The organism is Gordonia sp. (in: high G+C Gram-positive bacteria) (assembly GCF_047600385.1).
Classification (GTDB): domain Bacteria; phylum Actinomycetota; class Actinomycetes; order Mycobacteriales; family Mycobacteriaceae; genus Gordonia.
The window spans coordinates 458,808-515,359 of the sequence record NZ_JASGKZ010000001.1 but is presented as its reverse complement, the minus strand read 5'-3'; the positions used below and the strand labels follow the sequence as shown (position 1 = coordinate 515,359).

The window sequence follows — 56,552 nt, the reverse complement described above, 5'->3', positions numbered from 1 at the left end:
GTCGGCGACACGATCCTGGTGCGTCCGGGGGAGCGGATCGCCGCCGACGGCACGGTGGTCGACGGTGCGAGCGAGGTGGATCAGGCGACGATCACCGGGGAGCCGCTCGCCGTCGACAAGCACGTCGGCGACGCGGTGTTCGCCGGGACGCTGAACGGCACCGGGGCGCTCACGGTGCGGGTCGACCGGGCCGCCGCGGAATCGGTGGTCGCGCGGATCGCGGCGATGGTCGCCGAGGCCGCCGAGACCAAGGCCCGCGGCCAGGTGTTCATCGAGAAGGTGGAACAGCGCTATTCGGTCGGGATGGTGATCGCCACGCTCGCGGTGTTCGGGATCCCGCTCGCGTTCGGGGCCGAGATGCAGAGCGCACTGCTGCGGGCGATGACGTTCATGATCGTCGCCTCGCCGTGCGCCCTCGTCCTGGCGACGATGCCGCCGCTGCTCGCCGCCATCGCGAACGCCGGCCGACACGGAGTGCTGGTGAAGTCCGCGGTGGTGATGGAGAACCTGTCGGGCGTCGACGTCGTCGCCTTCGACAAGACCGGGACGCTGACGCGCGGGCTGCCGGTGGTCTCGGGCGTGGTCGCCGCGGGCGGGTCGAGGAACGGCGGCGGGGTGAACGGCGGCGGGGTGAACGACGAGACCGTGCTCGCTCTCGCCGCGGCCGTCGAACAGCTCAGCGAACACCCGCTGGGCGCCGCGATCACAGCCGAGGCCCGGGCCCGGGATCTGCCGGTGCCGCAGGCCCGCGACTTCCTCGCGCACCCGGGCAGCGGTGTCGAGGCGGTGGTCGACGGGGCGCGCATCGCGGTGGTGTCACCGCGCGGCGACCGGGCCGACGGCATGGCGGCGGAGAAGACGGATGCCGGGGAGGCGGTCGCCGGGTTCGAGGCGCGCGGGGACACCGCGGTGCTCGTCGTGCGCGACGAAGCGGTGATCGGTGTGCTCGCCCTCTCGGACACGGTGCGGGACGAGTCGCCGTCGACGATCCGGGAACTGGGCGCCGCCGGAATCGGCTCGGTGCTGCTCACCGGCGACCATCGACGGGTGGCCGAACGGGTCGCGGCGGACGTCGGCATCGATCGGGTGCGGGCCGGGCTGCTGCCGGAGGAGAAGACCGCGGCGATCGGTGAACTCCAGGCGGCCGGGCGCCGGGTCGCGATGGTCGGCGACGGGATCAACGACGCGCCCGCCCTCGCCCGGGCCGACATCGGGATCGCCATGGGCGGGGCGGGCACGGACCTGGCGCTGCAGGCGGCCGACGTCGTCGTGGTGCGCGACGACCTCTCGACGGTCCCCGCCGCGCTGGCGTTCGCGCGCCGAGCGCACCGGGTGATCGTCGCGAACCTGGTGATCGCGGCCGCCTTCCTCGTCGTGCTCGTGGCCTGGGACCTGCTCGGCGACCTGCCGCTGCCGCTCGGGGTCGCCGGGCACGAGGGATCGACGGTGATCGTCGGCCTCAACGGTCTACGACTGCTCCGATCCGGTGCGTGGCCGGGCCGGACACCGGCCGCGCGTCAGCGACCCATGCCGTAGAACTCCGGGTTCGGGCGCATCGAGGTCACATTGGCCATCCGGTTGGAGAGCCCGAAGAACGCCGAGATCGCGGCGATGTCCCAGACGTCCTCCTCGTCGAACCCGTGGCGCTCGAGGGCGGCGAAGTCGTCGTCGTTCACCGCGTACGCCTCCCGGGAGACCTTCAGCGCGAAATCGAGCATCGCCTTCTGGCGGTCGGTGATGTCGGCCTTGCGATAGTTGGTCGCGATCTGGTCGGCGATCAGCGGGTCCTTGGCCCGGATCCGGAGGATCGCGCCGTGCGCGACCACGCAGTACTGGCACTGATTGGGCGCGGAGGTGGCGACGACGATCATCTCGCGCTCGGCCTTGGTGAGGTTGCCGGACTTGTCCATGATCGCGTCGTGGTAGGCGAAGAACGCGCGGAACTCGGCGGGCCGGTGCGCGAGCGCGAGGAAGACGTTCGGCACGAAACCCGACTTCTCCTGGACCTCGAGGATCCGGGTGCGGATGTCGTCGGGCAGGTCGTGGAGTTCGGGGACGGGGAAACGGCTGACGGGAGAGTCGGTCACGGGATGCCTTCGGTGGAGTCGGTCGGGGCGACGGTGTCTGATGGGTCGGTGGTGTCCGATGGGGCGGTGGTGTCTCGGGTCAGCTGTTCAGGGGTACGACGACGCGGCCGCGCACCTTCCCGGCGAGCAGTTCGGCGGCGAGCGCGGGGACGTCGTCGAGTGCGACGGTGCCGGTGATCGGGGCCAGGACGGCGGGATCGAGGTCCCGGCCGAGGCGCCGCCACGCCTCGGTGCGGTCGGCGGCGGGACGGTAGACGCTGTCGATGCCGGCGAGGGTGACGCCGCGCAGGATGAACGGGGCGACCGTCGCGGGGAGGCCCATGCCCGCCGCCAGACCGCACGCGGCCACGATGCCGCCGTACCGCATCTGGGCGCAGACGTTGGCCAGGACCTGGCCGCCGGCGACGTCGACCGCGCCGGCCCACTGCTCCTTGGCGAGCGGCTTGCCGCGTTCGGCGAAGTCGGCGCGCGGCAGGATCCGCTCGGCGCCCAGTCCGGTGAGGTAGTCGGCCTCGGACTCGCGGCCGGTGACGGCGACGACGTGGTAGCCGAGCTCGTGCAGGACGGCGATCGCGACGCTGCCCACGCCGCCGGCGGCACCGGTCACCAGGATCTCGCCGTCGTCGGGGGTCACGCCGTGCTTCTCCAGTGCGAGGACGCACAGCATGGCGGTGTAACCGGCGGTGCCGATGCCCATGGCCTGTTCGGCGGTGAACTCGGGGACCAGCGGAACCAGCCATTCGCCCCGCACCCGTGCGTACTCGGCGAGACCGCCCCAGTGCTTCTCGCCGACACCCCACCCGTTGAGGACGACGCGGTCGCCCGGGTTCCACGCCGGGTTCGACGACTCCTCGACGACTCCCGCGAAGTCGATGCCGGGGACCATCGGGAAGCTGCGCACCACCGGGCTCGTGCCGGTGACGGCGAGGGCGTCCTTGTAGTTCACGGTGGACGCCTCGACGCGGACGGTCACGTCGCCCTCGGGGAGGCGGGCGCGGTCGACCTGCTGGACGGAGACGGTCTGGCCGCCGTCGCTCTTCTCCGAGAGGTCGTTCTTCTCGATCAGGAGGGCGCGGAAGTCGGTGTCGGACATGGTTTCTCGATTCTCTGGTCGGGTTCGTCGTTCCGGGTGGAATGCGGTGTTCAGGTGGTGAGGGAGGAGAGGAAGTGTTCGGCGAATCGGTCGAGGGGCGCCGGGCCGCGTTCGAGTTTGGCGCGCAGGACCGCGCCCTCCCAGCCGATCCAGAAGAACTCGGCGAGGCGGTCGCAGTCGGCGGACGGGTCGATCTCCCCCGCGTCCCGCGCTTCGCGGAGGCAGCGGGCGGTGCGTGCCTGCCAGCGGTGCAGCACGTCGACGAGGCGCTCGCGGTAGTCCTCGGGGAGGGTGCCCATCTCCTGGCCGAGATTGCCGACGAGGCAGCCGCGCCGGTAGCCGTGCCGGGCCATGCCGTCCCGGGCGTCGACGGTGAACGCACGCAGTCGGTCGAGCGGCGCGGCGATCGAGTCGTCGTCGAACCAGCGGTCGAGCTTGGCGAGGAAGTACCGGTCGTAGGCGTCGATCAGGGCGAGTCCGAAGGCGTTCTTGCTGGCGAAGTAGTGGTAGAAGGAGCCCTTCGGCACGCCCGCGGCGGTGAGGATCTCGTCGATCCCGACCGCGCTGAACCCCTTCTCGGTGAGGATCGCGACACCCGCGCGGATCAGGCGTGCGCGCGGTGCGTCGGGGGCGTTCCGGTCCTTCGGCGGACGGCCTCGTCGGCGAGGGGGAGTCGAGGTGTCGGGCGCCATGCCTCAATTATTAGACCAATCGTCTCGTTTAATCCGGGGTTTCGATGGATCGGTCGTGCGGCGTCGACCCGGCTACGTCGTGTGGGTTTTTGACTCATCGCGATCGGGTGTTCGGCGCCGGTGCGACGATGCCCTGCGCGCGAGGGATCGCGCTGCGACACTGCAGTGACGGGAAACCACGGATCGGTGAAGTGAGGGAGCGATGCAGAGGTCGGGACGGATCATCGTCGGCGGTGGAGCGATGGGGTTGGCGACGGCCTGGCGGCTCGCCGTCGGCGGGACCCCCGTCGTGCTCCTGGAGCAGTTCGATTTCGGCAACGCGATCGGCGCCTCGCACGGTGCCGCGCGCAACCTGAACGACGCCTACCTCGACGACGACTACCTCGACCTCTACGACCGCGCCGTGACGCTGTACCGCGAGCTCGAAGAGGTCGGCGGCGAGGACCTGCTCACGATGTGCGGGGTGGTGACCTTCGGCGATCCCGAACGCGTCCGGGCCATCGGCGACAAACTCCGGTCACGCGGCGCCGACGTCGAGATGCTCCTCGATCGACGACGCCGCACGGCGATGGCCGGGCGTGGGATTCCACGGAGCCGTGCTTCTCAGCCGGGGTGCGGGACGCATCCGCTCCGAGCGGACGCTCCGGCTGATGGAGGAGCAGGCTCGTCTCCACGGCGCGGACCTGCGGCCGAACCATCGCGTGACGTCGATCGTCTCCGGCGGCGACGGCGTCGCCGTGACGGCGCTCGATCCGCAGGGGCGGGCGGAGGTGTTCCGGGCCGACGGGGTCGTGGTGACCGCGGGCGCGTGGACCGAACGGCTTCTCGGTGATCAGGTGCGGCTGCCCGAACTCGTCGTCACCGAGGAGCACCCCGCCCACTTCCAGCCGGCCGCGGAGTGCCGGGACGCGCGGTGGCCGTCGTTCAACCATCTCGTCGCCGCCGGGGAGGGGCTGCGCAAGGGGGACGTGTACGGGATGTTCACGCCGGGGGAGGGCGTGAAGGTCGGATTCCACGGGACCGGGCCGCGGATCGACCCGGATCGGCGCACGTTCGCCGGCACCGAGCAGGCACGTCGTGACCTGGCCGACCACGTCGCACGATGGTTTCCGGGTCTCGACCCCGGGTCCGCGGCGGAGATCAGCTGCACCTACACGACGACGACCGGCGACGACTTCGTGATGGATCGCCGCGGCGCGATCACGATCGGTGCGGGCTTCAAGGGCGAGGGCTTCAAGTTCGTGCCCGCCGTCGGACAACTCCTCGCCGACCTGGCTCTCGGCGAAGCCGAGTCTCCGGAGGTGTTCCGGCTGCCCGGATAGTCGTGCCGCCGGGAGAGACCGTGGCCTCCGCGGCTCGCTGCGCTCGCGGGCGGCTCAGGGTTCGGGCGGGGGGATCGGGGCGGGCTCGTCGTCTTCGGGTCTCTTCGCCCGGAGTCGCTCGATCTCGGCGATCGCGCGTTCGATCATCGCCTCGAAGAGCACGTCGGGCGTCTCGCCGGGGCGTGCGGCGACCTCCCGGGAGAGCGGCGCCTCGACGTCGGGGTGCGCGTCGAGCCAGGGACCGGGGACCGGGTGCGACATCATCTCGCGGATCGCGGTGCCGCTCCGGTCGTAGCGGTAGTCGATCAGCATGACGAAGCCGAAGACCTCGACGAGGAAGAAACCGCGGACGGCGAGCGCGTCGTCGAGGGGGAGTCCGACGTCGACCAGGAAGGCGAGGAGCCGTTCGGGCTGAGGATGCGCCGTTCCGGCACCTCGGTGGGGGTGATGGTCTCGTCGAGCGAGACCAGGGTGGCCCGGGGGAACGCCCGGTAGGCCGCCCGGGCCTCCCGGTACATCCGGCGGACCGACCGACGCCAGTCACGCGCGTCGTAATCGTGGTCGGGCAGATTCTCGACCATGCGGGCGGCCGTCAGATCGACCACCTCCTGGCGGTCGGCGACGACGTTGTAGAGCGCGCGGACGGTCACGTCGAGCTCGGCGGCCAGCCGACGCATGGTGAGCTGCGGGAATCCCTCGTCTCCGGCGATGCGCAGGCCGGCCTCGGCGATCGACTCCTTGGTCAGCGGTGCCCGGTCGGCCGATCTCGCCGGCCGTCCTCGCTTCCGTCCGCCGGTGGTCGTCATTCCCTCCACGCTAGTACTCGGATACGAGGGTCGAGACCGGGAGGAATAAATACACACATCGTTGATTAATCGCCGCGGCGAAGTTAGGGTCCCCTCATGGATTCCTCGCACACCTTCGGCGGGATCGTCCGCCGCCGCAGAACCGGACTGATCCTCGCGGCGCTGCTGGCGCTCGTCTCGGCGGGTCTGGCGCTCGCGCCGTACGTCGCGGTGTACTCCGTCGCCGTCGAACTGTTCACCGACGACGGCGACCCGAGCCGGATCCCGGCGATCGCCCTGTGGACCGCGCTGGCGATCGCCGCCCGCGCGGTGCTGGCCGGGTTCTCGTCGCACGTCGCCCACGTGGCGGCCTACCGGGTGCTCGCCGACCTCCGCCTCGCGCTGGCCGCCACGCTCAAGGCGATCCCGCTCGGAAAGGTGCAGCAGCGGTCGTCCGGCGAGATGAAGAAACTGCTGCACGACGACGTCGAGCAGGTGGAGGAGGCGCTGGCCCACGGTGTTCCGGACCTGGCCGCGGCGATCGCCGTCCCCCTCGCCACCACGACGCTGTTCTTCGTGGTCGACTGGCGCCTGGGCTTCGTCGCGCTGGGCTCGCTCCTCGTGCTCGTGGTGGTCTCCGGTGTCGGCATGGCCCTGGCGCAGAAGTCGAACCAGGACGCGGCGGAGAAACTGGTCGCGCTGAACTCCGCGGTGATGGGCTACCTCAACGGGCTGGCGGTGATCCGCGGCTACCTCCGCCCCGACTCCGGCTACGACCAGGCGCGCAACGCGATCGTCGACGGCTACGAGTCGCAGCGGAAGGCGGAGAACGGCCCGACGTCGTGGGTGGTGTCGGTGATGATGGTGGGCAGCGGTTTCGCGGTGGCCGCGATGCTGCCGATCACGGGCCTCGGTGTGGTCGACGGCGGGGTGAGCGTTCCGACGCTGGTCCTGATGCTGCTCCTGTGCCTGGGCTATCTGTCCCCGCTGATGAACCTGGTCGGGCTCCTGGCGACGCTGATGATCCGGATCCAGTTCGCCGCCGGGGAGATCGCTGCGGTGCTCGACGAACAGCCGCTGCTCGAGCCCGCCGCCCCGGTCGAACCTGCCGGATACGACGTGCGCTTCGTCGGCGTCGGCTTCTCCTACGACGTCTCCTCCCCCGAATCCTCCTCCGACGGCGAGGGCGAGGGCGGCGAGGACGCCGCATTGGAGGGGAAACGGGTCCTCGTCGACGTCGACCTGGAGATCCCGGCGGGGTCGACGACGGCGCTGGTCGGCCCGACCGGTGCGGGGAAGTCGACGCTGGCCCGGCTCGTCGCCCGGCAGTGGGATCCCGGATCGGGAACGGTCACCCTCGGCGGGGCGGACCTGCGGGAGATCGGATCGGCGCGGGTGGCGCGGCTGGTCGCGTTCGTCCAGCAGGACGAGTACGTCTTCGCCGCCACCCTCGCCGACAACATCCGCGTCGCCCGGCCGGAGGCGAGCGACGACGAGGTGATCGCCGCGAGCACCGCGGCGCGGCTGGCCGACGTCGCCGACGAACTCGGCGGCTGGGAGGCGGAACTCCCGGCAGGCGGCGGGCGACTCTCCGGCGGCCAGCGCCAGCGCATCTCCATCGCGCGGGCGCTGCTCAAGGACGCGCCGGTCGTCGTGCTCGACGAGGCCACGGCCTCCCTCGACGCCGAGACCGAGCGGCTGACCCTGGCCGCGTTGGACAGGCTCACGCAGGGGCGGACGGTGATCGCGATCGCCCACCGGCTGGAGACCATCCGGGGCGCGGACCGGATCGCCGTCGTCGTCGACGGCGGGATCGAAGCCGTCGGCACGCACGACGAACTGCACGAGAGCAACGACACCTATCGGTCGCTGTGGTCGGCGTACACGGAGGCGCAGGGCTGGCGGACGGATCGGCCGGACGGCGACGGGGGCACGGTCGACGAGGCGGGCTCGACCGTCGAGGCCGAGCGGTCGCGACGGAGCCGTGGGGCGAGCGGAGTCGTGACCTCGACTGACGAAGGGGCGGCCGACGAGTGGACCCGGGCCGCGCACGACGTGGTGACCCCGGGGGTGGGCGCGATGAGCTTCGGCAAGCAGTGGCGCACGCTGTACGGGCGCAGCTGGAGCGAGTTGAAGAAGTACGGTCTGGTGCGGATCGTGCTCGAGTCGATGGTGCGCGGCATCCCGCTCGTCACCGTGTTCCTGACGGTGGACCGGGCAGTGAACGGCACGCTGACCAGCGGCTTCGTCTGGCAGATGTTCGGGTTGCTGACGGCCGGACTGACGGTCAGGTTCTTCCTCTCGCACTGGGCGAACGTCTACGTGTGGGGGCTGGCCGGGCGTGCCAAGACCGACCTGATGCTGTCGCTGATCGAACGGCTGCGGCAGGTCCCGCTCGGATTCCTCGGACGGGTCGACCGCGGCCGGGTGGCCACGCTGATCACCAACGACACCGTGATGCTCGACTTCCAGAACGTGCCCGGACAGGTCGCCGGAGCCTGCCTGCAACCGGTGTACGCCGGGGTGATCCTGGCGATCGTCGACTGGCGGCTCGCCCTCGCCGCGCTGGCCGGGGTGCCGGTGTTCCTGCTCGTCACGGCGTGGAGCGACCGGATCTACCACCGCGTGTTCGCCGACCTGCACCGCACGCGCGCCGAGGCGTCGACGGTGCTGGTCGAGCAGGCGCGCGGCGCATTGGTGCTGCGCGGCGCGGAGGACTCGGAGATCGCGGGCCGGTACCGCGACGTCGTCGAACGACTGCGCCTGACCAGCGTCGCGATGTCGGTGAAGACGCTGCCGTCCAACGCCCTCGGCAGCATCGCCGTGGAGAGCGGCCTGGTGGCGCTGATCCTGGTCGGCGCCTGGCTGTTCGACCGCGGCGACGTCACCGCCACCACGCTGCTGCTGTTCCTCATGCTGATGCTCGCGTTCTACCAGCCGATCCAGGAGCTCAGCGCGCTCGCCGGATACCGGCGGAACCAGGAGCAGATCGCCGCCAAGATCGGTGAGGTGTGGGACGAGCCGGTGCTGCCGGAACCCGAGACGCCGGCGGTCCCCGCGGACGCCTCCCTGAAGTTCGACGGCGTCGGCTTCGCCTACGACGACCGGCAGGTCCTCACCGACGTCTGTTTCCAGGCCCGGCCGGGGACGGTCACCGCGCTGGTCGGCCCGTCCGGTGCGGGCAAGTCGACGGTCGCGAGTTTGGCCGCGCGACTCTGGGACGTCGACGAGGGCCGCGTCGAGATCGGCGGCCGCTCGCTCCCGGAGATCGGCAGCGACGGCGTGATGGCGATGGTCACCACCGTCTACCAGGACGTCTACCTGTTCCCGGATACCGTGCGGTTCAACGTCGCACTCGGTCGGCCGGAGGCGTCCGACGACGAGATCTGGGCCGCGCTGGCCGCCGCGCAGTGCGACGACGTGGTCGCGGCGCTGCCCGGTGGACTCGATGCGGTGGTCGGGGAGGGCGGGTCGAGCCTGTCGGGCGGACAACGTCAGCGGCTCTCCATCGCGCGGGCTCTGCTCAAGGATTCGCCGGTGCTGATCCTCGACGAGGCGGTCTCGGCCGTCGACCCGGACACCGAGTCCCGGATCCAGCGGGCCATCGCCGCGCTCACCGCCGGCCGCACCGTGCTGGTGATCGCCCACCGGCTGGAGACCGTGCGGCACGCCGACCGGATCGTCGTGATCGACGACGGGAGGGTCGACGGGATCGGCGCGCACGCCAAACTCGTGGAGACCAGCGCGGTCTATCGTCGACTGCTCGGAGAGGTCGGCTGACCGGGCGGCATCGGACCGTGGATCGGGCCCTGCGAATTCGAACATCTGCTCCTCCTCGGCCTCCGGGGGACGCTCCGATATCGACCACGGCCTCGCCGAAGCTCTCGCCGAGTCCGGGCACATCTCAGTCAAAGCCGCGCGCAGGATCGCCGACCAGATCGTCGACACCCACGACACCGACGCGGTCAAACGCCGCTACGAGAAGCGCAATCGCAGGAAGAACGTCACCCGGCGCGACTACCCCGACGGCCTCGGTGGGCTGCACATCACCGCCGATACCGAGGAGACACGACTGGCACAAGACGCGGTGAACGTTCCCGCGACAGCATGCTGTGCGAACGATCCGCGCACCCTGGGGCAACGGAGTTCGGCCGCCGCGATCGCCTGGCGACGGGCAGCACGGGCCCGTCTCCGTCGTGCACGCGAACGAGAACGCGACGACAGTGATCGAGCCTTCTTCAGGGATCGAGCCTCTTCGGTGATCGAGCGGAGTCGAGATCTCCCGCGCTGACCAGACTGTGGTCTCGACTCCGCTCGACCAGCGAGGGGACTCCAACCAGCGAGGGGACGCCGACCAGCGAGGGGACGCCGACCAGCGAGTGGACACCGACCAGCGGGGAAGACGTCGATCACTGAGGAGGAGATCGATCAGCGAGGGGGAGGCTGGTCACCGAGAGGACGCCGTGCACCGGGAATCACTCGTCGGGAAAACGAGCATGGGCTATCTCCCGGGGGAGACCAGCGTGAGCTGACGGTCGGCCGCTTCCGCGAGCAGGTCGTCGTCGTGGCTGATCAGCAGGACGACGGCGCCGGTGGCGGCCAGGTCGCGGATCTGGTCGGCGATCGAGTGCAGGTGGCGCCGGTCGACGCCGGAACTCGGCTCGTCGAAGACCACGATCTCGCGTCCTGCCACGCGGGCCGTGGCCACCACCAGCCGTTGCTGCTGTCCGCCGGACAGCGACAGCGGGTGACGGTCGGCGAAGGCGGCCAGATCCAGCTCGGCGAGCACCGTCTCGGTGTCCGGTGGATCGACGGCGTCGACGGCGGCGAGTCCGATCTCGGATCGGACCGATTCGGTGAAGAGTTGGCGCTGGACGTCCTGCATCACCAGTGCGCTCCGGCGCTGTCGGGCACGACGACGCAGGCGCTCGCCGTCGAGCCGCACATCGCCGCCGGAACGCGTCAACCCGGTGACGATCCGGGCGAGCATCGATTTACCCGCGCCGTTCATTCCCCGGATCGCGGTCACCTCGCCGCGGGTGAACGTCGCCTTGTCGATCTCGACGACGGTGCGCCCGCCTCGACGGCACCGGATCCCGGTCAGGGTCAGGTCGCCGTCGGGCACCGCGGAGACGGGCACGGGCGCGGCCGCCCCGGCCCCGGCGGCAGGCAGTTCGGGGAGGTCGACGGCCGGTGCCCGACCGCGCAGTCCCTCGGCGGCGAGCTCGTCGTCGCTCACCGCCCGGAAGCGCTCCCTCGACCACTCGACGTCGACGACGCCGTCGCGCATCACCACCACGCGGTCGGCGAGATCCCGCAGGTATCGGAGCCGGTGTTCGGCGACGACCACCGTCGTCCCGGACTCCTTGAGGCGGGCCAGCGTGCGGGCCAGCCGTTCCACCGCGTCGGCGGAGAGGTTGGCGCTGGGTTCGTCGAGCAGCACGATCCCGGGGCGGTGCGCGAGGGCCGCCTCGATCGCGACCTGCTGCATCTGTCCGCCGGAGAGCCGCAACAGCGGTTGATCGAGGGGGACGCCGTCGGCGAGCCGCGCGAGTGCGGCATCGACGCGCGCCCGGATCGTGGGGACCGGGAAACCGAAGTTCTCCATCGCGAAGGCGATCTCGCTCTCCGCGTGCGACGTGAAGAACTGGCGTCGCGGATGCTGCAGCACGGTCCCGGTGACCAGCCCGATGTCGTCGAGCTCGGCGCTCACCGTGTCGATCCCGGACACCCGCACGGCACCGGTCAACCCGCCGCGCTCGTGGAAGTGCGGGATCAGTCCGTTCAGCGTCCGCAGCAGCGTCGACTTGCCGGAACCGCTCGCCCCGCACAGGACGACGAACTCGCCGTCGGCCACGGTCAGGTCCACCGCCCGTAGGGTCGGCGCCTCCGCGTGCGGGTAGGTCCAACCGACGTCGTTCAGCGTGATCACGGGAGCACCGGTCATGCGAGCACCGGGGGAAGGGCGAGCGCGACGATCGTCAGCGCCGCGACGGCGACGACGGCCACCAGGTCGGCGCCGCCGAACCGCACCGGGTGGAGCGACGTCGCACGACGACGCGAGCCCATCCCGCGGAGCGTGGCCGACGCCGCCAGATCCTCACTCGACCGGAGGCTGGTCGCGATCAGCGGGACGGTGAACCGTTCCAGCGTCAGGACGGGGTGCCGCACGATGCCGCGCACGCCGGTCAGACCCCGCAGGCGCATCGCATCGCGGACGGCGGAGAACTCGGCGGCCACCGTCGCGAAGAAGCGGAGCATCACGGCCAGGGTCACCGAGACGACCCGGGGCACCCGCCACGCGTTGAACGCGGCGGCCAGTCCGGTGGGCGACGTGGTGACCACCAGATGCGCGACGATCCCGGCCGCCGCGCCGTATCGCAGCAGGTAGAACCCCGTCAGGCCGAGGGTCGCGGTGAACGCGCCGGGCCATCGCGCCGGAACCCACCAGCCGAGCAGCCAGGCCGCCGTGACGAAGACGACGAGGGCGAGGGCGCGACGTCGGGCGCGGTCGTAGAACGCCAGCCCGAGACCGAGGGCGTAGGCGACGGGGACGAACCGCATGCCGCCCGGCCCGAGGACGACCGCCGCCGTGACGACGGTCAACAGCACCGAGGTGCGCGGATCGAGGCCGGAGCGCCCGGACCTCGCGACGACCGCCGCGGTCACCGTTCGCTCATGCCAGGCCGGCCCGGGTGAAGTGCTTCTTCAGCATCGTCGTGCCGAGCAGTCCGCCGAGGGCCGCGCACAACACCATCGCCCCGGCGCTGGCGAGCACCACCGGGGTGGTGACCAGCCGGTCGAAGTCCGCCGCGTAGGAGTCGCCCATCTCCTGCATGCCCTGCGAACGGATGTACTCCTCCTTACTGAGGAAGAACGGGATCCACGTCGCGACGTACCAGAGCGAGAACACCGTGTAGGCGACCACGGACAGCGGCCGGGACCGATAGCCGCCGCGGGCGCAGATCAGATCGGCGATCGCGCCCAGCACCGTCGTGGCGATCGCGATCATCCACGGCAGGCCGTACAGCAGGTACAGCAGGCCGGACACGACGCCGAACAGGGTGACCATGCCCGGACGGTGGACGCGGGTCAGGAAGAGCATGTACGGGATGCCGCAGACCAGCGGTGCCAACGGCAGGGTGACCATCATGACGAGCGGGCCCGCGATGCCGAGCATCGCGACGATGCTGCCGGCGATCACGTACAGGACCGCGAAGATCGCGACCGTGAACAGGTCGCGGGCGGTGAGGGCGAAACGGGAGTCCTGCACCGCGTCCTTCGGCGCCGCGCCGCCGTGGTCGTCGTCGGGGGCGGTGGCGGGTGTCGTGTCGGTCATGCCGGGTGCTCCTTCGTCTCAGGGGCGAGCGTCTCGGGGGCGAGCTGCCAGCCGGTGGCGGCCACGCGTTCGTTCCAGTAGCGGGCGTAGGCCCCGCCCGCGGCGAGGAGCTGTTCGTGGGTGCCGGACTCTCCGATGCCGCCGTCGCCGTCGAGGAAGAGGATCTGGTCGGCGGTCATGATGGTCTGCAGACGATGCGCCACCACGACGACGGTCCGGTCGGGTCGGATGGCGTCGACGGCCTCGGAGATCGCGATCTCGTTGCCGATGTCGAGGGCGGCGGTGGCCTCGTCGAGAATGACGATCGGACCGTCCTTGAGCAGGGCGCGGGCGATGGAGACCCGCTGGCGTTCGCCGCCGGAGAGATTGGTGCCGCCCTCGCCGACCGGGGCGTCCCAGCCGCCGGGCAGGCGATCGGCGATCTCGTCGACCCGGGCGCGCCGGGCCGCCGCGATCACCTCCTCGCGACTCAGCTCCGGGGCGCCGATCCACACGTTGTTCAGGATCGAGTCGTCGAACAGGTAGACGTCCTGGAAGACCGGTGCGACGGCCTTCTCGATCAGCGCGGTGCCCAGTTCGGGTTCCGGGACGCCGCCGAGGGAGACGGTGCCCGACTCGGGGTCGTAGAAGCGCGCGATCAGCTTGGCGACGGTCGTCTTGCCCGAACCGGAGGGGCCGACGATCGCCGTCATCGCTCCGGCGGGCGCGGTGAACGACAGGTTCTTCAGGACGGGTTTTCCGCCGTAGCCGAAGGTCACGTCGTCGAAGGTGATCGACCAGTCGGCGGGTTCGGCGGGCGTCTCCGGTTCGGGCAGGGCCGCGATCTCGTTCAACTCGTCGAGTTGGTCCAGGGTGGTCCGCGCCACGGAGATGCCTCCGCCCATGTCGCCGGCGGCGATGATCGGTTCGGCGAACCGGAGAGCGAGCACCAGGAGCGCGATCAGCGTCGCCGGATCCACCGAACCGTGCAGGGCGAAGTAGGCGCCGAGCGCGATCACCGCGGCCACCGACGACTGGACGAGGGCGGCGAAGGTGCCGATCCCGGCGCTCCCGGCCATCAGCATGCCCCGGTAGGCGCGGTCCTGCCGGGCCAGGGACTCGTCGACGAGCCGGTCGGCGATCGACCCGGCACCGGCCGTGCGCAGGGCCGGCTGGATCCGGCCGAACTCGATGACCCGGGCGGAGGCGTCCGCGACCGCCGCCTGGTGGACGCGATCGGAACGCGCGATCGTCGCACGGATCCACCGGTAGCCCAGCGCCATGAGTGGAATCGTCGCCGCCATCGCCAGCGCCAGCCGCCAATCGAGGAGGAACATGCCGACCAGCACCGTGCCCGGGGTCACGAAACCGCTGATGATCAGGCGGATCATCGCGTACGGCGTGGTGGAGACGAACATCGCGCCCTGGGTCGCCATGCCGACGACGTGCCCGGTCCGATCGGTCGCGAACCACGCCACCGGGAGATCCACCAGGCGGTCGCCGAGCCGGATCAGGAGGGATTCGAGGACGGCGGTCGACGCCTTCATGCCGATCTGGCTGATCGCCGCCGACACCGCGATGTACGCCGCCGCGACTGCCGCGAGGGCGATCAACCACGGCCGGGCGGCGGCGAGGTCGTCGTCGAAGAAGCCCCGCAGGATCGGGACCACCAGCAGGAAGGCGAGGCCCTGCAGCACCGCCACGACCACCGATAGGACCAGCTCCCAGACCAGCAGGCGCCGCGCCGCGGGCAGGGAGTAGTGCAGCAGTCGCCGGATCATCGACGGGCTCCTTCCGGGACGGAACGTTCGTGATTCGCCTGGTAGGCGGCCCACATCTGCGCGAACACCCCGCCGGCGGCGACGAGTTCGGCGTGCGTGCCGCGTTCGACGATCCGGCCGCCGTCGAGGACGCAGATCTGGTCGGCCCCGACGATCGTGTGCAGCCGGTGCGCGATCACCAGCACGGTGCGGCCCGCGGCCAGGCGGGTGAGCGCCCGCTGGATGGCGGCCTCCGAATCGGGGTCGGCGAAGGCGGTGGCCTCGTCGAGGACCAGCACCTTCGCGTCGGCGAGCAGGGCCCGGGCGATCGTCACCCGCTGCGCTTCGCCCCCGGACAGCTGGGCGTCGTCGCCGATCACCGAGTCGTAGCCGCGAGTGAACTCGCCGATCCGGTCGTGGATCTGCGCGGCGCGGGCCGCGTCCTCGATCTCCCGATCGGTCGCGTCGGGGCGACACAGTGCGATGTTGTCGCGCAGACTCGCCCGCAGCAGCTGCACGTCCTGGAAGACGAACCCGGCCTCCCGGTACAGCTCGTGCGAGGCGATGTCCCGGACGTCGGCGTCGCCGATCGTCACCGCGCCGGAGGTCGTGTCGTAGAAGCGCGGCACCAGTTTCGCCATCGTCGACTTCCCCGATCCGGAGGCGCCGACGAGGGCGGTGACCGTGCCGGGGCGGCAGTCCGCGGTGATCTCGTGCAGCACCCGGTGGTCGCCGTCGTAACCGAAGTCGACGTCGTCGAATCCGACCCGATGCCCGTCGGGCCGCACCGGGTGCGCGGACTCGGGGATCGCCGGTGAGGCGAGGAAGGCGCTGAGGGAGGCCTGCGCCTTGGCGGCGTTGCGCAGGAACTGGCCGGAGGCGCCCATCCGCAGCAGCGGGGTGGTCAGCCCGAGGCCGAGCAGCAGACCCGGCAGGACGTCGATCGGTTCGCCCCGCCCGGTCGAGACCAGCCAGTATCCGAAGGTGAGCAGCCACGTCATGACGACGACCGGGGACGTGAGCACCTCGATGGCGGTGAACTGCTTGGCGGTCTCATCGGTCCAGTCGCCGGTGAAACGGACGTAGCGGCCGGTCTCGTCGCGGTAGCGGCGGTGGCTTCGGCCGACCTGCCCGAACCGCTTCACCACGGCGATGCCCTGCACGAACTCGGCGGTGGCACCGGACAGTCGTTCCACGGCGGCCTCGTACTGGCCGTACTTGTCGTCCTTCGCGTCGCGCATGTAGAGCGAGATCATGACGACGGCGATCACCATCGGGAGCAGAGCCGCCAGGGCGACCCGCCAGTCGACGACGAACAGGTAGACGATGCTCACCAGCGGCACGACGACGGCCGTGGTGACGTCGTGGACGGCGTGGGCGACGAGCTGGTGGATGGCGCTGACGTCGTTCTCGATGAGTTTGCGCACCGTGCCCGAGTTCCGTGCGTCGAACCAGCCGAGCGGCAGTCGCTGCAGGTGGGCGACGATCCGTCGCCGGATGCTCAGCTGCAGTCTCGCGTCGACGAAGTGGCTGAACATGCCGGAGCCGAAGGCCGCGCCGACGCTCACCAGCAGCGCGACCGCGGCGATCGCGACGATCCACCAGACGCGCCCGGTGTCGACGACGCCCCCGTCGAGCGACGGGATCAGGGCCTTGGCGAGTTCGACGACGGCGATGTAGGGGACCACGCTCGCGACGGCGCTCACCGCGCTCAGCGCGATGATCATCGCGAAACTGTCTTTGACCGGTGCGAAGAACGACGGTTCCGGCGGCGGCGTGGAAGCGGTGGTCGTCGGCTGTCCGGTTTCGTGCGACACGAGCCCTCCTTCGTCGGAATTCGGGCTCAACCTAGCCTTCTTAGGCTTACCTAAGCAACAGTGCATGGATTGCGGGGCCCTGCTCCGGGGGCCTCTGTTCACCGTGTGTTCACCTTCGCGGCCGCCGTCGGCGAGCCGGTTCTGGAGACCGCGCGGGCCTCAGGCGGTGCGGGTCTCAGACGGCGCGGCGGCGCAGCAGGATCACCCCGTCCTTGACGAACGCGGTCTCCTCGCCGTCCGGGCCGACGGCTTCGCGCGGGCGGGCCTCGGCGGCGACCGTCTCCCACTCCGCGTCGTCGAAGGCGAGCGCCGCCAGGTCCTCGGCGGGGGAGAGCATCTCGGCCAGGCGGGCCTGCAGGTCCGGGTCGTCGGCGGCTTCGGCGCCGTGGAACCGCACCGCCCACGGCGGCACGTCCTCCGGGCCCTCGAAGACGTGGGTGACGATCAGCAGGTGGCCGCCCGGATTCACCCGCTCGCCGGCCCGCCGCAGGATGTCGGCCCGGGGCAGCTCGATCGAGGAGTGGAGGAACGAGGTCGTCACCAGGTCGAACGACGACGACGGTTCCCACGTCGCGAGATCGGCGGCGACCCAGTCGATCCGGTCGGCGACGCCGTGCTGTTCGGCGCCCTCGGCGCCCCGGGTCACCGCGGTCTGCGAGATGTCGACGGCCGTCACCCGCCAGCCTCGCTCGGCCAGCCACACGGCGTCGCCGCCCTCGCCGCAGCCGAGATCCAGGGCGGTGCCGGGGTCTCCGGGGAGGGCGTCGACCACTGCGGCCGTCGTCGCGTTGACCCGGCCGGACCAGCGCCGCTGCGCGCCTGCGTACTCGTTCTCCCAGTACTCGGCGGGGGAGGACGGATCGTCGTCGGCGGTGTCGGCCGCGGCCCGGTCGAAGTCCTCGGTCACCAGTGCCGCGTTCACCGCGGCGCCGGCGAACGCCGCCGCACCGATCGAGATCGGGACGTTCGCGCCGGGGTTGACGACGTTGCCCGCCGCCCAGATCCGGGGGTGGCTGGTCCGACCCATCGGGTCGGCCTTGAGGAACTCGCCCATTGGCGTCGTCGTGCGCTCCAGGCCGAGTCCGGTCAGGAATGCGTCGTTCGGCCGCGGTACGGGCGCCACGAAGATGCCGTCGACCGCCACCCGGGTCCCGTCGTCGAGGAGGACTCCGGTCAGCTCTCCGTCGTCGCTGAGGATCTCGGTGACCGGGGTCGACACGAGTTTCACGCCGCGGTCGCGCAGGCGTCGGGCGGCGGCCGGGTCGAGGTCGCCGAAGTCCGCGGTGAAGAAGGTGAGGTCGTCGGTCCACTGGCGGATCAGTTCGGCCTGGTGGAGGGAGAACGGCGAGACGCCCACGACGGCGAGCGGGCGGTTCCGGACCTCCCAGCCGTGGCAGTACGGGCAGTGCATGACCCCGGCGCCCCACTGCTCGGCGAGGCCGGGGATCGCGGGCAACTCGTCGGTCGCTCCGCTGGCGACCACGACGGCCCTGGTGGAGAGCACGGTGCCGTCGGTCAGGGTGACGGTGAGGCCGTCGTCGGCGTCGTCGATCCGATCGACGGCCCCGGGGCGGATCGTCACGTCGTACGCGGCGACCTCGTCGCGGCCCCGGCGCAGCAGTTCGGCGGGATCCAGGCCGTCCAGGCCGAGGACTCCGTGCATGTGCGCGGCGAAGCGGTTGCGGGGTTCGCCCGCGTCGATGACCAGCACCTTTCGGCAGGCTCGCCCCGCCATCAGTGCCGCGGACAGGCCGGCGGACCCGCCGCCGACGATGAGGACTTCCCAGATCTCGTTCATGCATCCAGTGGAACGCGGCCATGTACGATATGGCAAGTGAGTTTGCTGAATTAGCAAGAAGGGGCGGGGATGGTCGACGAACTCAAGCAGATCGGCGCGCGGCTGCGTGCCCTGCGGAACGATCGCGGGTGGACGCTCGACGAGCTCGCCTCCCGCGCGGACATGTCGCCGAGCACCCTGTCGCGGCTCGAATCGGGGAAGCGGCAGGCCAGCCTGGAACTGCTGCTGCCGCTCACCCGTCAGCTCTGCGTGAGCCTCGACGACCTCGTGAGCCCGCCCGTCCGCGATCCGCGGGTGCGCCGGCCGGCGATCCGGCGCGACGGCATGATCATCGCGCCGCTCGCACCGGAGGGATCGCCGATCGGCACCTACAAGATCACCTATCCGCCGGTCGACGAGCCGCCGGAGCCGCGGGTGCACGACGGCTACGAGTGGCTGTACGTGCTGTCCGGGAGACTGCGCCTGATCCTCGGTGACCAGGATCTGGTCCTGACCGGCGGGGAGGCCGCCGAGTTCGACACCCGGGTCCCGCACAGCATCTCCGCGGACGGCCCGGACGGGGCCGAGATGCTCAGCATCTTCAACAACGACGGCGTGCGCATGCACACGCACACGGCGGAGGAGTTCTTCGACTGAGCTCGCGTGTGGGGCGTCAATCGGTGAAGACGTCCTCCAATCGGGTGGCGTCCCATTGGCGCCGGGTCCAGGTGTGGAGTCGGTCGAGGTCGGCACTCTCGATACGGGTGCGGGCCTCGGGGTCGAGTTCACCGAAGCGGTGGGTGAGGATCTCGATCAGCGCGGCTGCGCGGCCTTTGGTTTCGCCTTCAGCGAGGAGTTGTTCGGCGGTGGTCATGGCGATCTCCTGTGCTGTGGGTCCGACGGTGGAAAGAAAGTCCTGGATCTGGTGTCGTCTTGTTCCGCCGGCTGAGCCCGGCCGCGAACGAAGTGAGCGCCCGGTGTCGAAGCCTCCCGTTCTCGACGTGGGTGTGCTCACCGGTGTGTTCATCCGACGGTCGGCTCGAGGTCGTCGTCAATCGTGGATCTGTGGGACAAGCATGCGGGTGAGGTCCACGCGAGGGCTGCGCTCACTCGTCGCGGGGTGTCGGGGCGAGTGGGATCGTCATCTCGGTCCCGTCGGGCATTCGGTACACCACCGCGCCGTCCTCGGCGGTCTCGACTCGGGTCGGCGGCGGATGTTCGTCGGTGGGCTTCATGTTCTTTCCGATGGTAAGCCGACGCTCTTCCCGGCATCGAGCAGTTCTGTGGTGTGAATCACCAATGAGTTCAAAGTTAAGCGGAACAGACTCAACTCTGAGTGCGTTGGAAGTGATCGAGAGGCCGAGATGAGCCTCATAGACTCAGGTCCCGGAAGCCGCTTCCGGAGTACCCATGACGTGAACGACAGAAAGGCGAACGCTGTGGACAGCTTCACCCCCACCACCAAGACGCAGGCTGCACTCCAGGCCGCCGTCCAGGACGCCGCTGCCGCCGGGAACCCCGACGTGCGGCCGGCCCACATCCTCGTCGCACTGCTGGAGCAGTCCGACGGCATCGCGACGCCGCTGCTCAAAGCTGGCGGCGTCGACCCGGCACGGATCCTCGCCGAGGCCAAGAGCCTGGTGGGTCGCGCGCCGGTCGTCTCGAGTTCGGCGGCCCAGCCGCAGCTGAACCGCGAGTCGATCGCCGCGATCACCGCCGCCCAGAACCTCGCGACGGAACTGAACGACGACTACGTCTCCACCGAGCATCTGATGGTCGGCCTGGCCACCGGCGACTCGGAGACCGCCGCGCTGCTGACGAACGCGGGTGCCGGTCCGGACGCGCTGCGCGACGCCTTCCAAGCGGTCCGCGGCACGGCCCGGGTGACCAGCGAGAACCCGGAGGACACCTACCAGTCGTTGGAGAAGTACTCCACCGACCTCACCAAGCGCGCCCGCGACGGCGAACTCGATCCGGTGATCGGCCGCGACAGCGAGATCCGGCGCGTGGTGCAGGTGCTCAGCCGCCGCACCAAGAACAACCCGGTCCTCATCGGCGAGCCCGGCGTCGGCAAGACGGCGATCGTCGAGGGCCTGGCCCAGCGCGTCGTCGCCGGTGATGTCCCCGAGTCGCTCCGCGACAAGACCGTCATCTCGCTCGATCTGGGCGCGATGGTCGCCGGCGCCAAGTACCGCGGTGAGTTCGAGGAGCGGCTCAAGGCCGTGCTCGACGAGATCAAGGCCGCCGACGGCCAGATCATCACCTTCATCGACGAGCTCCACACCATCGTCGGCGCCGGTGCGACCGGCGATTCGGCGATGGACGCGGGCAACATGATCAAGCCGCTGCTCGCCCGCGGTGAGCTGCGTCTGGTCGGCGCCACCACGCTCGAAGAGTACCGCAAGTACATCGAGAAGGACGCCGCCCTGGAGCGTCGTTTCCAGCAGGTGTACGTCGGGGAGCCCTCGGTGGAGGACACCATCGGCATCCTGCGCGGCCTCAAGGAGCGGTACGAGGTGCACCACGGCGTGCGCATCACCGACTCGGCGCTGGTCGCCGCGGCCAGCCTCTCCGACCGGTACATCACCTCCCGGTTCCTGCCGGACAAGGCGATCGACCTGGTCGACGAGGCCGCGTCGCGCCTCCGCATGGAGATCGACTCGCGACCGATCGAGATCGACGAGATCGAGCGCGTCGTCCGTCGCCTCGAAGTGGAGGAGCTGGCGCTGGCGAAGGAGACCGACGCCGCGTCGAAGGAGCGCCTGGAGAAGCTCCGCAAGGAGCTCGCCGACGACCGCGAGAAGCTCAACGAGCTCACCGCCCGGTGGCAGTCCGAGAAGAACGTGATCAACGCGGTGCGCGACCTGAAGGAGGAGTTGGAGAACCTGCGCGGCGAGGCCGATCGGGCCGAGCGCGACGGTGATCTGGGCAGGGCCGCCGAACTCCGTTACGGCCGCATCCCGTCCCTGGAGAAGGAGTTGGAGGCGGCGATCGAGAAGACCGGCACCGACCCCGACCAGGACGTCATGCTGCAGGAGGAGGTCGGCCCCGACGACGTCGCCGACGTCGTCTCCGCCTGGACCGGCGTGCCCGCGGGCAAGATGCTCGAAGGCGAGACCGAGAAGCTGCTGCGCATGGAGTCCGAACTGGGCAAGCGGGTGATCGGCCAGACCGACGCCGTGGTCGCGGTGTCCGACGCGGTACGACGCGCCCGCGCCGGCGTCGCCGACCCGAACCGGCCCACCGGCTCGTTCCTCTTCCTCGGACCGACCGGCACCGGTAAGACCGAGCTGGCCAAGGCGCTCGCGGAGTTCCTGTTCGACGACGAACACGCGATCATCCGGATCGACATGAGCGAGTACGGCGAGAAGCACAGCGTCGCACGCCTGGTCGGCGCCCCTCCCGGCTACGTCGGATACGAGGCCGGCGGGCAGCTGACCGAGGCGGTGCGTCGTCGCCCGTACTCGGTGGTGCTGTTCGACGAGGTGGAGAAGGCGCACCCGGACGTCTTCGACGTGCTCCTGCAGGTGCTCGACGAGGGTCGCCTGACCGACGGTCAGGGCCGCACGGTGGACTTCCGGAACACCATCCTGATCCTGACGTCCAACCTGGGCGCCGGCGGCGATCGGGACCAGGTGATGGCGGCCGTCCGCGCCGCCTTCAAGCCGGAGTTCGTCAACCGGCTCGACGACGTGGTGATCTTCGAGTCGCTGAGCCCCGAGCAGCTGGTGTCGATCGTCGACATCCAGCTGGCCAACCTGGGTGAGCGTCTGGCGCAGCGCCGCCTGACGCTGGAGGTGACCCCGAAGGCGAAGGAATGGCTGGCCGAACGCGGTTTCGACCCGCTGTACGGTGCGCGTCCGCTGCGTCGCCTGGTGCAGCAGGCCATCGGCGACAAGCTCGCCAAGGCGCTGCTGGCCGGTGCGGTCCGGGACGGCGACACCGTGTCGGTGGACGTCGCCGAGAACGGTGACGAACTGAAAGTCGGCTGACGGTCTGACCCGGACAGACGCGGAGGTCCCGCTCCTTTCGGAGCGGGACCTCTCGTCGTTCGTGGCGGTGTGTCGCGGGTGTCAGCGTCCGGCGGGTCGACCGTTGACGATCACGCCCACCGCGTAGCCGCCCTGTCGATTGGCGCCGATCAGATAGGACTGGCGTTCTCGCGGAGAAGACATGGGTGCGCGCTGCGTTTTCGACGAGCAGTAGCCCCAGATCGAGTAGCGGCCGTTGCGCAGTCGTCCGAATGTCGTACGGCCGTTGCCGTTGCGGTCCAGTTTGACGCGTCGAGCGGGCTGGTTGCCCAGGCTGACCTCGCACGTGCGGCTGCCGGTGAGGGCGTCCCGGCGTCCGGTGATCACTACAGAGATGTTCTGTCCGGCGGAGCTGATGGCCACCTTTCCTCCCTGCCTGGGAGTCGGTGGACGGTGGTAGTCGACGGTGCCGGCATTCGCGACGCTCGGGACGGCCGTCGATCCGAGGGCTGCGGCGGAGACCGCGACGGTCGCCACGAGGATGCGGGCCATGGTTGATCTCATGTCTGACTCTTTCTGAACGTTGCCGAGGGTTCGTTCAGTAGAGCAGCGGCTGGACGTCGAAAGTACGGGAAACGCACAGTGAACCGGTGTGACCTGCGGATTTCACTTGTTCGGATGACACCGAGTCGGTGGGATCAGGCAGGCCTCGTCGTACGTTCGTCCACTTCTGCGGGGGCCTCGCCGAGAGGTCCGCCGACCCGGCGAGGGCGCCCGATCCTCAGGGAGCGGGCGCCTTCATCGCCGACCGGTGTCAGACGAGTGGGATCACCCGACGGGCATCTCCGGACCGATGTACTCCTTCACGCTGACGGCCTTGCCGTCCTCGACCTCGACGAGCTGGATCAGATGGAGCTTCATCGGGTTGCCCATCAGCTCGACCTCGACGTAGCACTCGTTGAAGAAGCCCTTCTCGGTGTAGGTGACGCCGCGCGCCTCGAATGTCGGCGGGGTGTCGCCGGGGGTGCGCTTGTGGACGTTCTCGATCGCCGTCTCGACGGAGATCCACTGGTCGTCGTTGCTGTGCCAGACCTTGCACCCGGGTGCACAGAGGTCGTAGAACGAGTCGAGGCTGTTGAGGGCCTTCGCCCAGGCCTCGCCGATCTCGCGGGTGGCCTCGTCGGGGGTGACTGCGGTGGTCATGTCAGCGCCTTTCGGTTGGTGGATGTCGCTGCACACCATCGTCATCGAGTGTGACACCGGTCATATGTCCAAGTTCTTGGACAGACGGCCTCGGTCGTCGTCACTGGACGGGGCTGCGGATCGTCCCGGGCGGTCTCCGTCGCAGGTCGCGGAAGCCTGGGGAGCGCACACGCGAGACGCTCGACCGGGGTACCGGTCGGGCGTCTCGCGCAGTCCGATCGTATTGTCGTGGGATCTCCTGGAAGCCGTGCTCCCTCATCTGGTCGGCAGAATCCCGAATAGATGAGGGGTTCGTTTCGGCGGCTATTGACGGCCGTACACCGTGACGTAGTAGTAACGCCCGTTCCTGGACAGAGCCACGCCGGCACCCAGGCGATTGAACTGCCGGTTCATCATGTTCTTCCGGTGCCCGGGTGAATTCCACCACCCGTTATGAGCTTGGGCGGCGGTGCTGTAGCCGGCGGCGACGTTCTCTCCGACCATCGTCATCCTGCAGCCGCTCAGAATCGGATTCAGGTTCTGATGCCAGATCCTTGGATTCTTGTTCCGCGGGGGATCGTTCCGGGCCATGGCCGCCGCATGGGATCGGGCGTAGTTCTTCAGGCAGGCGTTGGCACTCACCGCGGGGACGCCATGGCTCTTCCTCGTCTGGTTGGTGAGCGAGAACAACTGGTTCTCCATGGTGGCGGTGCTGGCTGCCTCGGCCGGCGAGACCGGTGCGACAAGCAGCGTGAGAACCCCTAGCATGAGGGTCATCGCGAAGATGAGCGCAGTGCGGACGGTGGTGAATCTCATCGGACCTCCTGGAGAGTGCGGGTGGTGACTTCGATCATGGGATGGTGAACTGGTGCGAATGACATCGTTCATTCGAATCGGGTCCACGTCGCAGAATGTGACATTGAGGATAGGCGGTCCGAGAGGGGCATCACTGTCCCCGGTTTCTGGGGACAGTGCTGTCTGAAGAGGGTTGATTAGACTGTTCTCGGCCCTACGGAAAGAGATTTCATGACCGGATCGGCACCTGCGCTGGGGCTTCGTCTCGGGGTTCGGAATGTGCAGAAGTGAGTTCACGCCACCCATCACCCTCAAGCACCTCACGGCGACGATGATCGGGGAATCGTAGTCGACCTTCAGGCGGGTGATGTGAGAAACGATCGGGTCGAAGTGCGGTGCGGTTCGGCCGCATGATCGCCCGGTGTCGGAGAAGTCGCGCGTCGGCTGTGCGGTATGAGATCGCGGGGTCCGCAGAGTCGCCGGCGCGATGAATCCGGATCGTATCCGAGGAGATTCCGTCGGCGCCGTTCTCATCCTCTGGAGAAGGCCGGTGTCCGGTCAGCGGGATTCCGAGACGCGAACTCCGTCGAGGTCGTAGTGGCACCGCCGACTGTCGGACTCGCCTCTGACCACGACGGTCACCAGCTTGTCCCGTCCCGGCGGGACCACCCGGACGGTGATCGTGCTGCCGGCGGGGGCGTCGTCGATCTCGCGCGGCAACGCCGTCAGCACCCGCTCGCGGATCTCCGGTGTCACCTCGTCCATGCCGTTGTCGTCGAAGAGGACGACGGTCGCTCCGCGTAGGCGTGCCGCTTCGACCGCGGTGTTGATGTCCGGGTGGAGCAGGCCGCGGGCCCGGATCGATTCGCGCAGTCGTGACTCGAGGTTGTGGCAGGCCGCGACCTCTCCGGGAGTGAGACCGTCGGGATCTGCGGCGATGCGTTCGAGCAGCGGCCGGGCGGTGTCGTCGAGGCGTTGCAGCTGTGCGTTGCGCTCGTCGACGGCTGCATCGGAGGCGGCGTGACTCGCGATCTCATGGACTCGGCGTTCCCGCAGTGCGATGAGGCGGTGCACGGAAGGCCGGATGGTGTAGGCGAAGAAGGCCGCCATGGCCAAGGGGGCGAAGTTCGACGAGGCCAGCAGGATTCCGTGGACGGGACTGTGTCCCAGCCGGTACGTCCAGACGGCGGCGACGGCGACCATCGCCGTCATCGTGAGCCACGCGGAGATCGTCCGTCCCCTGACGCACAGGAAGACCAGGATGCCGATGAAACCGTGCAGCGGCCAGAGTTCGTGGACGGAGTCGACGAGTGGCGGGGTCTGGGTCGTCGCCGCGACGGAGAAGACCGCGGCGGCGGCGATCACCAGGGTCGCCCACCGCGGAAGCGGATCGCCGGGGACGAGCAGCAGCACGGCGACGGAGACTCCGATCGCGGCGAGGGCGGGCGCAGCGACCACTAGCGGTGTCTCCCCTCTGGACACGCGATCGATGGCGAGGCAGGAGATTCCGAACAGGTAGGCGCCGGCGACGAGCCAGGCCGCCCGGGTGTGCATGCCGAGCATGGTGCTCACGTTCGAGGGCGTCTGCTGTCCGGTCATGAGGCGGTCCAGGTGAGAGTGACCGTGGTGCCGTCGCCCGGCTGCGACCGTATCCGGAGGGAAGCGCCGTCGAGCCGATTCACCTGGTCGCGCATGCGTCGCAGCCCGAACCGGTCGGGCCGATGCTTCTCGACGTCGAAGCCCACGCCGTCGTCCGCGATGGTGATCGTCACGCCGTCCGCGCGGAAATCCGCCGTCACCACGGGAACGACGTCGCGGCCGGCGTGTTTGAAGCAGTTGCGTACCGATTCGGCGACGGAGACGGACAGTGCGCGCACCGTCGTGTGCGGGATCAGGAGGTCGTCGGTGCCGTCGGAGAAGTGCACGTCGACGTCCAGCGTGGGGGAGACGTCGCGGACCGAGGTTCGGAGCGCGGCGGCCGTCACCATGGCGTCGACGGGTTCGTCGGCTCCGGCGGGGCCGTCGCGGACGCTGTCGAGCTTCTCCAGTGCGACCTGCGCCTGATGTCGTACGGTCTCGGGTGCGGCGTGGCGTGAGACGCTGCCGAGACCGGCCATCACCCAGTCGTGGATGAGGTCGGTGAAGCGCTCGTGTTCGAGTTCGCGGGCGCGTGCCGCGGCGGTCGCCGCCGCGGCGACATAGACCTGCGGCCGGGTGGCGTCGAGCACCCGGGCGGTGTGGATGATCACCAGAAGCGCCGTGACGAACGGCAGGCTGAAGGTGAAGTTGTCGATGACGGACAGCACGGACGAGGCCTTCTGCTCATCGGGTCGCTGCAGATGCAGCAGCTCGGACAGAACGGACACCGCAGCGAGATAGGTAAGCGCGTATCGGGCGGGGAACACCAGGGCGACGGCCATCGCGGAGAGCCCCGGAAACATGCACAGCCACGGGGTGTTGGGGATCTGCCCTTCCGGCCACAGCAGCAGGGTGCCGACCGCGGCGAGGACGTATCCGACGCTGCAGGCCAGCGACGAGCGGACGATGAACGGCCCGGCTCGGCGAAACGATGCGAGGAACAGCGCGACCGCGGGCAGGAAGGCGAGTCCCATCGCGAGCGGAGTCCACCAGTCCGGATAGTAGGGGGCCTGCATCCTGATCAGGTCGGAGATCACGAACAGGTAGAACACGTATCCGGAGGCGATGAAGCGGGCCGCCAGCCCGATGACGCGGTCGGTGTCGCTGTGGCGGTCGGTTTCCGCGGGTGGCGGTACCGCTCGGGTGCTGGTCGCTCTCAACGTCGTTCAGAGGATTCCGTCTTCGCGGGCGACCGTCCGCAGATCGAACTTCGTGTACACGGGGCGGCCCACCGCGGCGTACTTCTCCTTGACCCGTTTGATGTACTCGCGGACGGTGTACTCCTTCACCTGCAGCAGGTCGGCGACCCGGGGCGCCGTCTCTCCGCTGGCATAGAGTTCGAGTACTTCGCTCTCCCGCGGAGAGAGTCTCGGTCGGAACTCGGCGTCGGCGTCGATCGCCGCGGCCCAGTCCATCGAGGCGACCGATTCGCCGTCGGCGGCTCTGCGGATCGCATCGGCCACGACATCGCTGCGCTCGGTCTTCCGGATCACCGCCAGGGCGCCGGCCCGGGCCGCCTCCTGAACGAGATCGCGGCGTTCCCCGTACGTGTACACGAGCACGTTCGCGATGCCGGCGGCGTGCAGTGCGGCGATGTTCGCCGCCGGAGTCGACCCGTCGGGCAGGCCGTGCAGGTCCAGGACCACCAGGTCGAGGCGGGTCGTCGTCGCCTCCGCCGCGAGGCCGGAGAGCAGTGCGTCGACGGTGGACGAACTCGCCACGATCCGGAGGTGGGAATGGGCCGTGAGGGTGGCGCGCAATCCGTCGACGATCACCGGGTGGTCTTCCACGACGCCGATGCAGCGGTTCTGGCGGTCGGCGGCGGGCGGGGCAGTGGTCATGGGGGACTCGTTCTGTGACGTTTCGGACCGAATGTGCGGGATGCCGGAGAGAGTATGTCGGTTGCCGATCGGATCGGCCCGGTTCCGGCGGAATGGGACCCCGGGTCTCCTCGTCTCGTTCTCCCGGTCACCGGGCCTCCTCGTCGATGGCGACTCCGCTCGGGTCGCCGATACCCTGGGAGGATGACCACGCCGACCGTCGCCCAGATCGCCGAATCCGAGTACGTCATGTTCACCACTTACAAGAAGGACGGCACCGCGGTCGCCTCGCCGCTGTGGGCCGCCCGTGACGGCGACGACCTGCTGCTGTGGACCGTCGCGGACTCGTGGAAGGTGAAGCGCCTGCGGCGCAACAACTCGGTGTTGGTGCAGGCCTGCGATGCGCGCGGCAACAAGGTGAGCGGGCCGGTGGTCGCCGGGGTCGGCGAGGTCGTCGACGGCGCTGCCGCGGCCCGGGCGATCGTGCGCGAGTACGGGATCGTCGGCCGGATCACGGTGCTCGGTTCGCGACTCCGGCGCGGGGCGGGCGGCACGGTGGGGATCCGCGTGCGCGACGTCGTGTAGCTGCCTCCGCACAGAACATCGAGCGCCATCCCGGAAGGGGTGGCGCTCCTTCGTGTCCGGGGCTTGCGGGCGTGTTCGGGGCTTGCGGGACCTCGTCGTCGACCTTATTGTGAATCTGCTTTATTAATAAGTATGGCAAACCTAACTACTTGAGCCGCTCGGCGGCGACGAGGAGAGTCATGACGACGGCAGAAGCGCCACCGGTCCGTGAACCGGACGACGACGCGCCGACCGATCCGCGCGTGCAGCAGCGCGCGGACGCGAAGGCGCTCAAACGACTGATGAGCCCGGTGTCCGGGCGGCTGACGACCGGCCGGATCCTGGCGGTGATCTCCGGCATCCTCGCCGTGGTGCCGTACATCGCGCTGGTGAACGTCGGCGACGTCCTGGTCGAGGCGGCGCACGACGGCGTCGCCGTCGATGGCGACGAGGTGAACCGCTGGATCCGGATCCTGGTCGTCGCCTTCACCCTGCGCCTGTTCGTCTACTTCCTGGCGCTGGGCATCACGCACTTCGCCGACATCAGGCTGGGGCACCTGATCCGGGAGCAGATGGTGCAGCGGTTCTCCCGGGTGCCGCTGAACTGGTTCACCTCGACCAACTCCGGGCGCGTCCGCAAAGCGCTGCAGGACGACATCGGCGCCGTCCACCACCTGATCGCGCATCAGCCGGTCGACGGCACCCAGGCGGTCGTGATGCCGCTGGCGCTGATGGTCTACTCGTTCGTCGTCGACTGGCGTCTGGGGCTCCTGGCGATCGCGACCATTCCGCTGTACGCCGCGGCCATGGGGCTGGGCATGCGGGGGATGGGCGAGAAGACCGTCCAGATGGACAAGAAACTCGGCGTGGTCTCGGCGCGCATGGTGGAGTTCGTCACCGGCATCGCCGTGGTCAAGGCGTTCGGCCGGGTCGGCCGCGCCCACGGCGCCTACCAGGAGTCCGCGCACGACTTCCAGGAGTTCTACTACGCCTGGGTGAAGCCGCTGCTCCGGGTCAGTTCGCTGGGCATGTCGCTGCTGTCGGTGCCGCTGCTGCTGTTGATCAACATCGGCGGCGGCACCTGGCTGGTGGGTCGCGGCGACGTGACCGCGGCCGACGTCCTCGCCACCTCGCTGATCGCCCTGCTCATCCCGTACGGCATCGAGGTGCTGATGAACTCGATGTGGTCGCAGCAGATGGCCGGCGCCTCGGCGCGCCGGATCACCGACCTGCTGGAGACCCCGACGTTGGCCGAGTCGACGTCGGCCGAGGGGGACCGGAGCTCCGAGCCCGACGGTCACGACGTGGTCTTCGACGGCGTCAGCTACTCGTACGGCGGGAACGAGTCGGATCTGGCGCTCGACGACGTCTCCTTCACGCTCACCGCGGGCACGGTGACCGCGCTGATCGGCCCGTCCGGGTCGGGCAAGTCGACCATCGCGACACTGCTGGCCAGGTTCGACGACCCCCGGCGCGGCCGGATCCTGCTCGGCGGCGTCCCGGTGTCCGAGATCGAGGACCTCTATGCGCACGTCGGATTCGTCCTGCAGGATCCGCAGCTGCCGTCGATCTCGATCCGCGACAACATCGCGCTCGGCCGCTCGGACGCCACCGACGCGCAGATCCGGGAGGCCGCGCGGGCGGCCCGGATCCTCGACGAGATCGAGGCGCTGCCCCGCGGCTTCGACACCGTCTACGGCGCCGACACCGGGCTGTCCGGCGGGCAGGTGCAGCGCATCGCGATCGCCCGGGCGATCCTCGTCGACGCTCCCGTGCTGATCCTCGACGAGGCCACCGCGCTGACCGACCCGGAGTCGCAGCACCAGGTCCAGCAGGCGCTGTCGGAGCTCTCCCGCGGCAAGACGGTGCTGTTGATCGCGCACCGGCCCGAGGCGATCAAGGGCGTCGACCAGATCGTCCTGGTGGACGGCGGGCGCGTGGTCGCCACCGGCACCCACGACCGGCTCATGGCGCAGCCCGGCTACGCGAATCTGTGGAGATCGACCACGGCGAGCCTCGCCGACGACGCAGGAGAGAACCGATGAACCTTCCCCTGATCGACATCGTCCCGCGGATGAAGCGGATGGTCGCCAGACCGGAGGCCCTGCGCCCGGCGCTGGCCGCGGCGGTGGGCAGCGGCCTCGCGGAGGGGCTGGCGTTGGCGGCGCTGCTGCCCGCGATCAGCGCGCTGGCGTCCGGCGACCCGGTGTGGGGGCTGCGCACCGGCGGTTGGCTGGTGGTCTTCGCGGTGCTCGCGGCGGCGAGTTTCGCCCTGATCTACCTCCAGGAACGGCTGACGTACACCGTCGCCCTGGACTTCCTGTACTCCATCCACCGGCTGGTGGGCGACCAGGTCTCCAAGCAGCCGCTGGGCTGGTTCGCCCGTCCGCTGGCCGGGCGGCTCTCGCGCATGGTGTCCACCGAGCTGATGCAGGCCGGTGAGATCTTCGCGCACATGATCGGCCCGCTGGTCTCCCGGATCACCGCAGGGCTCGTGATCGTGGTGGCCGCCTGGTTCTGGAATCCGCTGCTGGGCCTGGTGCTGACGGTCGCCGCCCCGGTGTTCGTGCTGATCACCCTGGTCTCGACGAGTCTCATGCGCCGGGGCGGCCGGATCCACGAACCCGAGGAGGTGAACCTGGCCGACCGGATCGTCGAATACGCGCAGTGCCAGGGCGCGTTGCGGTCGTGCGGCCGGAGCCGACACTTCGCTCCGCTCGACGACGCCCTCGAGGACACCACGATCGCGCGGATCAGAGCGATGTGGATCGAGACCGTGGGCATGGTGCTCAGCGGTGCGGTGACCCAGGGCGTGATCGTCGCGCTGATCTCGGTGACCGGGTCGCTGGCGGTGTCCGGTTCGCTCGAACCGATTCCGGCGCTGGCGTTCATCGGTCTGGCGCTCCGTTTCACCTCGACGCTGTCGACCATCACGGAGACCGCGATGAGCCTGGAGTCGAGGCGTCCGCTGCTCGACGCCATCGACGAGGTGCTCACCTCCGAGCCGCTGCCCGAACCGGCGTCTCCCGCGACGCTGACGGCACCCGGTTCGGTGGAGCTGGACGGGGTGACCTTCGGTTACGCGCCGGGGGAACCGGTCCTCGACGACGTCTCGCTCTCGGTGCCGGCCGGGACGATGGTGGCCCTCGTCGGCCCGTCCGGCTGCGGCAAGACGACGATCGCCCGCCTGGTCAGCCGGTTCTACGACGCGGACTCCGGCGTGGTGCGGGTGGGCGGCGTCCCGGTCGGCGAGCAGACCACCGAGCAGTTGATGGGGCAGCTCTCGATGGTCTTCCAGGACGTCTACCTGTTCGACGACACGCTGGAGGCCAATGTCGCGGTGGGCCGCGAGGACGCGACCCCGGCGGAGATCCGCGCGGCCGCCGACCTGGCCGGCGTCACCGAGATCGCCGAGCGACTGCCGGACGGCTGGTCGTCGCCGGTGGGGGAGGGCGGCAAGGCGCTCTCCGGCGGTGAGCGGCAGCGCGTCGCGATCGCCCGCGCGCTGCTCAAGAAGTCGCCGATCGTGCTGCTCGACGAGGCCACCTCGGCCCTCGACGTGGAGAACGAGGCCAACATCGTCGCCGCCGTGGAACAGCTGCGGAAGCAGGCGACGGTGCTGATCATCGCCCACCGCCTGGACACGATCGCGGCGGCGGACCAGATCGTCGCACTCACCGAGGACGGCCGGGTCCAGGCGCAGGGCACCCATGCGGAGCTGATCGCCCAGGACGGGACGTACGCGCGGTTCTGGCACCGGTTGCACAGCGCGCAGGGCTGGGAGTTGACCGGCGGGCCGGGTTCCGCCGACTAATCTGGATCCGTGAACACGACGTCGAACGGGCCGGTCCGCGGGGGCCGGAAGGTGGGCCGCAAACCCGCCTTCACCGCCGACGACGTCGTGGCCGCGGCGATCGCCGAGGGCATCGACCGTTTCAAGCTCTCGGCGGTCGCCGACCGGCTGGGCGTGGTGACGCCGGCGATCTACCGGCTCTTCCCCTCGCGGGACGATCTGGTGATCGCCTGTCTCGACGCCGCCGGGGCCACCATCGCGTTGCCGGAGCCGGGTCTCCGGTGGCGCGAGGTGCTGCAGTTGTGGGCGGACGAGTGCTGGCGGGTGTGCGACGACTTCCCCGGTCTGGCCCGGCTGGTGTACACGTTCCCGTCGGCGCCGTCGCGCATCGAGTACGTCTTCGCGGCCTATGCCGCGGCGCTGGCGGCGCAGGGCAGGACGCGGGGGCAGTCGATGTTCGCCCTCGACTTCCTCGGCGACACCGTCTTCGCATCGCACCTGTCGGTGGAGGCGATGCGTGCGGTCGACGATCGGGGGGAGTCGGGACTGGATCGGATCCGGAACGCGCTCGGCGACGGTGACACGATGCTGCGGCCCGACGACACCTGGCTCGATCGGGGTGCGATCGACACCAAGATCGCCTTCATCCTGGCCGGTCTGGAACGGGACTGGCCGGAGCTCTGAGCGGTGCCCGGGGTGCGGCCCGCCGGATCCGTGATTGTCTTGATCCATGACCGACACGCGCGTCGCCGATCTGGGCAAGGGAAACCGATTCGTTCTGCTGACCACCTACCGGAGGGACGGGACCCCGGTGTCGACGGCGATGTGGGCGGCGCCGGACGGCGACGACCTGGTCTTCTGGACGCCCGCGGACACCTGGAAGGTGAAGCGGCTGCGTCGCGACCCCGCGGTGCGGGTGCAGGCGTGCGACCGACCGGGGCGGAACACCTTCGGGCCGGAGCTCGCCGGTGTCGGCGAGATCGTCGATGCCGACACGGTCGCCTCGCTGCTCGCGCGCAAGTACGGGATCGTCGGCGCGTTGATGATCCGCGGTTCGCGGCTGTTCCACCCGCGCGTCGGCAGCGTCGGGATCCGCGTCCGCGACGCGGCCTGAGTGTCGCGGTCCGGGTGGACTCCGCCGTCAGTCGACCGACAGCAGGTCGACGGCGGCGCGCACGTACGCCCGCGCGGCGATCGCCAGTTCGGTCAGGCTCACCGACTCGTCGGGCTGATGCGCCTGGGTGTTGATGTCGCCGGCGCCCATCACGACGGTGGGGACGTGCAGGTCGCGGCTGACGTATCCGCCGTCGCACGCGGCGGTCCAGCCGCCGATCGAGGTCTGTCCGCCGCTGTCGGTGACGGCCCGGGCCACGGCCTGCACCAGGGGGTGGTCGTGCGGGGTGGTGAAACCGGGCAGCTCCATGGTCGGCCGCACCTCCACGCGCGCACCGCCGTCGCCGATCCCGGCGGCCTCGATCGCCGTGCGCAGCCGGGCCGCGACGCCTTCCACTGACTCGTCGGGCATCAGCCGTCGGTCCACCCCGAGATAGCAGTCGGGGGCGACGACGGCGATGGCCTGGCCGCCGCGGATCAGGCCGACGTTCCAGGTGCCGTGGCCCAGCAGGGGGTCGGAGTCCCGGGCGAGGGCGGCCTGGTCGTCGTCGATCAGTCCGATCACGGCGGCGGCGGCCGCGATGGCGCTCACCCCGTCCGACGGACGCCCGGAGTGGGCGGCGCGGCCGGTGATCGCGATGTCGATGTACGACGCCCCGCGGCAGGCCCGGACCACCTGCAGCGAGGTCGGTTCGGCGACGATGCAGCCCGCGAAGGAGGGGAGCGGCTGCCGCACCAGGTGGCGGCTGCCGGAGTTGAGCTCCTCCTCGTCGACGGTGGCGGCGAGCGTGACCGGGCCGGAGAGCGTGATCCCGAACTCGGCGGCGCGGGCGAGCGCGGCCATCGCGGCGACGATCGCGGCGAGCCCGCCCTTCATGTCGCACGTGCCGCGTCCGATGAGCCGGTCGCCGTCGCGCCGGGCGGTGAACGGGTCGCCGGTCCAGCCGGGGCCCGGCGGCACGACGTCGGTGTGGCCCAGGAAGAGCATCCCCGGACCGGTACCGGTGCCGGCGGTGGCGAGCAGGTTGGGGCGCTGCGGGGACACCTCGTGCAGGTCGACGGCGAACCCCGACTCGCGGCACGCGGCGGCGAGGACGTCCACCGCGGGCTGCTCCACACCGCCCGGGTTGACACTCGGTGCTTCGATCAACCTGCAGGTCAGCGACTCGATGAGGGTGACATCGACCGAGTCCGCCAGCGCGTCGACCGCGTTCCGGGACTGTGCGTTCATCGTCGTTCCTCCTTGGTTCCGCCTGCGCCGAGTCGCTCCGGGACGTGCCGAGGACCGAGTCAGCCAGCGCTGCGTGAGCGTTCGATAGTAGGCTATCTGCGATGACTACCGTCTATTTCGTGATTGCGGCCCTCGCGCTCGTCGGCGCCGGTGTCCTGCTCTGGCTCGACCGTAACCGGTCCGAGAAAGTGCATCACCAGCGTGCTGTGTGGGGCGAGGCGCACTCCTTCAAGTACCGCGAGTCCGACAGCAAGCTGCGTTCGGCGTTCGGCCGTGCGGCCATGGCAGTGCCCGAGCACGTCGTGGTCCGCGATGTGGCCTACGGCCATTACGAGGGCGCCGAAGCCGTGGTGTTCGACCTGGACGAGACCGCGACCGTGGTCGCCGTGCGTCGTTCGACCGCATCGCCGGTGACGGTCGATCTGCGCTACGAGGACGTCCTGGCTCCCGCCGAGGAGGACGTGGACCTGCTCGGCGCGATGGGTTCCCGCGTGATGTTCGCGAGCGACCTCGATGCGGCGCGCCGGGTCTGCGACCGTCGCATGGTGGAGTTGGCCACGTCGACGCCGGACTACATCGAGATCCTCTGGAACGAGGGCAACTGGGCACTAGGCTCGATGCCGCTGACCTCGGACAGCGAGATGCTCGACGTCGCGTTGGACACGGTGCGCCGGTTCGCCGACCTGCTCCGCGCGCTGCCGGTCCTGGCCGACGGGAAGCCCGATCCGGAACGCTCCGCGCTGGAACACGCGGTGCCCGAGCGTGCGGTGCCGGTCCGGCAGGAACCGGTCGAGGACGTGCCCACCGGTCTGCTCGACAAGCAGCAGCGCGAGCGCACGGCCCCACCGCGCGGCGGAGTGCCCGCGGAGACGCCGCGTCGACCGGCTCCGGCGTTCGACGACGAGTCGTCCGATCTGCCGGCGGCCGCGCCGTCGGGCTACGGCGACCGCCCGTCGTCGCGTCCGGGCGGTCAGCGTTCGGCGCGACCGACGCCGTTCGGTGCCGCCCGCGCCGGTCGCGACCGCGTGGATCCGCAGGATCTGCCGCCGATGTCCGGCCAGCACGACCGCGACTGACACCCGCTTCCCAGACACTTCCAGGAGACGTTCACGATGGCCGATCCGGCTGCCCCCGCCCTCGACACGGCTGCGCGTGCCCGCCTCGCCGAACTGGTGAAAGAGCTGGCCGTGGTGCACGGTCGGGTGACGCTCTCGTCCGGCAAGGAGGCCGACTACTACGTCGACCTGCGCCGTGCGACGCTGCACCACGAGGCGAGCCGACTGATCGGCACGCTGATGCGCGAGCTCACCGCGGACTGGGATTACGTCTCGGTGGGCGGACTGACCCTCGGCGCGGATCCGGTGGCGACGTCGATCATGCACGCCGACGGCCGCCCGATCGACGCCTTCGTGGTGCGCAAGGCGGCCAAGGCGCACGGCATGCAGCGGCGGATCGAGGGCCCGGACGTCGCGGGGCGTCGCGTCCTGGTGGTCGAGGACACCTCCACCACCGGTGCTTCGCCGTCGCAGGCCGTCGTCGCAGCCCGTGAAGCCGGCGCGATCGTGACGGGGGTGGCCACCGTCGTGGACCGCGCCACCGGCGCCGACGCCGTGATCGAAGAGCTGGGCGTCCCGTACCGCTCGCTGCTGGGGCTCGGCGACCTCGACCTGGCCTGACCCCGGGCAGCCTCTCCTTGCCCGAGAACAGCCCCGCCGAGAGCGGTCCCACCGAGGACTCCGGCGCCGGGCCCACCGAATGGCGCAGCGGGATCGGCGAGCCGGTCGGCGTCGGCCCCTGGCACGACGAACACGACGTCCCGCCGCCGGACGACCCGCGCCACGACCCCGAGCTGCTCGCCGGGGGAGATCGCCGCAACGTCGTCGACGCATACCGCTACTGGTCGCGCGAGGCGATCGTCGCCGATCTGGACACCCGTCGGCACGGTTTCCACGTCGCGATCGAGAACTGGGGCCACGACGCCAACATCGGCACCGTGGTGCGCACCGCGAACGCCTTCCTGGCGCACACCGTGCACATCGTCGGACGACGCCGCTGGAATCGCCGCGGGGCGATGGTGACCGACCGCTACCAGCACATCCGGCATCACGCGACGGTCGACGACCTCGTGACCTGGGCCGGGGAGAACGATCTCGTGGTGGTGGCCGTCGACAACACCCCGGGCGCGGTCCGGCTGGAGGAGACCGAACTCCCCGAGAACGCCCTGCTGCTGTTCGGGCAGGAGGGGCCGGGGGTGACGGACGAGGCGTCCGCGGCGGCGGCGATGACGGTCTCGATCGCCCAGTTCGGTTCGACGCGCAGCATCAACGCGGGGGTGGCGGCCGGGATCGTGATGCACGCCTGGGTCACCCGGTACGCAGATCTCGACCGCGCCTGGTGACCGGGGCGCGGCCTGCGGACGGGGCCGCGGCGAGGAGCGGGTCGCCGTGGTGCCGGATCAGCACGGCCCGGGCCGTCAGCCGCCGTTCGACGCGGTCGACGGCGTCGGCGAGTTGCCCGGGGTCGTCGGGATCGGCCACGAGTGCGACGACCCCGCCCCCGGAACCGGTCAGGAACGGTACGACGTCGCTCGCCCGGTCGCCGACGACGCCGAAGCCGACGCCGTTCCGGGCCAGGGCGCGTGCGTAGCGGTGGGCGGCGGGGGAGTCGAGGATCACCAGCTGGACGGTCCGAGGCGGGGCCTCAGGCCGGGTCGGAGATGCGGACGAGGCCGGGTGCGTGATCGTCGTCATGCACCCAGCCTCGCGGGGAAGCCTGTACGGCGGCTCCGGCCGTCCTGTGAACCGGCTGGCGGTCAGGCGGCGGGGCCGTCGATCGGGACGTCCTCCTCGGGGAACGGCGGCCGCGAGTTGCGACGACGACGCCACCACTCGAGCACCATCGGCAGCACCGAGACCAGCACGATCGCGATGAAGATCGGCTCGATCAGCTTCTGCACGATCTCGAACTGGCCCAGCCAGTAGCCCAGCAGCACGATGCCGGCGCCCCAGATGATCGCCCCGACGATGTTGTAGAGAGCGAAGACCGGGTAGCGCATCTTGGCGGCCCCGGCGACGATCGGCGCCAGGGTGCGGACGATCGGCACGAAGCGGGCCACGAAGATGGTCAGCGGACCGCGCTCTTCGAAGAAGACGCTGGCTTCGGTGAGGTAGCGCTGTTTGAGGAAGCGCGCGTCGGGCTTGAACATCGACGTGCCGACGTAGCGGCCGATCCAGTATCCGATCTGGCCGCCGAGGATGCCGGCGACCGGAATGAAGACGCACAGCTTCCACAGGTCGAAGTTCGCGTTGGCGACGGCTTCGGCGTGTTCGCCGGTGGCGCTGCCCGCGGCGATCAGGCCTGCCACGAAGAGCAGCGAATCGCCGGGAAGGACCGGGAACAGGACGCCGGACTCGATGAGGATGACGAGCAGCAGCCCCCAGAAGGCGAAGGCCCCGAACCATCCGATGAGGGTGTAGGGGTCCATGAAGCCGGGCATCAGGGCCACGTTCATCGTCGTCTCGGCGAGAAGATGTTGGGTCACAGACAGTCAGAATAGCGAGTCGACCTGGAAGAAGGCTAAAGCCAGAGTTGTGATTATCATCCCTTAAGGGAAGATTGCTCCGTTTCTCGACGGTCGCGCATCTCCTCGACGGCCGCGGCGCCGCGGCGAAGGTTCGGGTTCGCTGAAAGCGGATCGTCCGCCGTCGTCGGACTCCCGTAGATTCCGGGGTGTGAACACCGATTCCGGGTGGCTCGGCGCCACCGCAGACTGGGCGGTCTCACTCATGGAGTCGCTCGGCGCGTTCGGGGCGGGCCTGGCCATCGCGATCGAGAACATCTTCCCGCCGCTGCCCAGCGAGGTGATCCTGCCGCTCGCCGGATTCGCGGCCGGCCGCGGAGATCTCACCCTGCTCGGGGCGATCTTCTGGACCACCGCGGGATCCATCGTCGGAGCCCTCGTGCTGTATCTGCTCGGCGCCCGGCTGGGCCGCGACCGGATGCGGCGGCTGGTGGTGAAGGTGCCGCTCGTCGACATCGCCGACGTCGACCGCACCGAGGCCTGGTTCGACCGCCACGGCGACAAGGCCGTCCTGCTGGGCCGGATGATCCCCCTGTTCCGCAGCTTCATCTCCGTTCCGGCGGGCATCGAGCGCATGCCCGTCGCCCGATTCCTGGTGCTCACCCTGATCGGCAGCGCCGTCTGGAACACGGTGTTCATCCTCGCGGGGTATCTCCTCGGCGAGAACTGGGAGACCGTGCAGCGCTACGCCGACGTGCTGCAGTGGATCGTGGTCGCCGTCGTCGTGGCGGCCGTGGTCGTCTTCGTCGTACGTCGTGTCCGGAACCGCCCGCACGAGGTGGAATAGCCGGGGGCCGACGGACCTCACCGGCCGTCGCCGATGCCTGCCATAATCAAAGGGTCGAGAGCTCGCCACCGCGAGAGACCACCGATCTGGAGGACGCACCCCCATGCCCATCGCCACCCCCGAGAAGTACGCCGAGATGCTCACGAAGGCCAAGGAGGGCGGCTACGCCTTCCCCGCCATCAACTGCACCTCCTCGGAGACCGTCAACGCCGCGATCAAGGGCTTCGCCGACGCCGGCAGCGACGGCATCATCCAGTTCTCCACCGGTGGCGCCGAATTCGGTTCGGGCCTGGGTGTCAAGGACATGGTGACCGGCGCCGTCGCGCTCGCCGAGTTCGCGCACGTCGTCGCCGAGAAGTACGACGTGACCATCGCGCTGCACACCGACCACTGCCCGAAGGACAAGCTCGACACCTACGTCCGCCCGCTGCTGGCGATCTCGCAGGAGCGCGTCGACAACGGCCGGAACCCGCTGTTCCAGTCGCACATGTGGGACGGCTCGGCCATCCCGATCGACGAGAACCTGGAGATCGCCCAGGAACTCCTGGAGAAGTGCAAGAACGCCAACATCATCCTGGAGCTGGAGATCGGCGTCGTCGGCGGCGAGGAGGACGGCGTCGAGGCCGAGATCAACGACAAGCTGTACACCGACGTCGAGGACTTCGAGAAGACGGTGCGCGCGCTGGGCACCGGCGAGAAGGGCAAGTACCTGCTGGCCGCCACCTTCGGCAACGTGCACGGCGTCTACAAGCCGGGCAACGTGAAGCTGAAGCCGTCCGTGCTCGACGACGGCCAGAAGGCCGCCGCCGCGCTGGCCGGCCAGCCCGAGGGCGCCAAGCCCTTCGACTTCGTCTTCCACGGCGGCTCGGGCTCGGAGAAGCACGAGATCGAGGAGTCGCTGAGCTACGGCGTGGTGAAGATGAACGTCGACACCGACACCCAGTACGCGTTCAGCCGTCCCGTCGTCGGCCACATGTTCACCAACTACGACGGTGTGCTGAAGATCGACGGCGAGGTGGGCAACAAGAAGGTCTACGACCCGCGCAGCTACCTGAAGAAGGCCGAGACCGGCATGGCCGAGCGCGTCGTCGAGGCCTGCAACGACCTCAAGTCGGCGGGCAAGTCGATCAGCGCCTGATCGTCCCCTCCCCTCTCGCCGGTCGAGCCCTCTCGCTGGTCGAGCGGAGTCGAGACCACGAAGCGCCCCTGCCGATCGGCAGGGGCGCTTCGCGTTCTCCAGGTGTTCTCCGGGGGCCGAGACGGCCCCGGGGAGGAGGTCAGGGCTTGGCGCAGACCTTCCATTCGCCGCTGACCTTGTGGAGAGTGATCTGGGCGCTGGTGGTGGCGTCGCTCTGGTTGGTCACGTCGACGCCGACCCGGGCGGTGTCGCCGTCCACGGCCACGCCGGTGATCTTCTTGAACGAGAGCAGCTGACCGCGGTCGCGCTGATTCTGGTAGGCGCGGGAGAACTCGTCGGCGGACACGCTGGAGTAGAACTCGTACTCCTCGCCGCAGGTGACGTTGCGCAGCGTGTCGAGGTCGCCCTCCTCCATCGCGGTCTGGTAGTTCTCGGCGGCGTCGGCGGCCTTCGACTGGGTGGAGTTCGCGAAGGCGAGCCACCAGACCGCGGCGGCGACGATCACCACGACCAGGGCGGCGAGGACGATCCAGAGCCACTTGCGGCTCTTCTTCTTCCCGTCCTCGGGCGCGGCCGGCGGGATCACCTCGGGCTGGTGCGGGCTGTTCGACCAGCCCTGCTCGGGCGCAGCGGGCTGGTCCGGTGCCGACTGGCCGGGCTTGGTGATGGAGACGGTGGCGCTTCCGGCGGCCGCCGCGGCAGCGGCTGCCGCGACCACGGCGGACCGGTCGATCTTCTCGGTCGGGGTGGCGTCGGCGGTGTCGACCACCTGGGTGGCCTCGTTCACACCGGTGGTGTCGACCACCTGGGTCGCCTCGTTCGCGTCGGCGGCGGGCGTCTCACCGCTCGGCTTGGGGATCACCTGCGTGGCGGTGGCCGCCGCCGCGGCGGCCGCGGGGCTCACCGGGAGCACGGTGGTCGCGGACTCGTCGGCGGTCACCTCGTCGTCGGCACCGGCCTCGTCGTCGTCGGTCTCGGTGTCGTCAGCGGTGTCGGTGTCGTCGGCCTCGGCGGTGTCGGGCTCGGCAGGGTCCTCCTCCGAAGCGGACTCCTCGTCGGCCGAATCCTCGGCGGCGGATTCTTCGGCGGCGGCGTCCTCGGCGGCGTCCTCCTCGGAAACGGGTTCCTCGTCGGAGGCCTCTTCGGAAGCCGGCTCCTCGGACGCGGGCTCGTCGTCGGCGGGCTCCTCGTCGGCCGGGGTGTCGTCCGCGTCGTCGGCGGGCTCGTCGTCGTTCGTCGCGGCCACTGCGGCGACCGCGGCGGCTCCGGCCACCGCGGCACCGGCTGCGGCGGCCTTCACGGCGGTGCCGCCGGAGGACTTCTCGGCCTCGTCGGCCGCGGGCTCGTCGGCGGGAGCGTCCGCGGCCTCGGTGTCGGCCGCAGCGGGCTCGGCCTCGGCGTCCTCGGGCTCCGCGGATTCGGCCGGAGCGGACTCGTCCGCGGCGGCCGCATCCGCGTCAGAGGTGTCCTCGGTCTCGGGCGCCTCGGCCGGAGCCTCGTCGTCCGCTCCGGAGTCGTCCGCCTCGGAGGTGTTCGCCTCGGGCGTCGCAGCCTCGTCGGCGGAGTCGCGGAGGCCCGCCGGGATCGGGATGGTCTTGGTGGGTGCGTCCGAGCCGCCGCCGCCGGGCGTGGGACCGGCTTCGATCTTCACGATCGGGGTCGCGGAGGCATCGTCGGAGGCCGTGTCCGTCGCGGAGGCACCGGTCTCGCCGGCGCGTCGGGCACGGAATGCGTCGACCACCTTCTTGACGGCAGGGTTCTTGTCGTTGTCCGAAGTCGGCATGCTGCGCAGGTCCTGGATCGAAGGGTATTCGGGCGCCGGTTCGGCGGCACGCACAAGAGAATATCGAATGACGGGTGGCTCGTGCCGGGCCGGGCGGGTGTGCGGGGGTGATTGAATGGCAGGATGACCTCATTCGGAGACCTGCTGGGACCGCCGCCGACGCTGCTCACCGGAGACGACGACGCCGAGTCCGACCTGCTGAACGGAGCCGATCCCGCCGCGGTCGCCGCCGAGCACCCGTCCGCTTCGATCGCCTGGGCCTATCTGGCCGAGGCGGCGCTGACCGGGGCCGAGGACGACGTCAGCCGTCAGGCGGCCGCCTACGCCTATGCGCGGACCGGCTACCACCGCGGCCTGGACCAGCTGCGCAGACACGGCTGGAAGGGCTTCGGCCCGGTGCCGTGGAGCCACGAGCAGAACCAGGGCTTCCTGCGCTGCGTCGGTGCGCTGGCCCGTGCCGCGCAGTTGATCGGCGAGGAAGACGAGTACCTGCGCTGCCTGGATCTGCTGAACGACAGCGATCCGCGGGCGATCGCCGAACTCGGGCTCGACTGACGTCCGGCTCGACGAGGGACGGGAGCCGGATGACCACCGCGCGGATCCGGGAGCGTCGTTCCCGGGTGCTCGGTCGACTGCCCGCCCCGGTCGCCGGGCGGCTGCGGCGGCTGGGGCTCTCGCTGGTGCCGATCCTGCAGTGCGCGATCGCCGGCGGGGTGGCCTGGTTCGTCGCCTTCGACCTGCTGGGGCACAAGGCGCCGTTCTTCGCGCCGATCGCCGCCGTCTCATCGCTCGGGCTGGTCCTGGCCCGACGATGGCGCCGCTCGATCGAACTGATCAGCGGTGTGTTGATCGGCATCGTGGTCGGCGACCTGGTGATCTCGCTGATCGGTTCGGGACCGTGGCAGATCGCCGTGGTGGTCGCGCTCGCGATGGCCGTGGCGGTGGCGGCCGACGGCGCACCGATGATGACCACTCAGGCCGGGGCATCGGCGGTGCTGGTGGCGACGCTGCTGCCGCCGGGCAACGCCGCCGGATACGAGCGCGCCGTCGACGCGATCATCGGCGGCGTGGTGGCGCTGGTGATCGGCGCCCTGATCCCGGTCAATCCCGCCCACCGGGCCAGACGCGATGCCGCCCTGGTGCTGGAGACCCTGCGCGATCTGTCCGGCCGACTCGCCGAGGCCCTCCGCCTCGGCGACACCGACGACGTCCAGGTGGTTCTGGATGCGGCGCGGGGGACGCAGACCGAGATCGACGCCATGCACGCGGACATGCGGGCGGGCCGCGAGGTGGTCACCCTCTCGCCGCTGTTCTGGTCCGAGCGGCCGCGCCTCGGGGTGATCTCCGCGACGGCCGCGCCGATCGATCGGGCGATGCGCAACTTCCGCGTGTGCGCCCGGCGGGCGCACGGGCTGTGCCGGCGCGGCATCGCCGTCGAACCCGCGGTGATCGATCTGATCGCCGCGCTGCCGGAGGGGTTCGAGGTGCTGCGCGAGATGATGCTGGCCCCGCCGAAGGGGCACCCGGATCAGGCGGATGCGGCGACGGTCCTGCGGTCGATCGTCCGCCGGGCGCGCCCGGCGATCAACGATGCGCGGGCGGCCCTGGACGACGGCGACGGCGATGTGGCCGAGATCGCCCTGCTGGTGGAGTTGCGCTCGCTGCTGGTCGACATGCTGATGGTGGCGGGGCTGCAGCGGGAGTCGGCGATCGCGCAGTTGCGGCTCGACGCGTCGTGACCCCGCGCGGCCGGGGGCGGACGTCGGGGCTGTCGAACCGGGTGATCCGGGTCTCCGGACCCTTGTGATACATGCGTGAAGTCGCATATATTCGAGCCATGAGTTCATCACACGACCACGGCGGTGCACATGAGCACGGCGGTGCGCACGGCCACGGGCACGAGGGGCACTCGCACGGGCCCACCGCGGCGGATCTGGTGGCCGACGGGGGAGCGCATCGCAGGCTCTGGCCGATGGTCGCGGCGGTGGTCCTGATCGGCGGTTACTTCTTCGTCGAACTCTTCGTCGGCATCGCGATCGACTCGCTCGCGCTGATCGCCGACGCCGGACACATGCTGACCGACGTGGTCGCGGTGTCGATGGGGCTGTCGGCGCTGCTGCTGGCCCGACACGGCCGGATCACCGGCACGCGCAGCTTCGGCTGGTTCCGGGCCGAGGTGTTCACCGCGGTCCTCAACGCCGTGCTGCTGATCGGCGTCGGCGCCTTCGTGCTGTACGAGGCGATCGAGCGGCTCGGCGGCGACGCCCCGGCGATCCCGGGCGGCACCCTGATCACGGTCGCGGCGATCGGTCTGCTGGTGAACCTCGCGGTGATGCTGTTGTTGCGGGCCGACGCGGAGGGCTCGATCGCGGTGCGCGGCGCCTACCTGGAGGTGCTCGCCGATGCGCTCGGCAGCGTCGGCGTGTTGGCAGCGGGCGTGGTCATGACGACGACCGGCTGGCGGTACGCGGACGTCGTGGTGGCGGTGGCGATCGCGGTCTGGGTGGTGCCCCGGGCGATCCGGCTGGCGTTCGACGCCCTGAAGATCCTCAACCAGCAGGCGCCCGACCACGTCGACGTCGACGAGGTGGCCGCCGAGCTCGCGCGGGTGCCCGGCGTGACGGACGTGCACGACCTGCACGTCTGGTCGGTGACCACGGGCATGGACGTGGCGACGGTGCACGTCTCGAGCGACGGCGACTACGCGAGGGTGCTCGCCGACGCCCGCACGGTGCTCGCCGGACACGGGCTGGTGCACGCCACGGTGCAGGTGGATCCGGTCGACGACCGGGGCGCGTGCTGCGCGAAGCTGTCCTGGTGAGGCTCCGACGGCTCCGCGGCGCATGTCTTCCCGGGGTCGTCGTCGTCCGGCGATAAGGTCGCCTGATGGACAGACGGACGTTCCTCGCGATGCTGGCCGCCGGGGGTGCGGCGGCGCTGACCGGCTGCGCGGTCGAATCCGACGGCGAACCGGGCAGGCTCCTGGCCTCGCCGACCCCGGAGCCGGGGACGGCGACGACGGGTCGGCCGGTGCCCACGACGCCCGCCGCGAAGCCCGGCCTCCCGCTGGCCGGCGGCCCGCTGGAGAAGAAGGTCCCGATCGGGAAGACGCCGATCACCGCGTTGCCGGGCCGCGGCCGTCACCTCGCGCTCACCGTCGACGACGGCGCCAGCTCCGAGGTGGTGGGCGCCTACTGCCGATGGGCGGCCGATTCCGGTGCGCGGTTCACGTTCTTCGTCACCGGCCGGTACGACAGCTGGCGGGAGAATCGTGCCGCGCTGGCGCCGCTGGTCGAGTCCGGGCAGGTCCAGCTGGGCAACCACACGTGGACGCACCCGGACCTGACCGCGCTCGGCGAGAAGGACATCGCCATGGAACTCCGTCGGACCAAACGGTTCCTGAAGAACCGGTACGGCGTCGACGGCACCCCGTACTACCGGCCGCCGTTCGGCTACCGGAACGCGAGCGTCGACAAGGTCGCCGCCGACCTCGGCTACACGGTGCCCACGATGTGGGAGGGATCGATCGCCGATTCCGGCCTGGTCACGCAGAAGTTCCTGATCTCGATGGCGCGTCGCTACTTCCGCCCGCAGCACATCGTGATCGGCCACGCCAACCACGATCCGGTGACCCACGTCTACGGGAAGTTCACCGACATCATCCGGTACCGCAGACTGCAGACGGTGACCCTGGACGACTACTTCCGGACCTGATCGGTTCAGTAGCCCAGATGGTTCCAGAACAGGAACAGCCGGTAGCCGTCGTACATCAGGTCCGCCGGGACCCCGAACAGGTCGATCACCCCGTGGACCACGTCGAAGAACGCCCGGTTGAGCTGCGGGATCCACAGCAGCGCGAAGACGATCAGGAAACCCCACGGCGCGATCTGCGCGGCGCTGCGGCGGGTCTCGTACGAGAGGTACGGCGCGATCGCGTTGAACCCGTCGAACCCGGGCATCGGGATCAGGTTGAGCACCGTGGCGGTGATCTGGAGGAACGCCAGGAAGGTGAGGCCGCCCAGCAGATTCGCGGTGCCCGCGTCCTCCGGCGTCACGGCGACGGCGATCAGCAGCAGGACCCCGAGGATCAGGTTGGCGGCCGGTCCGGCCAGACTCACCCGGGTCTGCTGCCCCTTGGTCATCCGGTCGGTGTGCAGGTACACCGCGCCGCCGGGGAACCCGATGCCGCCGAGCACGATGATCAGCAGCGGCAGCCCGAGGGAGAGCAGCGGGTGCGTGTACCGGCGCGGATCGAGGGTCAGGTAGCCGCGGAGTTCGGCGGAGTGGTCGCCGTAGCGGAACGCGGTGAAGGCGTGCGCGAACTCGTGCAGGCACAGCGAGATCAGCCAGCCGCCCAGGATCAGCAGCCACATGCCGCCGATCGCGGTGCCGCTGCTCTCGTCGCCGCTGAGCCACAGCAGCACGCCGCCGGCCGCGGTCGCCGCGACCAGTCCCAGGAACACCGGGCCGGGTCGGACCGCGCGCAACGCGGTGGCGACGGGGGTGGAGTGGTTCACGGGCGGACCAGCTTCCAGTCGAGGTGATGGCGGTAGTAGCAGGAGCGTTTCACCACGCGCGGGGTGAGCACGCCCTCCCGTTCGACGACGAGGTCGATCCCGCCGGTCTGCACGGCGCGGCCGGTCAGCCAGCCGCCGGGGAGCAGCCGCTCCCGGCGGCCGCGGACGCCGGGGAGGTCCGGGATCGGTTCGATCACGATGCCGCGGACGTCGCCGTCGAACAGCCGCTCCGAATCGACGTAGGTCTCGCCGTGCAGCGTGGTCGGCTTCCCGTCCTCGCCCGGTCTGCCCAGGTGCCGAGCGTAGCCGACGAGGACCGTGCCCGCGTCGTCGCGGATCAGCGGAAGCGTCTGCGCGGCACCGTCTTCGGCCAGGACGCGGGCCGCCGCGCCGTGCGGGAGGCCGTAGTTCCGGGTGGCCCGGGTGGCCCGCGGGGCGACGTAGGCCACCTCGACGTCGAGCCGCTCGTGCCGCATCAGGACGCCGACCGCCTGAGAGAAGAAGACGTCGGGGTTCGCCGGACCGTCGGCGGGGGGTGCGATGATCAGTCGCGTGACCGCGGGGTCGGCGACGGCCTCGCTGACCATGCGGGCCAGCGTCGCCGCTTCGGCACCCGGGGGCGGTGGGAGGATCTCGGTGGAAACCACGCCAATAGGGTATCCGCGCCGATCAACAAGTAGGGTGCTGCATGAACAGGAGGAGCACCTGACATGGCTGCGATTGTGCTTATCGGCGCCCAGTGGGGCGACGAAGGCAAGGGTAAGGCGACCGATCTGCTGGGCGGAAAGCTGCAGTGGGTGGTCCGCTACCAAGGTGGAAACAACGCCGGGCACACCGTCGTTCTGCCGAACGGCGAGACCTTCGCCCTGCATCTGATCCCCTCGGGAATTCTGACGCCGGGCGTCAACAACGTGATCGGCAACGGCGTGGTCGTGGACCCGGCGGTGCTGCTGACCGAGCTGAAGGGGCTGGAGGATCGCGACGTCGACACCACCGGTCTGCTGATCTCGGCCGACGCGCATCTCGCTGATGCCGTACCACGTCGCGATCGACAAGGTCACCGAGCGATTCCTCGGCAACAGCAAGATCGGCACCACCGGCCGCGGCATCGGCCCGTGCTACCAGGACAAGATCGCCCGCGTGGGCGTCCGCGTCGCCGACGTGCTCGACGAGAAGATCCTCACCCAGAAGGTCGAGGCGGCCCTGGAGATCAAGAACCAGATCCTCACCAAGATCTACAACCGCAAGGGGCTGGATCCCCAGCAGGTGGTGGACGACACGCTGGCGCTGGCCGAGGGCTTCAAACACCGCATCTCCGACACCCGGCTGCTGTTGAACCAGGCGCTCGAACGCGGTGAGACCGTGCTCCTGGAGGGCAGCCAGGGCACCCTGCTCGACGTCGACCACGGCACCTACCCGTACGTGACGTCGTCGAACCCGACCGCCGGCGGCGCCGCCGTGGGCTCGGGCATCGGTCCGGGCCGGATCGAGACCGTGCTGGGCATCCTCAAGGCCTACACCACCCGCGTCGGCTCCGGTCCCTTCCCGACCGAGCTGTTCGACGAGTGGGGCGAGTACCTGGCCACCACCGGCGGCGAGGTGGGCGTGACCACCGGCCGGGCCCGCCGCTGCGGCTGGTACGACGCCGTGATCGGCCGCTACGCCACCCGCGTCAACGGCATCACCGACTACTTCCTCACCAAGCTGGACGTGCTCTCCGGGATCGAGGAGATCCCGATCTGCGTGGCCTACGAGGTGGACGGCGAGCGCATCGACGAGATGCCGATGACGCAGACCGGCTTCCACCACGCCAAGCCGATCTACGAGACCATGCCGGGCTGGACCGAGGACATCTCCGGCTGCCGCACCTTCGACGAGCTGCCGCAGAAGGCGCAGGACTACGTGCTGCGGCTGGAGGAGCTCTCCGGCGCGTACATCTCGTGCATCGGTGTGGGACCGGGTCGGGAGCAGACCATCGTGCGTCGCGAACTGGTGTAGAAACCTCACCGTGGCGCGGATCAGCAGGGACTACGGCTCGATCCTTCTGGGGTCGGCCACCGAACGCGGCCGCAGACAGCGGGTCCGCATCCAGACGCTGCTGACCGGCGCCCTGGTGCTGGCGAACGTGATCGGCATCGTCATCGCCGTGGCGTTGACGGCGGTGGGCATCCCGGAGCCGTCGTTCCTGCGCCGCGATCTGCTGCTGGTCAACGTGGTCGCGATGCCCGTCTACACCGGTGTCGCGCTGCTCATCGGCGTGGTCGCGGGCACCGTGATCATGCTCCGCGGCCTGCGCTGGTCGGTCCGGGAGCAGACGCCCACGCGTGACGACGTCCGCGCCACCCGCCGCGCCCAGCGTCGGCTGCTGTGGCTGCAGTTCACGTTGTGGGCGGGCGGGGCGGGGCTCGCGGCGCTGCTCTACGGGCTGCAGGATCCGAACCTCATCGTCAAGGCCGTGCTGGTGGTCCTGATGAGCGGTCTGGTGGTGGCGGCCGTCTGCAACCTGCTCACCGAGATCCTGCTGCGGCCGGTGTCGGCCAGGATCCTGCAGGCCGGTCTCGGTTGGCGTGGCAGCTCCATGCGCTGGCGCGCGGTGATGTCGTGGCTGGTGGGGACCGGCATCCCGCTGGTCGGCATCCTGATGGTGGTGCTGTTCGGCTTCTTCACCGACACCTCGCGCACCCACCTGTTCGTCTCGGTCACCGTGCTGACGGCGGTCGCCGCGGGCGTCGGGCTGCTGTCGGTGATCCTGTTCGCGTGGAGCGTGACCGGACCCATCCGCAGTGTGCGCGAGGGCATGGCCAAGGTGCGGACGGGCGACGTCGCCGAGAGCACCGACCTGGTGGTGTACGACGCCTCCGAGCTCGGTGAACTCCAGCTGGGTTTCAACAACATGGTGTCGGGTCTGCGCGAGCAGGAACGCACGCGGGACATCTTCTCCCGGCACGTGGGCCGCGACGTGGCGGCGGCCGCGCTGCTCGGCGATCCCGCCCTCGGCGGCGCCGAACGCACCGTGGCCGTGGTCTTCGTCGACGTGATCGGGTCCACCGAACTGGCCACCCGACGGTCGCCGACCGAGGTGGTGGATCTGCTCAACCAGTTCTTCGCGGTGATCGTGGAGGCCACGGAACGGGCCGACGGCCTGGTGAACAAGTTCGAGGGCGACGCCGTGCTCTCCATCTTCGGTGCGCCGATGGCGATCGAGGACCCGGCGGGCAGCGCGCTGCGGGCGGCTCGGGAGATCGCCGAGCGGCTCCGCAGCGAGGTGCCCGATCTGCGGGCCGGGATCGGCGTGAGCCACGGTCCGGTGGTGGCGGGCAACGTCGGAGCGATCCAGCGTTTCGAGTACACCGTGATCGGTGATCCGGTGAACGAGAGCGCCCGGATCTCCGAACTGGCCAAACAGGATCCGAGCGTGCCGTGGGCCTCCGAACGGGTGGTCGCCGCGGCCGACCGCGCCGAGCGCACCCGCTGGAAGGAGATCGACCGCGTGGTGCTGCGGGGCCGCAGCGAGCCGACCGGACTGTTCGTGCCGCGCCGGATTCCGAACCCGGTCGCGGCGCAGCCCCGGCAGGAGCCCTCGGGGCCGTAGACTGGGAGTATGACGTCGTCTCAGAACTCCGACGCCCCTTCGCCCGCCGCCGCGGACTCCGCCCCGGAGCAGGATGCGGGGGATGCGCGTCCCGTGGCGGACCCGGCCGAGCAGGCCCCGGCGGAACGGGAACCCGAACCGGCCACGGAACCGCTGGGCACCGGATCGGAGGATGCCTCGTCGGAGAGCTCGGACCGCGAGCACCCGGCAGGACCGGTGACGGTGCTCGGCACCCCGCAGTCGCCGACCGCGACCAGGGTGATGCTGCTCGGGTCCGGTGAACTCGGCAAAGAGGTCACCATCGCGCTGCAGCGGCTGGGCGTCGAGGTGGTGGCCGTCGACCGCTATGCGGGGGCGCCGGCGCACCAGGTGGCCCATGCGGCCGAGGTGATCGACATGATGGATCCGGCCGCGGTGCGCGCCGTGATCGAGAAGCATCGGCCGCGGTACGTGCTCCCGGAGATCGAGGCGATCGCCACGGATGCGCTCGTCGAGGTGGAGCGGGAGGGGATCGCCGAGGTGATCCCGAGCGCCAAGGGCGTCTCGGCGACGCTCAACCGCGAAGGCATCCGGCGGCTGGCCGACGAGGAGCTGGGGCTGCCCACGTCGTCGTACCTGTTCGCGGACTCCGAGGAGGAGCTGCGGGTGGCGGCCTACCGGGTCGGGTACCCGTGTGTGGTGAAGCCGGTGATGTCGTCGTCGGGCAAGGGCCAGACGGTGATGCACAGCGACGCCGACGTGGCGTCGTCGTGGGAGGCGGCCAAGACCGGCGGCCGCGTCGACTCCGGACGCGTGATCGTGGAGCGCTTCATCGATTTCGACTACGAGGTGACGCTGCTGACCGTGCGCGCGGTGGACCCGGAGACCGGGGAGCTGGCCACCTACTTCTGCGAGCCCATCGGGCACCGGCAGTCCGGCGGCGACTACGTGGAGAGCTGGCAGCCGCAGCCGATGAACCGGATCGCCTACGGGACCGCGCGGTCGATCGCCGCCCGCATCGTCACCGCGATGGGCGACGCGGAGACCACCGGATCGTCGTTCTCCGGTCGCGGGGTCTTCGGCGTGGAGCTGTTCGTGAAGGGCGACGAGGTGTTCTTCTCGGAGGTGAGCCCCCGCCCGCACGACACCGGTCTGGTGACGTTGGCGACCCAGCGGCTCTCCGAGTTCGAGCTGCACGCCCGCGCCGTCCTCGGTCTCCCGGTGAACGTCGAGACGGTGTCGCCGGGGGCGTCCGCGGTGATCTACGGGCGGCACGACGAGGAGGCCATCCGATTCGCCGGCGTCGCGGAGGCGCTGGCCGATCCGCAGGTGGACCTGCGACTGTTCGGGAAGCCGGAGAGCTTCGCCAAGCGCCGGATGGGGGTGGTCGTGGCCCGCGGCGCCGACACCGACGAGGCACGACGTCGAGCCGCCCGCGCGGCGGAGACGGTGATCCCGCTCGCCGCGGGCGATCCGATCCCCGGCGGGCGACCGGAGGCGTCCGCGGACGCCGCGCCGGCCTCGGCGGAGAAGGCCGCACCCGAGACGGACGATTCGGAGGCCGCGACCGAGGTGGTCTCGACCGGGGCGGACGAGCGGACCGAGTTCATCGTGGACAAGGCGACGCTGGAAGCGCGCGCGGATCCGGTGACCGAGCGGCACGCGACGATGCCGTCGGCGGCGCGTCCGGTCGGCCCCGTGCCACCGGGTCGTGCCCCGGTCGGCGCCACGCCGCCGGGCCCCGCTCAGCGGGGTGCGGCGCGTCCGGGGCCCGCGCCCGCCGGTCCCGGCCAGCCCGGGTTCGGACCCGGCGGGCGACCCGGCGGAGCCCCGCACGGCGCCCATCCGGGCCAGCCCGGTGCCGTCCGCCCGCCAATGCCCCCGGGTGCGGGGGCGCCGCCGATGCCGCCCGGCGGGAAGATCCCGCCGGGGGAGCAGCCTCCGCAGGGCGCCCCGCGCCCGCCGCAGGGCCCCGGACCGGCCGGACCCTCACACGGACCGAACGGCCCGGCGGGCCCCGGCGGGCCGCGTCCGTCGGCCCCGCCGCCTCCGCGCTGAGCGCGATCGTCGGCCCCGCCGCCGCGAATCTGAACGGATCCGTAACAATTGCTGTGACAGGTGCGATGGTCATACTGAGGAGAGTCGCTGATGTGGCTCGGCCCTGAGGCGTAGCGGGAGCAGATCTCCCTCGCCACCTGAGGTGTGATCCCGGTCCGGATCGCACCGGAAGAGACGAAAGGTTTGATCATGAAGAAGACTCTCAAACGAGCCGTCGTCGGCGCTTCCGTCGCCGGCCTCCTGGGCACGGGCGCTCTCGTCGAGGCGGCCCCGGCGCAGGCGGGCCCTCCCGGTGATCTGCAGATCATCGGCGGCGTGAACTGCGTGTTCAAGGTCTGGGGCCAGCGATGGAACTCGGGCCCCGTGTGGCAGACCGACCGTTTCATCGGCGTCCGCAACGCCGGCGGCTCCACCATGACCAACGTGTCGGTGACCGAGTTCGGCGGCGCCACCAAGCGCGTCGCGGCCAACAAGACGCTCAAGACCCGCGCGGGTGAGCTGAAGGCCGGTCAGACCTCGATCACGCACCGCTACACCCACCAGGGCTGCTGGCCCGAGTCGATCTCCGGCTACACGATCGGTGCCGAGGTGGAGAACCCGGTGAACAACGTCGGCTACTGGGAGAACCAGATCGCCAAGTCGATCCCGCGCGGCCGCGGCGGCAACAGCGGCAACGCCGGCAACTGACCGTCGTCGTATCCAGCGCTCGTCGAGGGCGGTGACCGGACCGGTCACCGCCCTCGACGCATCCCGGGGCGCGGTGACGGCGCCTCCCACGACGTGACGTCCGTCTCGCCTAAGATCTCCGGTACACCCCGGGCGTGCTCACGACGGACATGCCGGGGTGGGCACGAGCGAGCGGGAGTACACGATGAAGACAGTCAAGACGCCGGCCTGCGTCATCGGTGCGGGGGCACTGGTGATCGCGGCCTCGGGGCTCGGAGCCGGTGACGCCTCCGCTGCGCGCCAGGGCGACCTGTGGGTCCAGGCCACCGCGATCTGCGACGACGGCAAGGCCTTCCGGATGGTGGCGGTGATGAACGTCGGCGACGCCGAGATGACCGGCGTCCGCGTCGGGACCGTCGGCGGCCCGGAGATCACGGTGCCCTACATCAAGGAACCGAACATCGCCGCGGACACCGCCAACAGGTATGTGAACGGAGTACCGGTGGTCTCGGCGACCGGCACCTCGGCGGCGGGCACGCTGGCGCCGGGGGAGCAGGTGATCGCGGCGCACGTCGTCCCGGGCTGCGGTCCGTACGGCCTGGTCGGGTACGCCAAGGGCGACCGGTTCGACGACGTCCTCAGCGCGCCGAACTACGCGATGGAGTTCGCGAACGCCCCGGCGCCGGCCGCGCCGCGCTGACCGACGCGGCCGCATCGACGACGACCCGCCGTCCTCGGGAGAGGGCGGCGGGTCGTCGGTGGTCTCGGCGGGCCCGACCGGAGGGGCCGGGCCCGACCGGTGTCGTCAGGCCTTGTCCGGCTCCGAGGCGGCGAGCATCTCGTCGCGCTCCACGACCTTCTTGCGCTCGCGGCCCTCGGCGGCACCGAGGTTGCGCTCGTACTCGTCGAGGCGGTACCAGCCGTCCCAGGTGGTGTACGGGATCTTGCGCGACTCGAGCAGCTCGATGATCGCTTCCTCACCCGGCTCCTCCGGGGTGTTGAGCGCGTCGTTCACCATGTCCTCGACCAGGCAGGTGACGGTCTCGTTGGCGTCGCCCTTGGTGTGACCGATGAGGCCCACCGGACCGCGCTTGATCCAGCCGGTGGTGTACAGGCCGGTCAGGTGCGCGCCCTCGTCGAAGACGCGGCCCGCTTCGTTCGGGATCACGCCCGCCTGATCGTCGAACGGGATCTCCGGCAGGTTGTCCGAGAGGTAACCGACGGCGCGGTAGACCGCCCCGAGCTCCCAGTCGGTGGTCTTGCCGGTGCCCTTCACGTTGCCGGTGCCGTCGAGCTCGGTGCGCTCGGTGCGCAGCCCGACCACCTCGCCGTTCTCGCCGAGGATCTCCACCGGGTTCTCGAAGAAGTGCAGGAAGAGCTTGTGGATCGCGCCCTGCTTCGGCTCGTGGATGGCGTAGTTCTCGATGATCGTCGCGACCTGGTCGGTGATCTTCGAGGTGCGGCGGGCGACGGCCGAACCCTCGTCGTACTCGATGTCCTCGGGGTTCACCACCACCTCGATGTTCGGGGAGTGGTCGAGCTCCTTGAGCTCGAGCGGGGTGAACTTGGCCTGCGCCGGGCCGCGACGTCCGAAGACGTGCACCTCGACGGCCTTGTTCGCCTTGAGGCCCTCGTAGACGTTGTCCGGGATCTCGGTCGGCAGCAGCTCGTCGCCGGTCTTGGCGAGGATGCGGGCGACGTCGAGCGCCACGTTGCCGACGCCGAGGACGGCGACCTTCTCCTGATCCAGCGGCCATTCGCGCGGGAAGTCCGGGTGGCCGTCGTACCAGGCGACGAACTCGGCCGCGCCGTAGCTGCGCTCCAGGTCGATGCCCGGCAGCTCGATGTTGCGGTCGTCGGTGGCGCCGGTGGAGAACACGACGGCGTCGTAGTGCTTCTTCAGGTCCGCGAGGGTGATGTCGGTGCCGTAGTCGATGTTGCCGAGCAGGCGCACCTGCGGCTTGTCGAGCACCTTGTGGAGGGCCTTGATGATGCCCTTGATGCGCGGATGGTCGGGGGCCACGCCGTAGCGGATCAGACCGAACGGGGCCGGCATGCGCTCGTACAGGTCGATGCTGACCCCGCGCTCGGCCGCGGTCTCCGACTTCATCAGCGCGTCGGCGCAGTAGATTCCGGCGGGACCGGCACCGACGATCGCCACGCGCAGCGGGCGGCTGTTCTCACTCATTGGGCAGTCGCTTCCTCAGCTGGAGTTTCGTGTTTCGCATCCACGGTATGCGCTGGTGAGCCGTGCCCAAAATCCTCAACTGAGGCTCCCCTCACTCGCGCATCGCTGCGGAAAACTCTTGACGCGATCCCGTTGATCTGCATGCGTTCGCGGCCCGATGACGTGCGCAGACGGGTGCGACCGGGCGACGACGATCCGCGCCCGGTCGTTAGAATCGGGCATCATGAGTGCTCAGACGCGCGACGGCGCGGATCGCCCCGACGATTACCCGGAGAAGTTCGCCGAGGAGTTCGGCGACGACGATCCGTCGGGCAGCAGGTGGCCCTTCCTGGTCGCGCTGATCGTGGTGGGCGTGCTGGTCGCGGTGGTGCTGCTGATCGCGGTGTTCAGCCCGCCGGCCGAGCGCGTCAGCGACTCCACCAGGGTGCAGTACGTGGTGAACGACGCGTTCACCGCACGCAATTCGCTGAACTACGACCAGTACCGCGGCTCCTTCTGCCGGGCGAACGTCGAGGCGCCGGACTTCCCGGCCGCGGCGAAGTTCACCGACGAGAACCGCAAGGCGCGGGACGCCGACGGTCAGATCGTGATCCCGAACATGGACGTCGAGGTGCAGGGCGACACCGCCCGGGTCGCCGTGCACTGGCACCGCGAGCGCACCGAGGACAAGAAGGAGACCACCGAACTCACGGTGGTCAAGCAGGGCGACGACTGGAAGGTGTGCAACTCGTGAGCTACGCAGGAGATCTGACCCCGCAGGAGGCCTGGGCCGTCCTTCAGGAGAACACCGAGGCGGTGCTCGTCGACTGCCGCACGCAGGCCGAATGGGACTTCGTCGGCGTGCCCGAGCTCGCCTCGCTGGGTCGGCAGACGCTCTTCGTCGAATGGATCGACTACCCGAGCGGCTCGGTGAACTCGGAGTTCGTGCAGGAGCTGCGGCGGGCGGGCATCGACGACGACGCCGAGGTGCTCTTCCTCTGCCGTTCCGGCGCCCGCTCGATCGCGGCGGCGGAGGCCGCCACTGCGGCCGGGATCGGGAAGGCGTACAACATTCTTGACGGGTTCGAAGGCGGACTCGATGCGCAGAACCACCGCGGCGACCGCGGCTGGCGCGCCGAGGGCCTGCCGTGGAGGCAAGGATAGAAGGAGACTCGAATGAGCCGTGACCTGCCCGAATGGGTGTCGCCGGAGACCATCGCCGTCCGCGGCGGGTTGATGCGGTCAGGGTTCTTCGAGACCTCCGAAGCGCTGTACCTCAACAGCGGCTACGTCTACGACTCCGCGGAGGCGGCCGAACGCGCCTTCACCGGCGAGGACGAGCGCTTCGTCTACACGCGCTACGGCAATCCGACGGTGGAGATGTTCACCGAGCGGCTCCGGCAGATCGAGGGCACCGAAGCGGCGTTCGCGACGGCGAGCGGCATGGCGGCGGTCTTCGTAGCCCTGGGCGCGCTGCTCAAGAACGGCGATCGCCTGGTCGCCGCGCGGAGCCTGTTCGGGTCGTGC

51 protein-coding genes and 2 pseudogenes (2 of these 53 cut by a window edge) are annotated in these 56,552 nt (G+C 70.2%); 27 read left to right on the top strand and 26 right to left on the bottom strand.

From position 1 onward, the window contains the following. Nucleotides 1-1,536 carry the 3' portion of a heavy metal translocating P-type ATPase gene (locus QM809_RS02310; protein ID WP_415044230.1) on the top strand. 486 nt of this gene lie to the left of the window's left edge, so only the last 1,536 of its 2,022 coding nucleotides appear in the window; its start codon lies beyond the left edge, outside the window; its stop codon occupies nt 1,534-1,536. Here QM809_RS02310 and QM809_RS02305 read toward each other — a convergent pair. The 3 genes from QM809_RS02305 to QM809_RS02295 form a co-directional block, all read right to left on the bottom strand. Next, the gene (locus QM809_RS02305; protein WP_415044229.1) at nt 1,518-2,087 is read right to left on the bottom strand and encodes a peroxidase-related enzyme; all 570 of its coding nucleotides are present in this window, start codon (nt 2,085-2,087) and stop codon (nt 1,518-1,520) included. The genes QM809_RS02310 and QM809_RS02305 overlap by 19 nt on opposite strands. 79 nt (nt 2,088-2,166) lie before the next feature. After that, complete coding sequence (locus QM809_RS02300; protein WP_415044228.1) at nt 2,167-3,180, bottom strand: MDR family oxidoreductase; 1,014 nt, start codon at nt 3,178-3,180, stop codon at nt 2,167-2,169. 50 nt (nt 3,181-3,230) lie between these two features. Beyond that, complete coding sequence (locus tag QM809_RS02295) at nt 3,231-3,872, bottom strand: TetR/AcrR family transcriptional regulator (protein WP_415044227.1); 642 nt, start codon at nt 3,870-3,872, stop codon at nt 3,231-3,233. A 202-nt stretch (nt 3,873-4,074) separates the two neighbouring features. On the opposite strand from QM809_RS02295, the pseudogene QM809_RS02290 reads away from it, so the two are divergent. Then, nucleotides 4,075-5,194 (top strand): annotated as a pseudogene (locus tag QM809_RS02290) (FAD-dependent oxidoreductase). Between the two features lie 54 nt (nt 5,195-5,248). Here QM809_RS02290 and QM809_RS02285 read toward each other — a convergent pair. Continuing rightward, complete coding sequence (locus tag QM809_RS02285) at nt 5,249-5,506, bottom strand: hypothetical protein (protein ID WP_415044226.1); 258 nt, start codon at nt 5,504-5,506, stop codon at nt 5,249-5,251. Further along, nucleotides 5,500-6,000: a TetR/AcrR family transcriptional regulator gene (locus QM809_RS02280; protein ID WP_415044225.1), complete on the bottom strand. Its 501-nt coding sequence runs from the start codon at nt 5,998-6,000 to the stop codon at nt 5,500-5,502. Before QM809_RS02280 ends, QM809_RS02285 begins: the two co-directional genes overlap by 7 nt. 96 nt (nt 6,001-6,096) lie before the next feature. Here QM809_RS02280 and QM809_RS02275 point away from each other — a divergent pair, with 96 nt between their 5' ends. Next, nucleotides 6,097-9,759, top strand: a complete 3,663-nt coding sequence (locus QM809_RS02275; RefSeq protein ID WP_415044224.1) for an ABC transporter ATP-binding protein — start codon at nt 6,097-6,099, stop codon at nt 9,757-9,759. Between the two features lie 721 nt (nt 9,760-10,480). On the opposite strand, the gene QM809_RS02270 is transcribed toward QM809_RS02275, so the two are convergent. From QM809_RS02270 to QM809_RS02245, 6 genes are all read right to left on the bottom strand, one after another. Next, a complete protein-coding gene (locus QM809_RS02270; protein WP_415044223.1) occupies nt 10,481-11,926 on the bottom strand; it encodes an ABC transporter ATP-binding protein in 1,446 nt (481 codons plus the stop codon). Continuing rightward, nucleotides 11,923-12,648 carry an energy-coupling factor transporter transmembrane component T gene (locus QM809_RS02265; RefSeq protein ID WP_415044222.1) on the bottom strand — a complete coding sequence of 242 codons (726 nt, stop codon included), beginning with the start codon at nt 12,646-12,648 and terminating at the stop codon, nt 11,923-11,925. The genes QM809_RS02270 and QM809_RS02265 overlap by 4 nt, the downstream gene beginning before the upstream one ends. A 7-nt stretch (nt 12,649-12,655) precedes the next feature. Then, on the bottom strand, nt 12,656-13,318 hold the full coding sequence (locus QM809_RS02260; protein WP_415044221.1) for an MptD family putative ECF transporter S component: 663 nt from the start codon (nt 13,316-13,318) through the stop codon (nt 12,656-12,658). Then, nucleotides 13,315-15,078 (bottom strand): ABC transporter ATP-binding protein, encoded by a 1,764-nt coding sequence (locus tag QM809_RS02255; protein WP_415044220.1) that lies wholly within the window; start codon nt 15,076-15,078, stop codon nt 13,315-13,317. The genes QM809_RS02260 and QM809_RS02255 overlap by 4 nt, the downstream gene beginning before the upstream one ends. Beyond that, a complete protein-coding gene (locus QM809_RS02250; protein ID WP_415044219.1) occupies nt 15,075-16,874 on the bottom strand; it encodes an ABC transporter ATP-binding protein in 1,800 nt (599 codons plus the stop codon). Before QM809_RS02250 ends, QM809_RS02255 begins: the two co-directional genes overlap by 4 nt. A gap of 175 nt (nt 16,875-17,049) precedes the next feature. Further along, nucleotides 17,050-18,672, bottom strand: a complete 1,623-nt coding sequence (locus QM809_RS02245; RefSeq protein WP_415044218.1) for an FAD-dependent oxidoreductase — start codon at nt 18,670-18,672, stop codon at nt 17,050-17,052. A 69-nt stretch (nt 18,673-18,741) separates the two neighbouring features. Between QM809_RS02245 and QM809_RS02240 the strand changes: the two genes are divergently transcribed. Continuing rightward, on the top strand, nt 18,742-19,308 hold the full coding sequence (locus QM809_RS02240) for a helix-turn-helix domain-containing protein (RefSeq protein ID WP_415044217.1): 567 nt from the start codon (nt 18,742-18,744) through the stop codon (nt 19,306-19,308). A 16-nt stretch (nt 19,309-19,324) separates the two neighbouring features. Here QM809_RS02240 and QM809_RS02235 read toward each other — a convergent pair whose 3' ends face one another. Both QM809_RS02235 and QM809_RS02230 read right to left on the bottom strand, forming a co-directional pair. Beyond that, on the bottom strand, nt 19,325-19,525 hold the full coding sequence (locus QM809_RS02235; RefSeq protein WP_415044216.1) for a hypothetical protein: 201 nt from the start codon (nt 19,523-19,525) through the stop codon (nt 19,325-19,327). 232 nt (nt 19,526-19,757) lie between these two features. Beyond that, nucleotides 19,758-19,886, bottom strand: coding sequence for a hypothetical protein (locus QM809_RS02230; RefSeq protein WP_415044215.1), 129 nt, complete (start codon nt 19,884-19,886; stop codon nt 19,758-19,760). A 204-nt stretch (nt 19,887-20,090) separates the two neighbouring features. Here QM809_RS02230 and clpB point away from each other — a divergent pair, with 204 nt between their 5' ends. After that, on the top strand, nt 20,091-22,643 hold the full coding sequence (gene clpB, locus QM809_RS02225; RefSeq protein ID WP_415046990.1) for an ATP-dependent chaperone ClpB: 2,553 nt from the start codon (nt 20,091-20,093) through the stop codon (nt 22,641-22,643). Between the two features lie 81 nt (nt 22,644-22,724). Here clpB and QM809_RS02220 read toward each other — a convergent pair whose 3' ends face one another. From QM809_RS02220 to QM809_RS02195, 6 genes are all read right to left on the bottom strand, one after another. After that, nucleotides 22,725-23,186: a hypothetical protein gene (locus QM809_RS02220; protein ID WP_415044214.1), complete on the bottom strand. Its 462-nt coding sequence runs from the start codon at nt 23,184-23,186 to the stop codon at nt 22,725-22,727. 264 nt (nt 23,187-23,450) lie between these two features. After that, complete coding sequence (locus tag QM809_RS02215) at nt 23,451-23,825, bottom strand: hypothetical protein (protein WP_415044213.1); 375 nt, start codon at nt 23,823-23,825, stop codon at nt 23,451-23,453. A 303-nt stretch (nt 23,826-24,128) separates the two neighbouring features. Next, nucleotides 24,129-24,620, bottom strand: a complete 492-nt coding sequence (locus tag QM809_RS02210) for a CAP domain-containing protein (protein ID WP_415044212.1) — start codon at nt 24,618-24,620, stop codon at nt 24,129-24,131. Between the two features lie 537 nt (nt 24,621-25,157). Further along, nucleotides 25,158-26,198, bottom strand: a complete 1,041-nt coding sequence (locus QM809_RS02205; RefSeq protein ID WP_415044211.1) for a hypothetical protein — start codon at nt 26,196-26,198, stop codon at nt 25,158-25,160. Next, on the bottom strand, nt 26,195-27,397 hold the full coding sequence (locus QM809_RS02200) for a sensor histidine kinase (protein ID WP_415044210.1): 1,203 nt from the start codon (nt 27,395-27,397) through the stop codon (nt 26,195-26,197). The genes QM809_RS02205 and QM809_RS02200 overlap by 4 nt, the downstream gene beginning before the upstream one ends. A 6-nt stretch (nt 27,398-27,403) precedes the next feature. Next, a complete protein-coding gene (locus QM809_RS02195; RefSeq protein ID WP_415044209.1) occupies nt 27,404-28,078 on the bottom strand; it encodes a LuxR C-terminal-related transcriptional regulator in 675 nt (224 codons plus the stop codon). A 183-nt stretch (nt 28,079-28,261) separates the two neighbouring features. Here QM809_RS02195 and QM809_RS02190 point away from each other — a divergent pair, with 183 nt between their 5' ends. The 5 genes from QM809_RS02190 to QM809_RS02170 all read left to right on the top strand — a co-directional run bounded on the left by QM809_RS02190 (nt 28,262) and on the right by QM809_RS02170 (nt 33,528). Next, a complete protein-coding gene (locus QM809_RS02190) occupies nt 28,262-28,642 on the top strand; it encodes a PPOX class F420-dependent oxidoreductase (protein WP_415044208.1) in 381 nt (126 codons plus the stop codon). 179 nt (nt 28,643-28,821) lie between these two features. Continuing rightward, nucleotides 28,822-30,666: an ABC transporter ATP-binding protein gene (locus QM809_RS02185; protein WP_415044207.1), complete on the top strand. Its 1,845-nt coding sequence runs from the start codon at nt 28,822-28,824 to the stop codon at nt 30,664-30,666. Continuing rightward, on the top strand, nt 30,663-32,435 hold the full coding sequence (locus QM809_RS02180) for an ABC transporter ATP-binding protein (RefSeq protein ID WP_415044206.1): 1,773 nt from the start codon (nt 30,663-30,665) through the stop codon (nt 32,433-32,435). Before QM809_RS02185 ends, QM809_RS02180 begins: the two co-directional genes overlap by 4 nt. A gap of 9 nt (nt 32,436-32,444) precedes the next feature. Continuing rightward, nucleotides 32,445-33,098 (top strand): TetR/AcrR family transcriptional regulator, encoded by a 654-nt coding sequence (locus tag QM809_RS02175; RefSeq protein ID WP_415044205.1) that lies wholly within the window; start codon nt 32,445-32,447, stop codon nt 33,096-33,098. Between the two features lie 46 nt (nt 33,099-33,144). Further along, complete coding sequence (locus QM809_RS02170) at nt 33,145-33,528, top strand: PPOX class F420-dependent oxidoreductase (RefSeq protein ID WP_415044204.1); 384 nt, start codon at nt 33,145-33,147, stop codon at nt 33,526-33,528. A 27-nt stretch (nt 33,529-33,555) separates the two neighbouring features. Here QM809_RS02170 and QM809_RS02165 read toward each other — a convergent pair whose 3' ends face one another. After that, nucleotides 33,556-34,758: a M20 family metallopeptidase gene (locus QM809_RS02165; RefSeq protein WP_415044203.1), complete on the bottom strand. Its 1,203-nt coding sequence runs from the start codon at nt 34,756-34,758 to the stop codon at nt 33,556-33,558. Nucleotides 34,759-34,859: 101 nt separating this feature from the next. Here QM809_RS02165 and QM809_RS02160 point away from each other — a divergent pair, with 101 nt between their 5' ends. From QM809_RS02160 to QM809_RS02150, 3 genes are read left to right on the top strand one after another with little or no spacing between them, the layout of a single operon-like run. After that, a complete protein-coding gene (locus QM809_RS02160) occupies nt 34,860-35,834 on the top strand; it encodes a hypothetical protein (RefSeq protein WP_415044202.1) in 975 nt (324 codons plus the stop codon). Nucleotides 35,835-35,870: 36 nt separating this feature from the next. Beyond that, nucleotides 35,871-36,434 carry an orotate phosphoribosyltransferase gene (gene pyrE / locus QM809_RS02155; RefSeq protein ID WP_415044201.1) on the top strand — a complete coding sequence of 188 codons (564 nt, stop codon included), beginning with the start codon at nt 35,871-35,873 and terminating at the stop codon, nt 36,432-36,434. Nucleotides 36,435-36,451: 17 nt separating this feature from the next. After that, nucleotides 36,452-37,156 (top strand): TrmH family RNA methyltransferase, encoded by a 705-nt coding sequence (locus QM809_RS02150; protein WP_415044200.1) that lies wholly within the window; start codon nt 36,452-36,454, stop codon nt 37,154-37,156. Here the strand turns inward: QM809_RS02150 and QM809_RS02145 are convergent. Next, complete coding sequence (locus QM809_RS02145) at nt 37,122-37,508, bottom strand: hypothetical protein (RefSeq protein ID WP_415044199.1); 387 nt, start codon at nt 37,506-37,508, stop codon at nt 37,122-37,124. The two genes, QM809_RS02150 and QM809_RS02145, sit on opposite strands and share 35 nt — an antisense overlap. A 62-nt stretch (nt 37,509-37,570) precedes the next feature. After that, nucleotides 37,571-38,269 carry a DedA family protein gene (locus QM809_RS02140; protein ID WP_415046989.1) on the bottom strand — a complete coding sequence of 233 codons (699 nt, stop codon included), beginning with the start codon at nt 38,267-38,269 and terminating at the stop codon, nt 37,571-37,573. Nucleotides 38,270-38,543: 274 nt separating this feature from the next. On the opposite strand from QM809_RS02140, the gene QM809_RS02135 reads away from it, so the two are divergent. Continuing rightward, nucleotides 38,544-39,125, top strand: a complete 582-nt coding sequence (locus tag QM809_RS02135) for a DedA family protein (protein WP_415046988.1) — start codon at nt 38,544-38,546, stop codon at nt 39,123-39,125. A gap of 103 nt (nt 39,126-39,228) precedes the next feature. Further along, nucleotides 39,229-40,263: a class II fructose-bisphosphate aldolase gene (fbaA, locus tag QM809_RS02130; RefSeq protein ID WP_415044198.1), complete on the top strand. Its 1,035-nt coding sequence runs from the start codon at nt 39,229-39,231 to the stop codon at nt 40,261-40,263. Between the two features lie 139 nt (nt 40,264-40,402). On the opposite strand, the gene QM809_RS02125 is transcribed toward fbaA, so the two are convergent. Then, nucleotides 40,403-42,046, bottom strand: coding sequence for a DUF4878 domain-containing protein (locus tag QM809_RS02125; RefSeq protein ID WP_415044196.1), 1,644 nt, complete (start codon nt 42,044-42,046; stop codon nt 40,403-40,405). Between the two features lie 123 nt (nt 42,047-42,169). On the opposite strand from QM809_RS02125, the gene QM809_RS02120 reads away from it, so the two are divergent. From QM809_RS02120 to QM809_RS02105, 4 genes are all read left to right on the top strand, one after another. After that, nucleotides 42,170-42,601 (top strand): DUF3151 domain-containing protein, encoded by a 432-nt coding sequence (locus QM809_RS02120; RefSeq protein ID WP_415044195.1) that lies wholly within the window; start codon nt 42,170-42,172, stop codon nt 42,599-42,601. 29 nt (nt 42,602-42,630) lie between these two features. Further along, a complete protein-coding gene (locus tag QM809_RS02115; protein WP_415044194.1) occupies nt 42,631-43,785 on the top strand; it encodes an FUSC family protein in 1,155 nt (384 codons plus the stop codon). A gap of 98 nt (nt 43,786-43,883) precedes the next feature. Further along, nucleotides 43,884-44,867 (top strand): cation diffusion facilitator family transporter, encoded by a 984-nt coding sequence (locus tag QM809_RS02110; RefSeq protein WP_415044193.1) that lies wholly within the window; start codon nt 43,884-43,886, stop codon nt 44,865-44,867. 65 nt (nt 44,868-44,932) lie between these two features. Beyond that, on the top strand, nt 44,933-45,760 hold the full coding sequence (locus QM809_RS02105) for a polysaccharide deacetylase family protein (RefSeq protein WP_415044192.1): 828 nt from the start codon (nt 44,933-44,935) through the stop codon (nt 45,758-45,760). Nucleotides 45,761-45,765: 5 nt separating this feature from the next. Here QM809_RS02105 and QM809_RS02100 read toward each other — a convergent pair whose 3' ends face one another. Then, a complete protein-coding gene (locus QM809_RS02100) occupies nt 45,766-46,563 on the bottom strand; it encodes a site-2 protease family protein (RefSeq protein ID WP_415044191.1) in 798 nt (265 codons plus the stop codon). Further along, nucleotides 46,560-47,150 carry a hypothetical protein gene (locus QM809_RS02095; RefSeq protein WP_415046987.1) on the bottom strand — a complete coding sequence of 197 codons (591 nt, stop codon included), beginning with the start codon at nt 47,148-47,150 and terminating at the stop codon, nt 46,560-46,562. Before QM809_RS02095 ends, QM809_RS02100 begins: the two co-directional genes overlap by 4 nt. Before the next feature lie 123 nt (nt 47,151-47,273). On the opposite strand from QM809_RS02095, the pseudogene QM809_RS02090 reads away from it, so the two are divergent. From QM809_RS02090 to QM809_RS02070, 5 genes and pseudogenes are all read left to right on the top strand, one after another. Next, a pseudogene (locus QM809_RS02090) lies at nt 47,274-48,561 on the top strand (adenylosuccinate synthase). A 10-nt stretch (nt 48,562-48,571) separates the two neighbouring features. Continuing rightward, complete coding sequence (locus QM809_RS02085; RefSeq protein WP_415044190.1) at nt 48,572-50,155, top strand: adenylate/guanylate cyclase domain-containing protein; 1,584 nt, start codon at nt 48,572-48,574, stop codon at nt 50,153-50,155. A 9-nt stretch (nt 50,156-50,164) separates the two neighbouring features. Next, a complete protein-coding gene (gene purT / locus QM809_RS02080) occupies nt 50,165-52,192 on the top strand; it encodes a formate-dependent phosphoribosylglycinamide formyltransferase (RefSeq protein ID WP_415044189.1) in 2,028 nt (675 codons plus the stop codon). Between the two features lie 189 nt (nt 52,193-52,381). Beyond that, complete coding sequence (locus QM809_RS02075) at nt 52,382-52,879, top strand: hypothetical protein (protein ID WP_415044188.1); 498 nt, start codon at nt 52,382-52,384, stop codon at nt 52,877-52,879. 184 nt (nt 52,880-53,063) lie between these two features. Next, the gene (locus QM809_RS02070; protein ID WP_415044187.1) at nt 53,064-53,558 is read left to right on the top strand and encodes a hypothetical protein; all 495 of its coding nucleotides are present in this window, start codon (nt 53,064-53,066) and stop codon (nt 53,556-53,558) included. Between the two features lie 105 nt (nt 53,559-53,663). Here QM809_RS02070 and QM809_RS02065 read toward each other — a convergent pair whose 3' ends face one another. Beyond that, nucleotides 53,664-55,046 carry an FAD-dependent oxidoreductase gene (locus QM809_RS02065; RefSeq protein ID WP_415044186.1) on the bottom strand — a complete coding sequence of 461 codons (1,383 nt, stop codon included), beginning with the start codon at nt 55,044-55,046 and terminating at the stop codon, nt 53,664-53,666. Between the two features lie 223 nt (nt 55,047-55,269). On the opposite strand from QM809_RS02065, the gene QM809_RS02060 reads away from it, so the two are divergent. The 3 genes in view from QM809_RS02060 to QM809_RS02050 are tightly spaced (at most 12 nt apart) and all read left to right on the top strand, a layout consistent with a single transcriptional unit that may run on beyond the window. After that, nucleotides 55,270-55,779 carry a hypothetical protein gene (locus QM809_RS02060; protein WP_415044185.1) on the top strand — a complete coding sequence of 170 codons (510 nt, stop codon included), beginning with the start codon at nt 55,270-55,272 and terminating at the stop codon, nt 55,777-55,779. Next, the gene (locus QM809_RS02055; RefSeq protein ID WP_415044184.1) at nt 55,776-56,189 is read left to right on the top strand and encodes a rhodanese-like domain-containing protein; all 414 of its coding nucleotides are present in this window, start codon (nt 55,776-55,778) and stop codon (nt 56,187-56,189) included. The genes QM809_RS02060 and QM809_RS02055 overlap by 4 nt, the downstream gene beginning before the upstream one ends. 12 nt (nt 56,190-56,201) lie before the next feature. Further along, nucleotides 56,202-56,552, top strand: partial view of an O-succinylhomoserine sulfhydrylase gene (locus QM809_RS02050; RefSeq protein WP_415044183.1) — the 5' end (the start) only. The gene runs 930 nt beyond the window's last position; the window shows 351 of its 1,281 coding nt (coding positions 1-351); its start codon is at nt 56,202-56,204; its stop codon lies off the right edge, out of view.

Coding starts and splice junctions, on each gene's coding strand:
- QM809_RS02300 (WP_415044228.1), bottom strand. CDS start 3,180: ATGTCCGACACCGACTTCCGCGCCCTCCTGATCGAGAAGAACGACCTC.
- QM809_RS02295 (WP_415044227.1), bottom strand. CDS start 3,872: ATGGCGCCCGACACCTCGACTCCCCCTCGCCGACGAGGCCGTCCGCCG.
- QM809_RS02285 (WP_415044226.1), bottom strand. CDS start 5,506: ATGCTGATCGACTACCGCTACGACCGGAGCGGCACCGCGATCCGCGAG.
- QM809_RS02280 (WP_415044225.1), bottom strand. CDS start 6,000: ATGACGACCACCGGCGGACGGAAGCGAGGACGGCCGGCGAGATCGGCC.
- QM809_RS02275 (WP_415044224.1), top strand. CDS start 6,097: ATGGATTCCTCGCACACCTTCGGCGGGATCGTCCGCCGCCGCAGAACC.
- QM809_RS02270 (WP_415044223.1), bottom strand. CDS start 11,926: ATGACCGGTGCTCCCGTGATCACGCTGAACGACGTCGGTTGGACCTAC.
- QM809_RS02260 (WP_415044221.1), bottom strand. CDS start 13,318: ATGACCGACACGACACCCGCCACCGCCCCCGACGACGACCACGGCGGC.
- QM809_RS02255 (WP_415044220.1), bottom strand. CDS start 15,078: ATGATCCGGCGACTGCTGCACTACTCCCTGCCCGCGGCGCGGCGCCTG.
- QM809_RS02245 (WP_415044218.1), bottom strand. CDS start 18,672: ATGAACGAGATCTGGGAAGTCCTCATCGTCGGCGGCGGGTCCGCCGGC.
- QM809_RS02240 (WP_415044217.1), top strand. CDS start 18,742: ATGGTCGACGAACTCAAGCAGATCGGCGCGCGGCTGCGTGCCCTGCGG.
- QM809_RS02235 (WP_415044216.1), bottom strand. CDS start 19,525: ATGACCACCGCCGAACAACTCCTCGCTGAAGGCGAAACCAAAGGCCGC.
- QM809_RS02230 (WP_415044215.1), bottom strand. CDS start 19,886: ATGAAGCCCACCGACGAACATCCGCCGCCGACCCGAGTCGAGACCGCC.
- QM809_RS02220 (WP_415044214.1), bottom strand. CDS start 23,186: ATGAGATCAACCATGGCCCGCATCCTCGTGGCGACCGTCGCGGTCTCC.
- QM809_RS02215 (WP_415044213.1), bottom strand. CDS start 23,825: ATGACCACCGCAGTCACCCCCGACGAGGCCACCCGCGAGATCGGCGAG.
- QM809_RS02210 (WP_415044212.1), bottom strand. CDS start 24,620: ATGAGATTCACCACCGTCCGCACTGCGCTCATCTTCGCGATGACCCTC.
- QM809_RS02205 (WP_415044211.1), bottom strand. CDS start 26,198: ATGACCGGACAGCAGACGCCCTCGAACGTGAGCACCATGCTCGGCATG.
- QM809_RS02195 (WP_415044209.1), bottom strand. CDS start 28,078: ATGACCACTGCCCCGCCCGCCGCCGACCGCCAGAACCGCTGCATCGGC.
- QM809_RS02190 (WP_415044208.1), top strand. CDS start 28,262: ATGACCACGCCGACCGTCGCCCAGATCGCCGAATCCGAGTACGTCATG.
- QM809_RS02185 (WP_415044207.1), top strand. CDS start 28,822: ATGACGACGGCAGAAGCGCCACCGGTCCGTGAACCGGACGACGACGCG.
- QM809_RS02180 (WP_415044206.1), top strand. CDS start 30,663: ATGAACCTTCCCCTGATCGACATCGTCCCGCGGATGAAGCGGATGGTC.
- QM809_RS02170 (WP_415044204.1), top strand. CDS start 33,145: ATGACCGACACGCGCGTCGCCGATCTGGGCAAGGGAAACCGATTCGTT.
- QM809_RS02165 (WP_415044203.1), bottom strand. CDS start 34,758: ATGAACGCACAGTCCCGGAACGCGGTCGACGCGCTGGCGGACTCGGTC.
- QM809_RS02160 (WP_415044202.1), top strand. CDS start 34,860: ATGACTACCGTCTATTTCGTGATTGCGGCCCTCGCGCTCGTCGGCGCC.
- pyrE (WP_415044201.1), top strand. CDS start 35,871: ATGGCCGATCCGGCTGCCCCCGCCCTCGACACGGCTGCGCGTGCCCGC.
- QM809_RS02145 (WP_415044199.1), bottom strand. CDS start 37,508: ATGACGACGATCACGCACCCGGCCTCGTCCGCATCTCCGACCCGGCCT.
- QM809_RS02140 (WP_415046989.1), bottom strand. CDS start 38,269: ATGAACGTGGCCCTGATGCCCGGCTTCATGGACCCCTACACCCTCATC.
- QM809_RS02135 (WP_415046988.1), top strand. CDS start 38,544: ATGGAGTCGCTCGGCGCGTTCGGGGCGGGCCTGGCCATCGCGATCGAG.
- fbaA (WP_415044198.1), top strand. CDS start 39,229: ATGCCCATCGCCACCCCCGAGAAGTACGCCGAGATGCTCACGAAGGCC.
- QM809_RS02125 (WP_415044196.1), bottom strand. CDS start 42,046: ATGCCGACTTCGGACAACGACAAGAACCCTGCCGTCAAGAAGGTGGTC.
- QM809_RS02120 (WP_415044195.1), top strand. CDS start 42,170: ATGACCTCATTCGGAGACCTGCTGGGACCGCCGCCGACGCTGCTCACC.
- QM809_RS02115 (WP_415044194.1), top strand. CDS start 42,631: ATGACCACCGCGCGGATCCGGGAGCGTCGTTCCCGGGTGCTCGGTCGA.
- QM809_RS02110 (WP_415044193.1), top strand. CDS start 43,884: ATGAGTTCATCACACGACCACGGCGGTGCACATGAGCACGGCGGTGCG.
- QM809_RS02105 (WP_415044192.1), top strand. CDS start 44,933: ATGGACAGACGGACGTTCCTCGCGATGCTGGCCGCCGGGGGTGCGGCG.
- QM809_RS02095 (WP_415046987.1), bottom strand. CDS start 47,150: ATGGTCAGCGAGGCCGTCGCCGACCCCGCGGTCACGCGACTGATCATC.
- purT (WP_415044189.1), top strand. CDS start 50,165: ATGACGTCGTCTCAGAACTCCGACGCCCCTTCGCCCGCCGCCGCGGAC.
- QM809_RS02075 (WP_415044188.1), top strand. CDS start 52,382: ATGAAGAAGACTCTCAAACGAGCCGTCGTCGGCGCTTCCGTCGCCGGC.
- QM809_RS02070 (WP_415044187.1), top strand. CDS start 53,064: ATGAAGACAGTCAAGACGCCGGCCTGCGTCATCGGTGCGGGGGCACTG.
- QM809_RS02065 (WP_415044186.1), bottom strand. CDS start 55,046: ATGAGTGAGAACAGCCGCCCGCTGCGCGTGGCGATCGTCGGTGCCGGT.
- QM809_RS02060 (WP_415044185.1), top strand. CDS start 55,270: ATGAGTGCTCAGACGCGCGACGGCGCGGATCGCCCCGACGATTACCCG.